Here is a 54,989-nt window from a genome sequence, read left to right on the forward strand (position 1 = left end):
CACCAGCAACGCCGCGCCCGCTACACCGCCTCCCGTTCCACCCGCCCCCAGTGGCTACCCACGGTTACCGCCCGTCCGAAGGTCGCGTAATCGGACCAACACAGATTCCGGTCAACTGCGAAGAGCCTGATATAGCCGCCGAAGTGTAAGCATCCGGACCTCCATGGAACCCGGGGCGGTTCAGTGTGTGCCTGCGCACCCTCACCGGCGCCCGGCAGTTCTGCGCGATCCGAAGCTACCTGTCCACCGCCACCAAACACGGGATTCCGCTGTTCCCCGCCCTCGTCCAACTCGCCGAGGGCCGCCCCTGGATGCCCGCCACCAGCTAACTAACGATCAAATCGGCACCTGACCAGTTACCCCGCTCCTTCATCGCATCAGAGGGCACTTCCGCGTTCAGGAACCCCAACGGTCAGCCATAAACGACGGTGCATCCAGGCTTAGTGGCGCGCCTTCATCGGCGCTTTCGGGCCGTCGCCACCTCGATTGTGGCAGCCTCGTACGCCTCGGCCGTCGCAGTGATCGAATACCGGTCGACTCGCTCCCGGATCCGTGCCGCCAGCTCCGGATCCATGAGGTTTTCCGTCGCCACGGCAAGTTTTTTCACCAGATCATCCGTGTCACCGGTGCGGAAGATGCCACCCAGTCCGGCAACCAGATCCGGCCCGCACCCGACACTGTCGCTTACCACAGGTAGCAAACCACAGGCCATGGCCTCGTTGACGACCAGACCCCACGGTTCGTGGGCCGACGGCAGAACTATTATGTCGCCTAGGCCATAGTAGGAAGCGATCTGTGACTGGTTTATAAATCCGACGCACTTGGCCGGCAGGCCACGGCATTCTTGCTCTATCTCGCCACGCATCGGGCCATCGCCTACTATGACAACTGCAATCTGATCGGACATCTCTCGGAGCGCGACCAGGATATCGAGCGGGCGCTTCCACTCCTGCAGCTTTCCGGAGAAGATGACGACCGGTCGATCTGTAGGAAGGCCCAGTTCCTTGAGTCGGGCGGTCCGACCAGTCCTGGCTACCGACGCAGTCGCGGAAAATCGCTCGTTGTCGACCGAGTAGGGCGCAAAGAACTGCCGCGGGACGGAAAATCTTCTATAGAAGGCCGAATTGAGCTGGCCGATTGCCAGCCCGGCTGCAGAGGAGCGTACCGATGCACTTGCGACCATGTCACGTAGTATCCCCTTCCAGCCGGTAACCGTGCAGTGCGGCCGGGCCTCCCCACGAAGAAGGTACGGCCGTCCGGTCGCACGGGCCAAAGCACTGCCAGTGAGCATCCACGGATTCGAATGACCGTGGATGACGACAACATCCTGCTCAAGCAGCCAGGCGAGAAGGTTCCGGGTGATTGCCCCGTTGCGCTTGCGACCGCCCTTCTCCGGGCGCAGGAACCGGTGGGAGTATCCGTTAAGGAGATCGATGTCCCAGGCGATGTCGATGCCGAACCCAAGGTCCCGATAGCGGAGTTCGTCCGCGGACGACAGGAATGCCACGTCCAATCGAACACGCTGGCGGCCGGCCAGATGCCGGTAGAGCGGAGCCTGATACTGAATTGGGTGGCTGGCAAGCACTCCTAGGCGGGGCGCCGCGATGTCGGCAGGGCTGTGCGGGGTGGCACCCCTGGATCTGACCATCTTTATTCCTTCGGAGCTGGGGGAAATCGGCTGGAGCCGTCAAGTCGGTGGTAAGAAGCCGTAATCAAACAGCCTCTTTTCTCGCCGGGAGGATCTTGCAGTTCAATTCGCCGTGGAATCTCTCGCGCTCTATCGGGATAGATTCGCGTTGAGTCTTGGTCACCTGGATCTTCATGGGGTAGTCCGCGGGATCGAGTTCGTAGCGCACGACGAGGCCGGTAGTGGTGGTCGTGTTCGCGATGAGAGTGACGATGGTGGCGTAGGTCGTCAGTGGTCGGCCGCACCAATTGATGCTGATCGGGGAGAACAACCGGTGCTCGATCTTGTTCCATTTACTGGTACCAGGCGGGAGGTGACAGACAAAGATCTCCAGACCAGACCTGGCGGCGAACACCGCCAACTCCAGATTCCACAGCCACAGCCGGTTTCCGTTCGACCCCCCGTAGCCCGCGGTAACCATCAGCCGGCGGGCGTTCGGATATTTCTTCCGACCCATCTTCTCCCACCACCTGCTGATCGAGGCGACAGCGAACCGCGACGTGTCGTGGTCAATCCCGACCGACACCCAGGAAGAGTCGTCGGCAAGATCGTAAACGCTGTAAGAAATTGCCTTCCCGTCGGCCAGATGCGGGAAGTCGTAGGCGTTCACCTCGGCTGGCTGGCCCTTCGGGTGCCACTCGCGGCCGTCCTGCTCGAAGGCTCCGACCAGCTCCTTCTTCTTCGTGTCGACGCTGACCACCGGGTCGCCGGCCGCGAGGAAGGCCGCCGCGAGGTCGTAGATGTGGCGGAACTGGGCATCTCCGCCGGGATGGCTGCCGCCTTCCTTCGTCTTACGCGTGCCCTGCAGGCTGAAACCCATCCCATGTAGCACCTTGGAGACTACTGTGTGGCTGACCGGAAAGCTCAGCGAGGCCATCTCGTCGGCGAGCTTGCGGGTCGATTTCGTCGTCCAGCGCAGCGGCGACTCCAGGTCGTCGCGACTTTCCAGTTCGATCGGCGTGTCGAGCGCCTCGACGATCCCCGGCTGGGAGGTCTCGACCTTTTTGCGGCCACCGCCCGGCACCTGTACCCGCCCACCCTTGATGATGTTTGGGTCGTCGAGTTCGTCTATCCCGCAAGGGATCGTCTCGCGCGCGATACCGGTCGCCAGATTCACCGCCGCGATACCGCCATGCCCCCACGCCGCGTAGCCTAGCCGTTTAATCACAGTAGAGATCCAAGGCAAGATCGACAGGAGAAATTATTTAATTTCGCCTTCTAATGCGTCGGCCTCGACGGCAGTCGGAACCCGATTCATCGAAGGGAAATGCTAGTGGGAGGGCGCCTACCGCGATCGTCTGGGGCCGAGATGGGCGTACGTCGGCTGACTGTCATCGGTAACCGAATGCCAGCCAGCCAGTTTGTCGATATCCAGATCAGGTACAAACAAGGGGATCGACTCGGACACCGCGGACCCAGGCTTCACGGACCCAGGCTTCACATGCCAGCCGCTGCGGTTGGATGTCCCCTGGGACGGAACCGCCGGTAACAGCCGCTCGGTCGGTACCGTCTTCGCGGACAAGCCTACCGGAAGATCGGATCGGAAACTATGCGGCGCAAGCCACCATGATGGTGGGGGAACAGGCCCATCGGCCGAGATGAATCGTTATAGGGGACCGGCCATTCGAAACCTGCTGCGTGCTGGATCGCCTTTGGTATGCCATGAACTGGCTCAGATCGCTATTTCCAGAAGGCGGGAAAGGCGTTGTGCATACGAGTGGTCACGATGGCTGCGCAGAGCTGCGGCATCGCCGATGTCTCGCGCGGCCGCCCTGTCCTTCAAGCAGAACTGAATTTTTTCCATCAGCTCGCCGAAGGAACTGAACGCCAAGACCTCCTTATCTTCCTCGAATAGATCCGAAAGAACTTCACGGCGTTCACACAGAACTGCGGCGCCACAGCCTGCTGCCTCGAACAACCGGCAGTTCACGCTATTCATCTCGGCTGGGTGGAGGGCATTCAGCACAGCGCTGGCACCTCGGTACACCGCAGCCTTCTCCTGTCGGGAGATATAGCGTCCCGCATGGTGCTCCGTGATCCTAGGATCATGAATCCAAGGAGGAATCGGAGGCCCGTAGATCCGCACATCGATATCGCGGTTAAGTAGCTCGTTCACAAGCCGGATGCGAGCGCCGTACACATTGCCCGCGACGACGACGCTGGGGGTCTCGGGTACGCTCGTAGGTGGATAGTGCCAAGCCGGATTGCAGGCCTCTGGCAGGTACCACACCGGCAGCTGCAAAACATGGGAGAGCCGTTCGACGAGGATCGGATCCTTGAAGAACAGGGCATCATAGTCACCAAGCAGCATGTACTGCCTGCCCAGGGTTCCCACGGCGTCCGGGAACCACAGGCATACTCGCACTCCCCGGCGTTTTATCTCCCGTACTGTCTCCGGCAACAGGGAAGCATCGATTGATATGACCAGATCGAGATTCTCCTGCTCGATCCTGGCCAACAACCGACGCTGATACGCACGGTCAATCTGTTCGAAAGCGCCGCGGGCTGCTCGGAGGGGACGACTTAGCCTGGGATTCCGGACAGATAGTCGCGCAGGACCCAGAGCAATAGCGCGAACACCGAGCTCAGGAAGGCAATGCGCGATATTCGTGGCGAAATCGTCGGCACCAGTCGGCCCGACGACACCAACCCTGAGGCCTTCTCTATCCGGCGGCACGCCGCCAGCATCGGACACGGCGACTCTGCTGATCATATGCACTTCCCCTTCCAGCCATGAAAGTCGTGATCCTCGGTCGGTCGATATTGGCAGCGGCCGGCAGCAACCGAGACTAATTTTCAGCAGTCTTCTGGGTACCCGGAACGAGTAGGTTCGCCAGCCTGATCTACATGTGACGTAGCAGTCCAGAACGCGGACTTCGATCGACTTCCGCCGCCCTGGCGGGAAGGCTCGGCGTCGAACCTCGGGCGATTTACGGGTACGGGCGTGCTTGCCACGACGAGCATGTTCTGCGTTACTACATGACCGCGAGGGCTCCCGGTCTCCACGCCCAGAGCGGCTTTGTAGAGAATGCTGAGAATTCTCCAGAGCAGCCACCGTGCCCTACTTGCCGCGCCGTGGACAAATGGCTCGCAAGGCCGGACATCGATGTTCACGAAGCCAGTCACCCGCAGCGCCTGACGAATACTGCGAGGGGTAAAGCATGTCTCATGGGTCAGATCACCGAACTGAAAGTTTCCAGCGAATGGGCTGACGCCGTTGGGGGTACGAGCCAGCAGTGTCCCACCTGGTCGGAGTGCCCTCGAGATCAGACCGAGAGTGTTCAGGACACTATCCCGATCGAGATGCTCAAGTAGATCCACCGCGATCAGCACGTCCAGTTCGGCGTCCATTCCCTCGAGAGCTGTCTCAAGGTCTCCGTGCTGGACGTTCAGAACGCCGGCCCTGTGGGCGGCTGCTACCTGTTCTGGACTAATATCGACGCCGCGTGCATTCCGGTAGCCGGCACGCACGAGTTCGGAGACCATCGCGCCCTGCCCGCAACCGACATCGAGAACCAGGGCGGCTTGGTCGGCCGGTAGGTGAGGCAGCACATCACGCTGGAAGGCAAGGTTGGCCGCCGCCTGACTGCCGTATCCGCTGTGGGTCGAGGTGTAACGATTATAAAGTCGTTCCCGTCCGGTGACCAGCGGATCACATCTGGCGCTCGGATGGTCAGTCGGGACCGGCTGGACCGCGATATCGGCAGTTCTCTGCATCACTCCTCGTTCCGGACGGCGCGGTGGAGGCGCTTGCTATCATGTAGTCGTTGGCGCGATTCGGTCGGCAGACCACGGGCACAGTCTGCTCGGTGTTGTGTCAGGAGGACTGATAGCCCGCCGGCTGCTGTCTCGACAGCGGGGAGACGTCAGGGCCGGTGCTGCACGCGACGCCCTCGTGCCTACGCGGACCCCGGGAGTCGAGCTTTTGCCCGCCTCAGATAGAGAACCGAAGGCGACGAGTGACACCTGCTCTACCAGTTTCTTTTCATCGCAGTTGTCATCGCAACGTCGATCCTCCGAGGCGGCGGGGCTGCGCCGCTCAAGCTGAATGATTTTACGGTTACGGCCTTTAGCGACTGATCCTATTCGGCTCCTGGTTGCAGGCCGACTCTCGGTACCTACTCGGCGTGTCGCCTCCACTGCGATGCGTCGCAGTGTCTGACGAGGACCCTTCTGTAATCATGCGGTGGGTACTTCTCTGACATTGAGGTTCTCCTTCGTGCCTCGGGCGCATTGCCGTGGACTGGGTGGATCGGGTCGCTGACCGGTCGCGTGCCTACGCCACGGGCGGCGAGTGCCCGGGCTCTGGGTGCTCTGGATCGGGTGCGCGGGGGTGTCAAGTACGGGGTTTGACGGAGGCTCGGTTGTCACGCACCGGAGGGCTGCCGGGCGTTCTCGATCTTGTTCTGGGTGGCCGTGTAGTCGGCCTCGTACTCCGCGGGCGGGACCATGCTGATCTCCCCGTGGAGCCTCCGGTGGTTGTACCAGTCGATGTACTCCGCGATGCGACCTCAAGATCGGCGTGCCCCGCCCACGGGCCTCTGCGACGGATCAGTTCGGCCTTGAACAGCGGGTTGAACGCCTCGGCCAGGAGCTCGGTGTACCGGACTGAACCGACCCGACCCGTCCGCCGGCTTCGTGCTGGCCTGGTCCCGGTGGCGCCGCCACCAGTCACGCGCACAAGCCAGCCACTGTCGCGGCCAAGCCGCAGTACTCCAACTCAACTGATCACAAAAGTCGGGTCGGAGTATCAGTGGGCGGGCGCCTGCTCCGACAAGCGATTGCCCGGCGGCCGAGATGGATACTCTGGGCGACGACGCAGGTGGATCCGACCAGGACATTCGGGGCGCTGATGCCGGCGACGGGATGGATGAGAGCCGGCGCCAGCACCGGGGATGAAAACGTGTATCACCATGCTGATCCAACGGAATTTGCGGATAGCTGGGCGCTACCGCAGTATCAGCCGCGGACGCTCGAGAAGTCTGTACGACCCGGAAGCAGAAATATGCAGAATGGCTTGTCGTATTCAGATGTCGGCTGGTTGGTTCGGGTGGTTACTATCGTTCGGCTTGCTGCCGCCGGTAGGGCTGACGACGCGCCGATACGACTCGAGAAGCCTTCGGGGGAGGGGTGGATCACTAGAGTTCGGTTCATGTCTCGATCTGCCTCGCACCGCCTAGAGCAGTTGAGGGCTCCAGCCCCGGTTCCTTGTCGGGTGCTGCTCCTCGCGCCGTCTGAGGGCCTTGGCGGCGGCATTGAACGGTATCTTTCAACAATAGAGGATTTCCTGCGCTACGGAGGCGCCGATGTGCACCGCGTAGACATGGTTCGTCCGGGAAGAACCCTCAACGCAGCCTGCAGAAGCGGCTTCGCCGCGCGGGCACTGCGGATCGGACGGAGCCTGGATCGAGTCGACTGTGTTGTGGCTGGCCACCGAAATCTCATCCCTTTGGCCGCAGCGGTCGCCGGAGTGACCGGTGCGAGGCTGGCACCCGTCCTGTTCTACGGGAATGACATCTGGGAGCTTGGGTTGATCCACCGCAACCTACTGGCCCGGACCCCATCGCTGTTCCCGCTCACAATCAGCTCCTACAGTGCCGGGGCGCTGTCCACGGTCGGGATCGCGCCAATCCTTCCTCCGGGTATCGCGCCTGCCTGGCGCTCGACGCTGATCGAGGAGGGGAGAAATCGTGCACCGTCTGCGCGTATCCCGACCGTATTGAGCGTGTTTCGGTTGCCTGCGTGGGAGGGGAAAGGTCTCCCCGTACTGGTCGATGCGCTCGCCGCAGTACGTCGAGAAATCGGTCCGGTTCGCCTCGTGGTCGCGGGCCACGGCCCAGCGCCCAACGCGCTGAAAGATTTCGCGTCCTCCCAGCCGGGGCTGGAGATTTACGAGAACCCCGACGACCAGATGCTCGCAAGACTGTACGCGACGGCAGACCTGTTTACGTTGTGTACCCGGATCGTACGGCCAAACATCGGGGAAGGCTACGGCATTGTTCTACTCGAAGCACAGCTGACTGGCTGCCCGGTGGTCGGTCCCGCATCTGGAGGTTCTTACGACGCCTACCAGGAGGGGATAACGGGTGTGACACCAGCCAGTGAGTCAGCCGACGCGCTTGCCGATACCTTGTTGGATCTGTTTGCCGATCGGAACAGGCTCGCTCAGATGGGCGGCCGTGCCGTCGAATGGGCTGCGGCCGTGACAGATCCAGATGCGTATCTGAGAAAGGTCTTCTCGTTGTTGACGGGAACACGACCCGCTGTGGCTGAATTTCCGAGGATACCCCAGCAGCGTACTTATCCGAAGGCTCGCGCAGGCGCGCCGGTTCGGTCATAGCCGGATGGGATTTTGGGTGACGTCACGTCATGGACTCGATCAGGTGGCGGGCCCGGTTACGTGGGTTGGCCAGGCGACAGTGAATCCACAGAATATCTATGGGCGGAGGTCGACCCAACCGTTCGGGCGGCTGAGGTGGCCTCGCCAAACCGGGAGAGAGAGTCTACCGTGCGTATCGTGGTGACCGGCGGTGCCGGATTCCTCGGCAGCCATCTGTGTGACCGCCTGCTGTCAGGTGGCCATGAGGTTTTGTGTGTCGACAACCTTCTGACCGGAAGACGGTCGAATATTGCCCATATTCTTGATCATCCACGCTTCGAGTTCCAGGAACGTGATATCACGGAGTCTGTCGAGATGGGCCGCGCAGTGGATGCTGTTCTCCACTTCGCCTCACCGGCCTCACCGGTCGACTACAGCCGTTTTTCGCTGGAGACACTCAGGGTTGGCTCACTGGGCACCATGCGCATGCTCGAGTTGGCAGATCACCACAGGGCCCGTTTCGTGCTGGCTTCGACTTCAGAGGTCTACGGCGACCCGATGGTACATCCGCAGAAGGAAACATACTGGGGCAACGTAAATCCGATTGGCCCACGGAGCATGTACGACGAGGCGAAGAGGTACGCGGAGGCGCTGGTAAGCGCTCACCGGATTAAGCGCGAGACGAACACCGGCATCGCACGTATCTTCAACACCTACGGGCCTCGGATGCGTCCGAATGATGGACGGGCGATTCCGACGTTTATCACGCAGGCGTTGAGCGGAGATCCGGTAACGGTTTCCGGTGACGGCCTGCAAACGCGTTCAGTGTGTTATGTAGACGATCTCGTCGAAGGCATCGTGAAACTTCTGGTCAGCGGGGTGGCCGGGCCGGTGAATATCGGCAACCCGCACGAGATGAGTGTCCTGGACTTGGCGCTGCTAACCATCGATCTGTGTGATGCCGAAGTTCCGATCATCTTCACACCACGGCCCGGCGACGACCCGACTGTTCGACAACCAGACATTACCCGTGCGCGCGAAGAGATCGGTTGGAACCCGACAGTAGACATACGAAGCGGGCTTATCCGGACCATCGAATGGTTTCGTACCGAACTCATCAAGACGCCCACACCGCCGGCAGTGGTGCCCTCCCCTCGACCGGGACAAGACCGACCCACGCGAGCCTCGCACTGACAGCAACCGCGGGTGGCGGGGGGACCGCGGCGAGCAGGTGCCGGCCGCCGGTGTCGCCGTTCCGGCAGCCGTTATGGCTTCGTCCGGGCAGACGCGCGGTGGCGGGCGTTTGGATGCCACGGGCGGCCCCCGTGCGTCGGGCGACCTGTAAGAAGGTGCGTGACGCGACGTCTCGCCGGGATCCGTCTCGCAGGCTGTCACCTAGAGTTGTTATATGAACTCGGAAAGTGGCATTCATGGTTTCAGGGACTCCGATCACGGCGGCCCGCCCGACCGGCGGGCCGGGGAGCTGGTGCGCTTCGCGGCCCGCATCCTGCGTACCGCCGCCGTGGACGTCGCCGCGCTGGGAGGTGGCACGGTGCCGCGTGCGGCATACGAGCTCTCTAAAAGGGCCGGGGGGCACGCCGTGGTCTTCGGCGGGCTCGAGCGGCTCCCACGGCGGGCCCGCGGTATGCGGCCACTCGGCCTGCCCCAGGTAGGCGCCGCCACCTCCGCTGGAGGTCCCGTCGCCGTTAGCTCCGCAGCGGGGGCCACGTATGCCGCGGACGAAGCCAAAGGACTCGTGCGACTCTTCGGCCGACGAGTGGACCTCGGCCCGAGGACGGACTGGCACGCCATCCTCGACCAGCCGGGAAGGTGGCCGGCAACTCACTGGTGGCGGGTTGACATCCGCACGGAGGCGAGGCCGGGGGACGTCAAGTGGGCCTGGGAACTGGGGCGGATGCGCCACCTCGTGCTGCTCGCGAGAGCGGTCGCCCGCACCGCCGCCGACGACCAGGTGGCGCTTGACCGGCTGCGCGCCGAGCTCGACTCGTGGTTCGGCCAAAACCCGCCGGAGCGGGGAGTCCACTGGTACTCGAACCTGGAGATCGCGTTGCGTGCCTTCGCGTTCGCGCAGATATACGAGCTGGTTGGCGACGTGCTCGGAGAACAGGTGGGCGAGCGGATGGAGCGGGAACTCCGCCATGCCCGACGCCACCTGCTCGCGGATCTTCCGTACACAGCGAGCAGTATGCGGAACAACCACTGGCTTGGCGACAGCCTCGGGCTGTTGATTCTCGACCGGGTCCTGCCCGCGGACCGCCTCTCCCCGGCGTGTCGACGGCTGGCTCGAGCGCTGTTCGACGCGCAGCTCCGCCGGCAGGTGCGACCGGACGGCTCCATGATCGAGAACTCGCTCTCCTACCATCGCTTCGTCATCGAGATGCTGGCCGTGCGGGTGCTCGTCGACCCGACCGAGCAGGTACGTGAGGCGTTGGTGCGCTCGGCGCAGTTCCTGAGCCGGCTCGGCGTCTTTGAGGGGCCGCTACCCCAGTTCGGCGACTGGGACGAAGGACGTCTGCTGTGCACGACCGGCGATCCGGGCGAGATCGCGGGTTCGGCCGCCGTGGCTCTGGCGGTCGGCGGTAGCGGCACTTCGGCCGAGTGGCGGGCTGAGTACGAGGAATGCCTCTGGTACGCGGCACCAGGCATCCCGGTCCGACCCGATCCGGCGGAGCGGGACGGCCATGATGTCGGCGGAGGCATTGCGCGTGCCGCGCGCGGAGAGTGGACCTCGTGGCTGAAGGTCGGCTCCGGTCCCTCCCACGGGCACGCCGACCTCGGCTCCACCTGCGTTCTGCACGACGGGCACTGGGTGGTGGGGGACCCGGGCACCGGCACGTACAACGGGGCTCTGGCGCAGCGTAACGGGCTGCGGGCGTCGGCCGCTCACAGCGTCCTACGGCTGGCCGGAGAGGATCAGCTCGTCCCACACCGGGTCTTCCGCTGGGGACACAGCGCCGAGGGCCGGATCGGGCCACCGCTGGCCATCGGGCCCGCGGTCGTGAGCTGGGGGGTTCATGACGCGTACCGTCGCCTGCGGCCGCCCCGGCGGGTCGCCCGGGTTGTCGTGACGAGCCCGGACGGCGTGGCCTGCGCGGACTTCGTGGAGGGCCCGCCCGGCCTGGAATGGCGGCTCACCCTGCCACTGGCCCCCGAGTCCGAGGTGGATCTTGGCTCCTCGACGCTGCGGACCGGCGGCGGCACAATCTTGCGCCTCAAGGCGCCGGGCGGCGTGCGGACGGTCCGCGGGATGAGTGAGCCCTGGTCCGGATGGTGGAGCCGGACGTACGGCGCGGTGGAACCCGCGACGTGGGTGTGTCTGGCCGGGCGGGTCGAGGGACCTGTGGTCTGGACAGCGCACTCCGGGGTGCATCCGCCCGCGACGCGCACCGGCGGCGAACTATCGCTGGGAGCAACCACACTGATCATCGAGTGGGCCGGCCCTGAGGTTCGGCTGGTGGCACGCGGCGAGCAGGAGGAGACGGCGTCCATCCGGGAGGTGCGGGCATGAGAACCCTGTTGGTGTACAATCACTTCGCCGCCCCGAGGGGTGCGCCGGGCGGAACCCGTCACGTCGAGATCGTCGGCCGGCTGACGGGATGGCGGACCACGATCCTGGCGGCTGACCGGAACTACGTCACCCGGGACGTCCTGCGAGTCTCGTCGGCGGAGTACCGGACGGTCCGGACGACGCCGTATGCCGGCAACGGTGCGAGCCGAATCGTCAACTGGCTCTCGTACGCGGTCAGTGCCTTCGTGGCTGGGATGCGGCACGGTCGTCCCGACATCGTGTATGCGTCGTCACCGCACCTGCTCGCCGGTCTCACGGGATGGGCGGTGGCGCGGCTGCGCCGGGCGACCTTCGTGCTGGAGATCCGGGACCTGTGGCCTCGGGTGCTCGTAGAGATGGGCCAGCTCCGCGCGGACTCGTTGGTACACCGAGTGCTGCGCGCGGTAGAGATTTTCCTCTACCGACACGCCGACGCCGTGGTGGTGCTGGCCGACGGAGTTGGCCATGTACTGGAGAGCGCGGAGCATGTGCCGGCAGAACGGATCGTTTGCATCCCGAACGGGGCCGATCCCGCCGACTTCGATCCACCGGCGGCACGGGAGCACCTGCGGCGGGAGTTCGGACTGTCCGGATACGTGGTCGCGTACACGGGCGCGCACGGACCCGCGAACGGCCTCGACCTGGTGCTGGACGCGGCGGAGAAACTCGGGAACGAGCTGCCGGAGGTGCGATTCCTGCTGGTCGGTGACGGAGCGGTGAAGGCGGCGCTGATAGCGGACGCGCAGGCGCGGCACCTCGACAACGTTCTCTTCCACGATGCGATCGCCAAGGACCGCATGCCCGCCCTGCTCGGTGCGGTCGACGCTGGCCTGCACGTGCTCGCGGATGTCGAACTGTTCCGCTACGGCGTGAGCCCGAACAAGCTGTTCGACTACATGGCCGCGGGGCTTCCGGTCATCACGAACACGCCCGGAGATGTGTCGGACATCGTGAACGAGGCCGGGGCGGGGCTGTGCTGCCAGCCGGACGGCATCGCCGACGCGGTGCGGGAGCTGGTGGCCGCGGGGCCGCGGCGGCGGGCGGACTGGGGGGCGGCCGGGCGCGACTACATGAGTCGAACCCGGTCACGCACCGCCCTCGGGGGGCGCCTGCAAGAGCTGCTTGACAGCCTGGTCCGATCCTGATCGGCGGACGGGCCGGAACACGTGGTTCGGTCAGGCTGACGCGGTGGAGAGGACCTTCTCCACCGCGTCAGCGGTGTCCCGCATGTCGTCCAGGGTGAGCGTGGGATGCACGAGGAACGCGAGGGAGGTGTCCGCGAGTCGTGCCGCGACGGGCAGCCGGCCCCCCGCCGGCCGCGGTCCGCAGGCGAAGGCCAGTTCGCGGTAGACCTCGCCGCAGCTGCCGACGGAGCAGGGAATGCCCTCCGCTCGGATCGCGCGGAGCACCTGCTCCCTGTCCCACCCCGGGCGCAGGGCCTGCGGGCGGAGGTAGGCGTAGGCGCGGTAATAGGACGCGTGAACAGCCGGGGAGTCGGGGGGGACGGGCACCCTCAGCTGGGGCACCCGTCCCAGCTGTCGCAGCAGCGCGCCGGCGTTCTCCCGGCGGCGTCGTACGAACTCCGGCAGGTGCCGCAGCGCGACGCGTCCCGCCGCAGCGGCGAGCTCGTGCATGCGCGCGTTCGTCCCGATGGAGTTGTGCATCCACCGGAACCCTGCCCCGTCATGGGGAGTGGCGAGAAGGTCGGGGTCCTTGCCATGGTCCTTGTAGGACCAGACGCTTTTCCACACGGCCCGGTCGGAGGTCGTCACGAACCCGCCCTCCCCGGCGGTAGTCAGGATCTTGTCCTGGCAGAATGACCAGGCGGCGACGTCGCCAAGAGTCCCCACCGGCTTGCCGTGGTAGCACGCTCCGTGTGCCTGTGCGCAGTCCTCGATGACAGCCAGTCCGGTCTCCCGTGCCAACCGTATAAGCGGGTCCATGTCGACCGGCCACCCACCGAGGTGGACCGCGATGACGCCACGGGTGCGATCGGTGATCGCGGCGCGGACGGTGTCCGCGGTCAGGTTCCCCGAGTCGGGATCGACATCGGCGAAGACAGGTCGGGCGCCGGAGGTGACGACGCTGCTCGCCGACGCCATGAAGGTCCTGCTCGGCACGACGACCTCGTCACCTGGCCCGATGCCGAGCGCGCGCAGCGCGAGCTCCAGGGCGACGGTGCCGTTGGCGATCGCGATCCCGTGGTCGGCCCGCACCGCGGCGGCGAACTCGCGTTCGAAGGCGCGGCCCTGCTCACCGGTCCAGTAGTTGACGCGACCGCTGCGGAGAGCATCCGCAACCGCCAGGACCTCGTCGGGGGAGAAATGCGGCCAGCCTGGTAGCGGGCTTGATCTGACGGGAATTCCACCGTCGATCGCCAGCGCCTGCGACGTGTGAAGGAGAGGTGACACGATATCTCCGTTCGGGGTTCACCGCTGACTTGGGATCATACGGACGCCCGGTCTCCGGCCGGAAGGGCGTCGATGTTGTTCGAGTCAGGATTCCGGATATCAAGATTATGTGCGTCGTCCTCGCGGACGTCCCGCTCGCGCGCGTCATCCTCTCCGACATCGAGGTCCCGATTCACACCCCCCGCGCCGTAGGTACCGCCCCCGAACAGGACAATTCTCGCCGTCCGCAGAATGATCGCGAGATCCAGGCGGATCGAATGGTGGTCTACGTACCAGATGTCGAGTTCGATGCGACGCGACCATGGAATACTGTTCCGTCCGTTGACCTGGGCCCAGCCGGCGATGCCTGGCAGAACGGACAGACGACGGAGCTGGCGCGGGGTGTACCGCTCCACCTGGCTGCGGACGGTGGGCCGGGGTCCGACCAGACTCATGTCGCCGCGCAGGACGTTGAGTAGTTGCGGGAGCTCGTCCAGGCTTGTCTGACGCAGCAGCTTGCCGACGCGGGTGATGCGCGGATCGCCGCGGTAGGTGGCCAGCCCGGCGCCCCGGACCTCGGCGTCCGGGATCATTGTCCGGTACTTGAGGATCGTGAAGGGTCTTCCGTGCTCGCCGATCCGTTCCTGGCGGAAAAGCACGGGACCGCCGCCCTCGGCCCGGATCGCCGCCGCCGCGAGCAGGATGACGGGGGATCCGACAGCCAGGCCGGCAAGCGCCCCGGAGATGTCGATGAAGCGCTTCGCCCGGCGGTCCCGACGTTCGCAGCGATCGCAGCCAGCGGTCCCCGAGCCCAGCTCCGCTGTGGTCCGCTGGTATCTCGCCGCGATCGACTCCCGTGGAACGCTTCTCGGTGGTGGTTCGTGCGGGCTGCTCTCCCGTTGTTGTGGTAGGGACCAGGCTGGAGTTCTGACGCCGGCATCGGATGCGTTCCGAGGGTCACCGTGGCGCTCGCTCTGCTGGTCAGGGCGGCGGGGCTGGTCGGGCGTTGGGAGAGATCGGTGGCGATTTTCCCCTGAATAAGTAAGACCATTGATCGCTTTCACGGACCATGATGTTACAGAGGGTAGTGATCATGTCTCGGAGTGACACGGGAGTGGGGGTGGTCGAGGAATGAAGAGGCTGGTCATCGTCGGCGGCGGCGGGCACGGCCGGGAACTCCTGGAGCTGGTCGAAGCGGTGAACGGGGCCCAGCCTCGGTACCGCCTCCTCGGCGTCCTCGACGACGCCATGCCCGACGCGGACCTTCTCGCGGCTTTCGGCACTCGTCACCTTGGCCCGGTGCACCTGCTGCGCGAGCTGGACGCGGAGTACGCCATCGGCGTCGGCTCGCCGGACGTCCGGGCGGCGATCGATAGTGCTGCGACCGGCTGGGGGTGTGACCCGGCGACGCTTGTCCATCCGCGTGCCGTGGTGGGGGGCGGTGTCGTGCTGGGGCCGGGTGCCGTCGTCTGTGCACTGGCCAGCATCACCACCAACGTCCGGACCGGCCGGCACGCGCATCTCAACATCGCGGCGACCATCGCACACGACTGCCGGCTCGGTGACTACACCACGCTCGCTCCTGGCGCCCGGCTCAGCGGAGCCGTCACGCTTGGTGATCGTGTGACTGTGGGGACTGGTGCGGTCGTGATCCAGGGCCTCAGGATCGGGGCGGGCACGACCGTGGGCGCGGGGGCGGTGGTGGTTCGGGACCTGCCCGCCGAGGTGGTTGCCGTCGGCGTGCCCGCCCGTCCCCGCCTGCCGGCGACTGGGTCGGCGGGAACGGTCTGACGGCTGCAACGGTGTGCGCCGGTCGTGTGGCGTCATGGCTGTCGTCGTTCGGTGACACAGCGCGAGCAACCTAGCGGGTTAGATGCAGTAATTCGATTACACTCCGTGTCGTCACGCTGTGATCGACGGTAGCGCGGTCCGGCACCGATCATCGACGACGCGGAGGTTTGATGAGACAGGCGGTGCAGCCGGTCGGTGGTGGTGAGGTTCGGGTCGTCGATGTGCCGTGCCCGTTCATCGGCCCGACCGAGGTGCTGGTCAGGACCACGGCCACCATCGTTTCCGCCGGCACCGAGCGGGCGGTGACGAAGCTCGCGCAGGCTGGCCTGTTGGCCAAGGCGAGGGCGCGCCCCGATCTGGTCCGGCGGGTGGCCGAGAAGGCGCGGGCGGACGGCGTGATGGACGCGGTCCGGTCCGTGCGCAGTCGGCTGGCGACCGACATGCCCCTGGGTTACAGCGGGGCCGGTCAGGTCGTCGAGGTGGGGCTCGCCGTGGACGGCATCCGTCCAGGTGACTTGGTCGCCACAGGCGGCGGCGGCTGGGCGAATCATGCCGAGTTCCAGGCGGTTCCCGGTCTGCTCTGCGCGCGGGTGCCGGACGAGGTCCATGCGGCCGACGCGGCGTTCGCGACCATCGCCTCCATCGCGCTGCACGGGCTTCGCCTCGCGGAGGTGGGCCCCGGCTCGAAGGTGGTTGTCGTCGGCCTGGGACTCGTCGGGCAGCTCGCCGCGCGCCTCGCTATGGCCAGCGGATGCGACGTCGCCGGTGTGGATCTCGCCGACCTCCCGCTTAGTGTCGCCACTGCCACGGGGGTGTTGGCGCTGCGTGAGTCGGGGGAGGCGACCACCGCCGCGATACGGGAGTGGAGCCGAGGCCGTGGCGCGGACGCGGTTCTTGTGTGCGCGGCCGGCAGCGCCGGTGAACCGGTCATGCGGGCCACCGGTTTCGCGCGGGACCGGGGCCAGATCGTCGTGGTCGGGGACGTTCCGCTGAGCCTTGATCGAGGCCCTTTCTACGAGAAGGAACTGTCCCTGCACTTCGCCCGCTCCTACGGTCCGGGCCGGTACGAACGCGGCTATGAGGAGTGGGGGGTCGACTACCCGGCGGGCCAGGTTCGCTGGACGGAGGGGCGCAACCAGGAGGCGGTGCTCGACCTGCTCGCCGCGGGCCGGTTCCAGGTCAGCGACCTGGTGACGCACACCTTCCCGATTGCCCAGGCTGGCGCTGCGTACGACCTCGTCGCCTCCCGCCGCGAGCCCTATCTGGCCATTCGCTTCGACTACCCGCCATCGCAGCCGGACCCGGCTGGCCGCCTGCCCTCGGCACGGGGCGCCACTGCGCGGCGGGAGGTGGCCCACGGGCGGCGCGGTGACCGCGTCGGCTGGATCGGCGCGGGGAACTTCTCCGGCTCGGTTCTGCTCCCGGCCTTTCGGGCTGCCGGATTCGATCAGTTCATCAGCGTCGCGTCCGCCAGCGGCCGGTCGGCTGGTGCCTTCGCCGAGCGGCACGGCTTTGCGGGCGCCGCCGCCAGTGTCGACGAACTACTCGACGACGACGACGTCGACGTCGTGGTGATCGCGACGCCGCACTCCACCCACGCCCGGCTGGCGGCCGCCGCGCTCGCCCGGGGACGGCATGTGTGGTGCGAGAAACCCCTGGCTCTCGACCTGGCCGAGCTGGAGACCGTCGAACAAGCCGCGGCCGCAGGCGGCGGGGTTCTCATGGTGGGGCTCAACCGCAGGTACTCCCCTGCTGTCGTCGAGGCGCGCCGACGCGTCGCCGAACGTGACGGTCCGATGAGCATCGTCTACCGGGTCGCGGCCGGGCCGGTGCCGACAGACCACTGGTACAGCGACCGAGCCGAGGGCGGGCGGTTGCTGGGGGAGGTCTGCCATTTCGTCGACACCTGCGCGGCGCTGGCGGACAGCCGAGTCGAGGCGGTCACCGCACTGCCGGGACGCGTGGGTGAGGCACTGCTCGCAGACGAGCTCGCCGTGACGCTCCGCCACGTCAACGGCACCCTCTCCACCATCGCCTACAGCTCGGCCCGGCCCAGGTCCTGTCGGAAGGAGGCGCTCGAGGCGCTCACCGGCCGGCATCATCTTCGGATCGACGACTTCCGGGAGCTGCTGATCGACGGTGACTCGGTCTGGAAGGGCGCGCAGGACAAGGGCCACCGCGCCGCGGTCCGGGCCTTCCTGCGGATGTGTCGCGGCGGTCCTGCCGATGTGACAGCGGACCTGATCGCGTCGTCGCGCGCGGTGCTGGCCGCGGCCGCCGCGCTGGGGACGGGAGGCACCGTGCCCGTGCCCGGCGTCCCGGTGGCCGGCGCGGAACCGGCTGACATCGTCGGCGTGCCGGCACCGCGGGTGGACGTGCCCGGCGCTCGGCCGACGTTTGCGCTCCGACCCGGGGACACGGACCCGGCCTGACGGCCGGTGGCACGGGGGCGCAGCCTTCTCCGCGACCGGACCGCGCTGACCTGATGTCCGGACGAACTCAGGGCTGCAACGAGTCCGCAAGTATCAGAGGGCATCCCGGCCGGACCGGGAAGTGACAGGAGGATGATCGTGCGTCGTGCGCTGATTACGGGAATCACCGGCCAGGATGGCTTGTATCTGGGTGAGCTGCTGGTGGGGCGGGGTTACGAGGTGTTCGGGCTGGTGCGCGGGCAGTCGAACCCGAAGGTGGCCACGGTGGAGCGGCTGGTGCCGGGGGTGGTGCTGTTGGAGGGTGATCTGACGGATCTTCCGTCGTTGATCGGCGCGGTGGAGATCTCGCAGCCGGACGAGGTGTACAACCTGGGTGCGATCTCGTTTGTGGGGCTGTCGTGGAAGCAGGCGGAGCTGACGGGCGAGACGACGGGGATGGGGGTGTTGCGGGTTCTGGAGGCGCTGCGGATCGCGGGGGGTAATGATCTGTCGCGGGTGCGGTTCTACCAGGCTTCGTCGTCGGAGATGTTCGGGAAGGTGCGGGAGATGCCGCAGCGGGAGACGACGCCGTTTCATCCGCGTTCGCCGTACGGGGTGGCGAAGACGTTCGGGCACTATCTGACGGTGAACTACCGGGAGTCGTACGGTCTGTTCGCTTGTTCGGGTCTGCTGTTCAATCACGAGTCGCCGCGGCGGGGGATCGAGTTCGTGACGCGGAAGATTTCGCGGGCGGTGGCGCGGATTTCGTTGGGGTTGCAGGAGTCGGTGTCGCTGGGGAATCTTGAGTCGCGGCGGGACTGGGGTTTTGCGGGGGATTATGTGGATGCGATGTGGCGGATGCTGCAGCAGGATTCGCCGGATGACTTCGTGGTGGCCACGGGGGAGACGCACAGTATTCGTGAGCTGTTGGACGTGGCGTTCGCGCGGGTGGGGATCGAGGACTGGTCGGGGTATGTGCGGGTTGATCCGCGGTTCGTCCGGCCGGCAGAGGTGGATGTGCTGGTGGGGGATGCGTCGAAGGCCCGTGAGGTGCTGGGGTGGAAGCCGCGGGTGGGTTTTCGGGAGCTGGTGGAGATGATGGTGGACGCAGACCTCGCCGCCGAGCGGGCCGAGGCGTCGCGGGCTGACCAGGACGGACTTGGCGGCGCGGAGCGCCTGGCCGGTTCGACCGACCTGGCCGCCCCGGTCGGCCCGGCTGGCTCGGGCCGACCGGGCGCGCCGCAGGTGCCGGCCGTGCGCCGGGCGTCCGAGGACGGGCTGGAGCGCAACGGCACGGCCGCCTCGTGACCCCGTCAGGCCCGCACGCGGTCGTCGTCGCCGGGGCCCGGCCGAACTTCATCAAGGTGAAGCCGGTGCTCGACGCGCTGGCGGCGGCCGGCGTGCGGACCACGCTGGTCCACACCGGGCAGCACTACGACGACGCGATGAGCGGGGTCTTCTTCGCCGACCTGGGCCTGCGTCGGCCGGATCACCACCTGGAGGCCGGGTCCGGCTCCCACGCGGTGCAGACCGCCGCGGTGATGACCGCCTTCGAGCCGCTGCTGGGTGAGCTGGCCCCCGACGTCGTCGTGGTGGTCGGTGATGTGAACTCGACGCTCGCCTGTGCGCTGGTGGCGGCGAAGTCGGCCGTCCCGGTGGCGCATGTGGAGGCGGGCCTGCGCAGCGGTGACCGCGCCATGCCCGAGGAGATCAACCGGATCGTCACCGACCGGCTTTCCGACCTGCTGTTCGCGCCCAGCCCCGAGGGCGTCGACCATCTGCTCGCCGAGGGTGCGCGGCCGGAGGACGTGCACCTCGTCGGCAACGTCATGGTCGACACGCTGCTGGCCTGCCGAGAGCGAGCCCACGCGCGGCCCACCCTGGCCGAGCTGGGCCTGAGGCCTGGTGGATACGGCCTGGTGACGCTGCACCGGCCGAGCAATGTCGACGACCCCGCGGTGCTGGACGGCCTGCTCGCGGCACTGGGGGAGATCGCCGACCGCTGCCCGCTGGTGTTCCCGGTCCATCCGCGGACCGCCGGGCGACTGGCCGGGCGGCTCCCGGCCGGGGTACGCGCGCTCGGGCCGGCCGGCTATCTCGACTGTGTCGCCCTGCAGATGGGCGCGCGGCTGGTGCTGACCGACTCCGGCGGGGTGCAGGAGGAGTCGACGGTGCTCGGTGTGCCCTGCCTGACATTGCGGGAGAGCACCGAGCGTCCGATAACGGTGACTGAGGGTACCAATCGTGTGGTGGGCTGTTCGCCGGCCGCGATCGTCTCCGCCGCGGTCGAATGGCTTGACAGTCCGCCGCCGCCACGGCGTCCCGCGCTGTGGGACGGGCGTGCCGGTGAGCGGATCGCCGCGGTCCTGGTGCGCAGTCTCGGTCGCCGGCACGACGGGCAGCTGTCCTCAACCAGGGTCCCGGCAAGCCGGCCGATAGCGGAGCGTGACACGAACCCCTCGATGCGTAGCTGAGAGTAGTTGTTGCGTCACACTGTGGCTATGACTTCTTCGGGAAAGCTGGTGGTGGTAGGTCAGGGGTATGTCGGCCTCCCGCTTGCGATGCGGGCGGTCGAGAACGGATGGCAGGTGGTGGGCGTCGACGTCGACGCCCGGAGGGTCAAACGGCTGGCGGCCGGCGAGTCCTATGTCGAGGACATCCCGGACCGCCAGCTCCGCGCCGCGCTCGACTCCGGCCGGTACGAGGCAACGGTCGACTACGCCGCCGCCGCGGCCTTCGACGTCGCGGTGGTCACCGTGCCGACCCCGCTGTGGGAGGCCGCGCCCGACCTCAGTTTCGTGATTGACGCCGCACGGAGCCTGGCGCCGTTGGTGACGCCCGGCGCGACAATTGTGCTGGAGTCGACCACCTACCCGGGCACGACGGAGGAGCTTTTCGGGCCGTTGCTGGAGGAGGGGTCCGGCCTGAGCGTCGGCAGCGACTTCCGGCTCGGATACTCGCCGGAACGCATTGATCCGGGAAACCGGACCTGGCGGCTGGACAACACGCCGAAAATCGTCTCCGGCGTGGACGCGCACTCGCTCGCGGCGGTCACGGCGTTCTACGACTCGCTGGTGGAGCGGACCGTTCCGGTCGCCTCGACCAGGACCGCGGAGCTCACCAAACTGCTGGAGAACACCTTCCGGCACGTCAACATCGCCCTGGTCAACGAGCTCGCCATGTTCGCCCACGAGCTCGGCGCGGACGTCTGGGAAGCGATTGAAGCGGCCTCGACCAAACCGTTCGGCTTCATGCCCTTCCGGCCGGGGCCCGGGGTGGGAGGGCACTGTCTGCCCATCGATCCGTCGTACCTGTCCTGGCGCGTCCGGTCCCGTCTCGGGCGCAGTTTCCGGTTTGTCGAACTGGCGAACGATATCAATGACCATATGCCGGACCATGTCGTGGGCAGGGTCACCGACATTCTCAACCGGCAGGGCTGCGCCGTCCGCGGCAGCCGCGTTCTGCTGCTCGGCCTGGCTTACAAGAAGAACACCGGTGACTGCAGGGAGTCGCCGGCGACAAGGGTGGCCGCCCGGCTGGCTGATCTCGGCGCCGAGGTGCGCGCGGCCGATCCTCATGTGGACGCCGCGCATGTCCCGGGGCGGATCGCGCTTGTCGATGCCGACGCCACCCAGACCGCTGCGGCCGACCTGGTGGTGGTGCTGGTCGACCATGATGCCTTCAGCCGGGAGATCGTCCTCCGCCACGCCGGAGCCGTCCTGGACACCCGGTGCTGGCTGCGGGCGGAGTCGGCGCAGGAGTCGGTGCCGGTGCCGACTCCGACGTCACCATCGGCACCGGCCGGTGCCGGTGTTCCTCGGCAGCGTTCCCGTTCGGGGCCGGTGCTCGTCGAGTCCCTGTGACCGCGGTGGTCGGCGACGCCCCGCCTTTCCGTTCGACCTCCCCAGTGTCCTGACTCTATGTAGTAGAACTCTCTCTGTGTGTTGGAGAAGGTTGCCGGATGTCTGACTGGGAAGCTCAAGGTCTGGTGGCGCGCACGTGTGGTAAACGATTCGGCGGCAGACCGGCAGGTGGCATGCGAATGGGTGGCAGGGGCACGGCAGCGGGCCGGCGCAGGAACTCGACCGGTCTGGTCGATCGGTGACGGCCGGACACACGGTGGGCGGCGAGCAGGCCACCGGACCGGCCGTCACCGACAGCCCCGGGCTCGGTCAGGCCGCCGGGGACCCCGGCCGGGTCGACCGTTCCCGAGGGACAGAGAATCGCCGGGAGTCGGCGGCGACAGCCTCGGCCCGACCCGGCCGCACCAGCCCGGTGACGGTACTCGAAGTGCTCCCGCAGATGGACCGGGCGGGGGAGACGATCCGCGCGGTCAACCTCCTGCGGCGGCTGGACCCGGCCGAGTACCGGCTGCTGTTCTGCGTCACCTCCGCCCACCACGGCTCGATGGACGAGGAGATCCGGGCGCTCGGCGGCGAGGTCTACCACTGCCCCGCCGGCCCGCGGTTCCCACTCGCCTTTCACCGGCTGCTGCGCGAGGTCCGGCCGGACCTCGTTCACGCGGGCGTGGGGGCCTTCTCCGGAATCGTGCTCGCGGTGGCCCGGGCGGCCGGGGTGCGGCGGCGGGTCGCGCACTTCTTCACCACCACCGACCGGCGTGGCGACACCGTCAGCGGGCGCCTGCGGCGCACCTCCGGCCGGGTGCTGCTGGATGCCTTCGCCACTGACCTGCTCGCGGTCAGCGAGGCGGCCATGCGCGGCCAGTGGCGCGAGAGCTGGCGCCTGGACTCCCGGTGCCGCGTTATCTACAACGGTGTCGAGCTGGAACCGTTCGGTGTGGCCATCGCGGGCCAGCGTCCCATGCCGTCCCTCCCCGAACTGGACGAGTTCGGCGACGTCGTGACGCAGCCGTTGACCGTCCTGCACATCGCCCGTCCGGACCCGGTGAAGAACCGGTCCCGCGCGGTCGAGATCGTCGCGGCGATGTGCACCCGCGGTTTCGACGCCCGGCTGCGGGTCGTCGGGCGGCAGTCCGAGGAGGAGACCAAGGGGCTGCTGACGCTCGCTCGCGGGCTGGGCGTGTCCGACCGTGTCGAGTTCCTCGGGGAGCGCGGCGACGTCCCGAAGCTCCTGGTCAACTCGTCGCTGCTGTTGGTGACCTCGCTGCGCGAGGGGTTGCCGAGTGTGGTGCTCGAGGCCTGTGCCGTCGGTACCCCGGTGCTGTCGTCCGACCTGCCGGGCGTGGCGGAGATCGCCCGGGTGCTGCCCGGGATCACCATGCTGCCCCTGAGTACCCCGAACGAGATCTGGGCCAGCACCGCGGCCGATCTCGCGATCGTGCCGCCCACTCTGGACGAGCGTCGGGAGGCGATGCGCCGGCTGCGGCGCTCGCCGTTCACGATGGAGAACTGGCAGCGCGACATCACCGCCGTCTGGTCGCAGCCGCAGCCGCAGGCGCAGCCGTAGCGGGTAGCGGTAGCCGTGGCCCTCCCGCGGTCGTAGCGTGGCCGTTGGCGGCCGGTGGCCTGCCCCCGACCCCGTCCAAGGTGGACCCGGCCGGGGTGGGACATCCCACCTCGTGCCGGGGTGCGTTCGGCGCGTGCCGGCAGGATGCCGAACGTCCCGTGCGGCCCGGCCGGTGGGCACGAGGTGCACGTCCGGACGGACCACCTGATATTTTTAGCGTTGCTAACTAAATGGTGGCGCGGATGGCAGGGACCGTTTGCCGGTGTCCGGGAGGCGATGGTCACACCCGCAGCGGCCCTTGCTTGAGAGCTACCAGCCGCTCTGTCCGTCGCTGTCACCCCTGGGAGTGCCAGGATGGGGCGAGAGGTGGTCGACCGTGACGAACTCAGGGTCGGGCATCTGTGATCGCTGCTGGTGTCGAACCTCCCCGCCGACGAGAGGTGGGTGAGGTGACGAGGAGGAGACGAAGGCCATGGACAGCTTCGGCAGCACCGGCAGACTCGCGGTAGGTGATCGTACCTACACGATCAGGCGGTTGGACGCGGTGCCCGGGGCGGACCGCCTGCCGTACAGCCTCCGTGTTCTGCTCGAGAACCTGCTGCGCACCGAGGACGGCGCCAACATCACGGCCGACCACGTGCGCGCGCTCGCCGCCTGGGACCCGGCCGCGGAGCCGAGCCAGGAGATCCAGTTCACCCCGGCCCGGGTGATCATGCAGGACTTCACCGGCGTGCCCTGTGTCGTCGACCTCGCCGCGATGCGCGAGGCCGTCGTCGCACTGGGCGGCGACTCGTCGAAGATCAACCCGCTGGCTCCGGCCGAGATGGTGATCGACCACTCGATCATCGCCGACCACTTCGGCCGGCCGGACGCGTTCGAGCTCAACGCGACCCTGGAGTTCCAGCGCAACCGCGAGCGCTACCAGTTCCTGCGCTGGGGCCAGGCGGCGTTCGACAACTTCACCGTGGTGCCGCCGAACACCGGCATCGTGCACCAGGTCAACGTCGAGCACCTCGCCCGCGTCGTCTTCACGAAGGAGACCGCCGAGGGCACCCTGGCCTACCCCGACACCCTCGTCGGGACGGACAGCCACACCACGATGATCAACGGTCTCGGTGTGCTCGGCTGGGGCGTCGGTGGCATCGAGGCCGAGGCCGCGATGCTCGGCCAGCCGGTCAGCATGCTGATCCCGACCGTCGTCGGCTTCAAGCTCACCGGCGAGATGCCCCCCGGCACCACCGCCACCGACATGGTGCTCACCATCACCGAGCAGCTGCGCAAGCACGGCGTCGTCGGCCGGTTCGTCGAGTTCTACGGCGAGGGCGTGGCGAACGTCCCGCTGGCGAACCGCACCACCATCGGCAACATGAGCCCCGAGTACGGCTCCACCTGCGCGATCTTCCCGATCGACGCCGAGACCCTGTCCTACCTGCGTCTCACCGGCCGGCCCGACGAGCTCGTCGCGCTGGTCGAGGCGTACGCCAAGGAGCAGGGCCTGTGGCACGACCCGAGCCACGAGGCGAAGTACACGACCACCCTCGAGCTCGACCTCTCGACGGTCGTCCCGTCCCTGGCCGGGCCGAAGCGCCCGCAGGACCGGGTGCCGCTGTCCGTCGCGAAGCCCTCGTTCCGCAAGGCGCTCGCCGACTACGCGAAGCCGACCACGCTGGTGGACGGCGGCGCGGACGCGGCTGACGCCGAGTCCTTCCCGGCCTCCGACCCGGCCGCGGCGTTCGCCGACAAGCCGTCGGACGCGCCGGTCTCGGCCAACGGGGTCGCCGGTGACGTCAGCGGACGTCCGTCCAACCCGACGCGCGTGACCCTGGCCGACGGCACCACCTTCGAGATCGACCACGGGGCGGTCGCGATCGCGGCGATCACCTCCTGCACCAACACGTCGAACCCGCAGGTCATGCTGGGCGCTGCGCTGCTCGCGCGGAACGCCGTGGAGAAGGGCCTGACCCGCAAGCCGTGGGTGAAGACCACCTTGGCTCCCGGTTCCAAGGTGGTCATGGACTACTACGAGCGGGCCGGCCTCGTCCCCTACCTGGAGAAGGTCGGATTCAACCTGGTGGGCTACGGCTGCACCACCTGCATCGGTAACTCGGGCCCCCTCGACGGAGAGATCTCCGCCGCGATCAACGGCGCCGACCTGGCCGTGACCAGCGTGCTGTCGGGCAACCGGAACTTCGAGGGCCGGATCAGCCCGGACATCAAGATGAACTACCTGGCGTCCCCGCCGCTGGTCGTCGCCTACGCGCTGGCCGGCACGATGGACATCAACCTCGACACCGACCCGCTGGGCACCGACACCGCCGGCGAGCCGGTGTACCTGCGCGACATCTGGCCGAGTGAGGCCGAGGTCGCCGAGGTCGTGAGCAGCTCGATCGCCTCCAAGATGTTCGAGGACGGCTACGGCGACCTCTCCGGCGACGCCCGCTGGCAGGCCCTGCCGATCGGTGACGGCGGCGAGGTCTCCCAGACCTTCGACTGGGTCGAGGACTCCACCTACGTCCGCCACCCCCCGTACTTCGAGGGGATGACCGCCAAGCCGGCGCCGCGCACCGACATCAACGGTGCCCGGGTGCTGGCCTACCTGGGGGACTCGGTCACCACCGACCACATCTCCCCGGCCAGCTCCATCAAGAAGGACTCCCCGGCCGGGCGGTACCTCACCGAGCACGGGGTGGCCCCGGCCGACTTCAACTCCTACGGGTCGCGCCGCGGCAACCACGAGGTGATGATCCGGGGGACGTTCGCCAACATCCGGCTGCGCAACAAGCTGGTGCCCGGCGTCGAGGGCGGCGTCACCCGCCACCTGCCCGACGGCGAGCAGCTGGCGATCTACGACGCCGCCCAGAAGTACGCGGCCGACGGTGTGCCGCTGGTGGTCCTCGCCGGCAAGGAGTACGGCTCCGGCTCGTCCCGGGACTGGGCGGCGAAGGGGACCGCCCTGCTGGGCGTGCGGGCGGTCATCGCCGAGTCCTACGAGCGGATCCACCGCTCCAACCTGATCGGGATGGGCGTCCTGCCGCTGCAGTTCCCGGTCGGGCAGTCCGCGGAGTCGCTCGGGCTCACCGGTGAGGAGACCTTCACCATCACCGGCCTGGCCGACATCGACGAGAAGACCCCCACCATCACCGTGGCCGCGGGGGACATCTCGTTCGAGGCCGTGGTGCGTATCGACACCCCCGGCGAGGCGGAGTACTACCGCCACGGCGGGATCCTGCTCTACGTCCTGCGCTCGCTGATCTGAGTCGCGTGCCGGGTGTGGCCCGGGGAGGCCCGATCAGGCCTCCCCGGGCCCACTCCGGCCCGACCGGGCGGCGGCGCCGCCCGCGCCGCCCACGCGGGGCTGGCCCGGCCCGCCAGGAGTGGCGTCAGCGCCGGCCGATGCCGCGGCCGCGTGGGCGGGCGTCCAGCATCCGCGGCTCGCCACCTCTGGGCACGGCCCGGCGGGAGTCGACCAGCCTGCGCAGGTAGAACAGCGCTCCGAGGATCACGGCCACGTCGTCGACCAGCCCGACCGGCCCCAGCGGGAATTCGGGGACGGCGTCAACCGGCGAGACCACGTAGACCAGGCTGGTGATCGCCGCGGCGACGCCCTGGATCGGCATCCGGTAGCGCCGCAGCAGGTAGACGGTGCCGACGACCAGCACCACTCCGACGACCGCGATCACGCCAAGGATCACCACGAGCGTCGTGCCGAGATCGTCGCTCATCGACGTGCCGCGGGTCGACGTGTCGAGGGTTGACGTGCCGCGGGGCCGTGCCCGCCTTCCGTGCGGCGCCCGGCGGGCGCGAACAGGCCCGGCCGGCGCCGTGTCCCTGGCTGGTAGGCCATCGTGATGCTCACCGTTCCTCCGGAGGAAGGGGAAGAGTGGAAGGAGAGGAGAGGGGGATGAGGGTGATCCAGGAGATGCCCGCCCGCGCGCAGGTTCGAACATCCGCGGCGGCCCGATCGGATCTCGCGCCCACCTTCCGGCCGGGCCGGTGCGGAGGAGACCCGACGTCGCATCTCGTGGACGGAAACGGCAGACTGCCAGCATGAGCTCCGCCGCAGACGAGAACATCACGGTCAGCCTGCCCGAGGAGGACGCGGAGATCATCCGTTCCGCCGCGGAGGCCGAGGGCCTGAGCCTGAGCATGTTCGCGGCCGAGAGCATGCGACGCTACGCCCGCGACGTGCTGGCCGACCGCCGCCTGTTCCGCGTCTCCGACTCCGCCTGGGCGGAGCTGGAGGCCATGCTGCAGACGCCCCCGGCAGACAACCCGCGGCTGCGCCGGCTCCTCGACGAGGAGCCCGGCAAGGAGCAACCTCCCGGCCCGCAGGACGCCTAGCACCGTCAGCGGCACCCGCAGCACGCCTGGCGCCTGATCGCGCGCCGCGCGCCGCGCGCCGCGCGCCGCCGGTGCCGTGGGCGGCCAGCTCCACCACCATCTGATCGGCCATGGCTGAAGGGGGAACCGATCCGTGTCGCTCACGAAACCGTCGGCCCTGACGGAGAATCACGACACGGTCGCGTTCGGCTGCGGTGATCCTGCTGTGGACAGCTGGCTGCGCCACCACGCGAAGGACCACCAGCAGGAACGGATCACCAACACCTTCGTGATCCTCGACGGGTCCACCATCGCCGGCTTCTACTGCCTGGCCACCGGGGCCATCGAACGAGTCTCGACACCCTCCCGGTGGCGCTCACGCCGGCCCGCCGACCCCGTACCGCTCATGCTGCTCGGCCGGCTCGCAGTGGATGTCCGTCACCAGGGTCGGGGCGTCGGCGCCCGGCTCGTCCGCGACGCCACGATGCGGGCGCTCACGGTGCGGCGCATGGTGGGCACGCCACTGCTCGGCGCGCACGCCGTTGCCCCCGCGGGCCAGGCCTTCTACCGGCATTTCGGCTTCAGGCCCAGCGCCGTGGATCCCTGGCTCACCCTGCTGCCGCTGCAGAACGCCGCCGGCCCGCCGGCCTGACCGCGCCGGTCACCGGCCCCGGGGATGGCTCGGGCTACCGGTGACGACAGGACCGTCCACCGGTGACAGGTCAGACCCGCTCGTTCGCCTGTAGACACATTCTCCGGTACTCCTGCTCGGGCCCCGGCGGCTATTAGCGCGCCCGGCCCGGATGAAAAGGTGTGCGCGCTTCGTGGGCGCCCGATAGTGGATTTCCGGTGGAGCTGTTCCGTCCGGTCGCCGTGAGCGATATGTGCGTACCCGGGTCCGGGGTCAGGCGACTCTGTGGTGCCGCTTCTGCCCAATTTTCGTGGGTGGCTTTCCCTGCGGGTGGCTGGATTTTCCGCCGAGATGTCAGGCCCGGGTCGTGCGTCTTGACCCCAAAGCTGGTTTCCTGCAGAAAAAAAGGCGTCGCGTGTGGGTGGGGCGTATCGGGTCGGGGCGTTCCCGTGTCCGTTGGAATACCGCTGAAAGGGTGCTGGCTGAAGCCCTGAGACACGCCTGTTTCGTCCTGCGATCGAGACGGCTCTCAACGGCTATGTTGTCCCCGAGCAGCTGAGAGAAATGATCGCCTTGAAAGGTTGAAGATGACGAACAAGATGGGACGGCGTACCGCCGTTCTGGCCACCTCGGGGATGGTTTCTGTCGCGGTGGTGCTGGGGGCGGGCGCGGGCGTTGCGCAGGCTGCGCCACAGGGCCCCGTGGTGGGAGTGCACAAACCGGAAGTGAAGAAGGACAGCACATCGATAAGCTACGAGCGCGTCCGGTGGTTCGACAACAAGGACAAGAAGGAGCGGCCCAAGCACGAGAAGGACCACTACGGCAAGGAGTACTCGAAGAAGAAGGAGCGGCCGTGGTACGACGAGGCGGCCGCCGGTCAGGGCGGTTATGACGACCCGGCCCTCGGTGAGGGGCCGGCAGATCTGGAGGAGCCGGGTGCGTTCGTTGACCCGGCCGGCCTGGACGACTTCGGGTTCGACGACGGCTTCGTGGACTCGGCGCTCGACTCCGGCCTCGCTCCCGGTACCGGTGAGCCCTCCGCGGACCTGGACCCGAGCGCCATCTACGGCCCGCGGGGCTATGACAAGAAGAAGCACAGCGAGATCTCGAAGCGCAAGGACGCCATCAGCTACGAGCGCGTCCTCTGGTTCGCGGACAAGGACAAGAAGGAGCACCCGAAGAAGGAGTGGCCCAAGCACGAGAAGGACTACGACGAGAAGGACGGCTGGGACTGGAAGGACGGCAAGGACGAGAAGCGCGGCTGGTCGGAGTCTGACGACGACTCCTTCGGCTACCCGGTCGACGTGGAGGACTTCGGCGCTGACTTTGGTCCGGCTGCGGTCGAGCCCGCCGCCAGCGAGCTCGCTGCCTACGGCCCCGCTGCCTACGGTCCCACCGCCTACGAGCCGGCCGCGTACAAGCTGGGCTACGACAAGCACGGGAACCTGGTGAAGAAGAAGATCAGGATCACCGTCGAGCGGGTTCTCTGGTTCAACTCCAAGAAGAAGCACCACAAGTACGAGTCCAACCCGTGGAGCGGCCAGCAGCAGTACCCGTACCTGCCTGGACAGACGTCGGCGCCGCTGATCTAGCAGCAGAACAGCCGGTGGGGAACACCGGCTTTCGTGGCGTGAGCGCAAACAGGCGCCGCCCTGACCCTGGCGGCGCCTGACTGTGCCACGCCCGTTCCAGGAGTGCCCTCTCGGGGCACCGGACGCAGCTGGGACCGGAACCTGTCCTGCCGGGGTCGGCCGGCCTCGTGCGGCGGGGGCCATCCCGAACTCCGAGGCGCCGCTCCGAGCAGAACCGGGCCTGGCCGCGGCTGTGTCCGAGGGATGCCGTGTACGGCGCGCCGACACGGGCGGTCGGGCCACCTGCTCGCCGCCCGCGCCGGATACCGTCTCCGCCTCCAGGGGAGGCGCGAGAGCGCTAGCCCCTGAGCAGGGCGCGGGACATGACGATCCGCTGGATCTGGTTGGTGCCCTCGTAGATCTGGGTGATCTTCGCGTCGCGCATCATCCGCTCGACCGGGAAGTCGCGGGTGTAGCCGGCGCCGCCGAAGAGCTGGACGGCGTCGGTGGTGACCTCCATCGCGACGTCCGAGGCGAAGCACTTCGCGGCGGCGGTGATGAAGCCCAGGTTCGGCTCGCTGCGCTCGGCGCGGGCCGCGGCGACGTAGACCATGTGCCGGGCGGCCTCGATCTTCATCGCCATGTCGGCGAGCATGAACTGGACGGCCTGGTTGTCCGCGATCGCGCGGCCGAACTGGCGGCGCTCGCGCACGTAGTCGAGGGAGGCGTCGAGCGCGCCCTGGGCGATTCCGACGGCCTGGGCGCCGATGGTCGGGCGGGTGTGGTCGAGGGTGGCAAGCGCGGTGCGCAGACCGCTGCCGGGCTCGCCGATGATCCGGTTCGCCGGGATCGTGCAGTTCACGAGGTGGATCTCGCGGGTGGGGGAGCCCTTGATCCCGAGCTTGCGCTCCTTGGAGCCGACCTCGAAGCCGGGGTCGTCCGCGCGCACGACGAAGGCCGAGATGCCGTTGGCGGGCTTCGCCGCGTCCGGGTCGGTGACGGCCATCACGGTGTACCAGGTGGACTCGCCGGCGTTGGTGATCCAGGTCTTGGTGCCGTTGAGGACCCAGTGGTCCCCGTCGAGGTGGGCCCGGGTGCGCATGGCGGCGGTGTCGGAGCCGGCCTCCCGCTCGGAGAGGGCGTAGGAGGCGGTCGCCTCGCCGCTGGCGAGGGAGGGGAGGACAAGCTTCTTCAGGTCCTCCGACCCGGACAGCAGGATCGGCATCGTCCCCAGCTTGTTGACCGCCGGGATGAGGGAGGAGGAGGCGCAGACCCGGGCGACCTCCTCGATGACGATGCAGGTCGTCACCGAGTCGGCCCCCTGGCCACCGTAGATCTCCGGGACGTGGACCGCGTTGAAGCCGGAGCGGTTCAGCGCATCCCGAGCCTCGCTCGGGTACCTCTCGCGCTCGTCGACGTCCGCGGCGAACGGGGCGATCTCCTTCTCGGCGAGATCGCGGACCGCCTCACGGACAGCGTCGTGCGTGTCGTTGAGCCGGTAGGCGTCGAAGTTCGGATCCACGGCGGTGTCGTCCTCGTCCTGTGTCGGTCGTGACCGGTCCGGAAGCGTGACCGGTCAGGCGTAGCGGTGGAAGCCGCGGCCGCTCTTCTTCCCGAGCAGGCCCGCGTCGACCATGCGCAGGAGCAGCGGCGGCGGCGAGTACAGGGGCTCCTTGAACTCGTCGTAGAGAGACTCGGCGACGGCCTTGACGGTGTCGAGCCCGATCAGGTCGATGAGGCGCAGCGGGCCCATCGGGTGGGCGCAGCCGAGCACCATGCCCAGGTCGATGTCCTCGGGGGAGGCGAAGCCGGACTCCTGCATCCGGATCGCCGACAGCAGGTAGGGAACGAGAAGGGCGTTCACCACGAAGCCGGCGCGGTCCTGGGAGCGGATCACCTGCTTGCCCAGCGCGGAGGTGACGAACTCCTGCGCCCGGTTGAGGGCGGCCTCCGAGGTGAGGAGGGACGGGACGAGCTCGACCAGCTTCATGACCGGCACCGGGTTGAAGAAGTGCACACCCAGCACCTGCTCCGGGCGGCCGGTCGCCATCCCGAGCTTCATGATCGGAATGGAGGAGGTGTTGGACGCGAGGATCGCGGCCGGGTCGACGACGACCTTGTCGAGCGCGGCAAAGATCTCGGTCTTGACCTGCTCGTTCTCCGCGACGGCCTCGACGGTGAACTGGCGGTCGGTGAAATCGCCGAGGTCGGTGGTGAAGCTCAGCCGGCCCAGCGCCGCGTCGCGGTCGGCCTCGGTGAGCTTGCCGCTGCGGGCACCCCGGTCGAGCGAGGTCGTGATCCGCTTGCGGCCGGCCTCGGCGGCTCCCGCGTCCACTTCCCGGACCAGCACGTCGAGCCCCGCCCGTGCGCAGGCCTCGGCGATGCCGGAGCCCATGAGGCCGCACCCGATCACGCCGACCCGACGGATCTCGGTTGTCGCCTGCGCTTCCGGCGAGGCCTGTACCTGCTGTGTCTCGGCCACGTGGCCGCCTCCGTTCTCGCGCTGCTCCGTCACTGCGCCGACCACCACCACCGACCGCCGCCTGCGGCTGGCCCGGCACGGCACCAGGTGCGTTCGGCCGGTCGTTCGGCCACCTGGTCGCCGGCTGGCCGGCCGCATCGGCCCGGGGCGAGTGTCTCCGGTCGGCCCTGCGTTTGCGACCCAGCGATATTGGTCCTATCCAACTATAGGACGCCCTTGTAGTTGGCTGCCGGTTCTGCGATCCGGCTGACGCCATCCGGCCGACCGGCCACGACCGGCGGATGAGGCTCAGGGATGATGAGGCTCAGGGATGCAGGGGGAGCGACCACAGCGCGAGTGTGCCGAGGGACAGGGGCACCCCGACGCCGACCAGCAGGCTGGGCAGCGGGCGGGCCAGGCCATGCCGGTCAGCGAGGATCGCGCCGGCCACCATCGGTGGCATCGCCGTCTCGAACAGCGCCACCTTGACCTCCGGGGCGCCGAACAGGCCGCCGGCCACGTACAGCGCGAGCACGAGCGCCGGGGCGACGGCGAGCTTGACCGTAAGCCCCAGGGCCAGCTCCCGCCACCACTCGCGCAGCGCGGGCAGCCGAAGCTGCAGCCCGACGGAGAACAGCGCCAGCGGGGTCAGCGTGCCGCCGATGGAGGCGAGCGCCTCATCGAGCCAGACCGGGTACTCCACCGGCCGCAGCGCCAGTGCCAGCACGAGCGCGATCAGCGAGGGCCGCACGAGCACCTTGCGGACCACGGCCAGCGGCGCCGTGACAGTTCCGGAAGCAGCGGTCACCACGACCAGGACCACGGTGTTGAGGATCAGGTATGAGCCGAGCTGGTCGGTCAGCAGCGCGACCGGCACCCAGGACTCGCCGAGGAACGCGGTGACCATGGGGATGCCCACGAACGAGGTGTTCGCCACCGCGGTGGTGGCGATCAGCGCGGCCACGACCTGCCGGGGCAGCCGCATCAGTCGTGCCGCCACCAGGTAGATCAGCACCGTGACGGCGCACAGCAGGTACGGGGCCGCGACGACGAGCACGATCTCGGACGGAATGTCGACGTCGTGCAGGACGTGCAGTGTCAGCGCCGGTAGCGCGATGTCGAGCAGCCAGATGCCGAGCGCCCGCGGTGCGTCCTCGGCGAACTGGTGCGCGCGCTGGGCGGCGATGCCCGCGACAAGACCGACAAGCACCACGACCAGGGCGGACACCGGCGCATCGTTTCAGCCTGGCAGCGCCGCGCAACCGCCCCGCGACGTCGCCTGCGTCACTCGGCAGGGGCGTCGGGGCGTTCCGGTCGGCTTTGCTGACTCCTGGTGGCGGCTCGGCGCGCGACCCGGGTGCGGTAGAGCCGGTTGAAGGTGATGTGCACGACGAAGAGCAGCCCGGCGACGAGGTAGTTCACGTCGCCGAGCGACCGCTGACCCGGCAGGGGCAGGAGCGTGTAGGTGATCAGGACGGCGGCGGTGAGGAAGAGCGTGCCGATCGTGACGCCGCCGATCCACGGCGGCGCGTCCGTCATCGACCCGTGCGCTCGTGTCGCGGTGGGGGCGGCGCCGCGTGGCGGCTCGGTCTGCGCGGTCACAGGAACCAGTGTGCACCGCGCAGCCGTCACGGGTGGGTGGCGATTTCACCGCGTGATGGGCGATTGTTCCTGTCGGTGGTGGATGTGACACTGCGGTGACAGATCGGAACAGGCCCGGCGCGCCGGTGCCCGGGCGGGGCGTGGCCCGCCCGGCATGCGGCCCGCGGCGGGCGGGCGGAAGGGCAACGGGCATGGCTGCACCAGTGCTGGTCGACCAGACCGGAGCGAGGTGGCGCGACGGCAAGCGGTACATGTGGCTGACCGCGCTGATCCCCCCGCTCCTGCCGATCGTCTCCTTCGGGCTCTGGCACCGCACCGGTTCCGGGCTGCCGTGGTGGCTGACTCCGCTCTTCGTCTTCGGGCTGCTGCCGCTGCTCGACGCGACGTCCCCGAAGGACCCGGTCAGTGCGCCGGACTGGACGCGCGCGGCGCTGGAGACCGACCGCTACTACCGCTGGTGCACCTACCTCTACCTGCCGCTGACAGGCATCGCCCTGGCCCTCGGGTGCTGGGCCTGGGTGGAGGGTGGCCTCTCCCCGATCGAGCGGGTGGCCGTGGTCCTCGCTCTCGGCACCGTCACCGGGATCGGCATCAACACCGCCCACGAACTGGGCCACAAGCGGGACCGGCTGGAACGTGTCCTGGCCAAGGCCATGCTCGCGGCCTCCGCCTACGGCCATTTCTACGTGGAGCACAACCGGGGCCATCACGTGCGCGTCGCCACCGCCGCCGACCCGGCGAGCGCCAGGCTGGGAGAGAGCTTCTGGCGGTTCTGGCCGCGCACCGTCGGCGGCAGCCTGCGCTCCGCCTGGGAGCTGGAGGCGCGCCGGCTGCGCCTGCGCGGGCGATCACCATGGTCTCGGCACAACGAGGTGCTGAGTGCGTGGGCCTACAGCGTGGTGCTCTTCGCCGCACTCGCGGTGGCTTTCGGCGCACCGGCCCTGCTCTTCCTCGCCCTGCAGGCCGTCGTTGGCTTCTCCCTGCTCGAAGCCGTCAACTACATCGAGCACTACGGGCTTGCCCGAGCCCGGTTGGAATCCGGCAGGTACGAAAAGGTCGAGCCCCGGCACAGCTGGAACAGCGACGACGTCATCAGCAACCTGGCGCTCTACCATCTGCCTCGACACAGTGACCATCATGCGTTTCCGACAGTGCGGTATCAGTCGCTGCGCTCGTTCGATTCCGCGCCGCAGCTGCCGGCCGGCTACGGATCGATGATCCTGGCGGCGCTCGTTCCCCGGTTCTGGTTCCGGGTGATGGACCCGCGGGTCGTCGCGCACTACGGCGGCGATGTCACCAGGGCCAACATCGACCCCCGCCGGCGGTCACAGCTGCTTGCCCGCCATGGCGGCACGGGGGTCGGAAACGTCCGCGCGGCCGAGGCCCGGCCGGTCGGCTGACCGCTGCCTACACCCTGCGGGAAGGGCCGCTGACCAACAGACACGGCCGCGGCGGATCATTCAGTCCGGACGCGCGTAGCGCGGTTTCTCGCTGGTCACGCCACCACGTCTGACCGCCGGCGGACGCGCGCCGCTTCTTTCCGCGGACCACCGCGGGATCTTCGTCCGCTGGCTATTCTCGTGTCGGTGGCCTTCACGCGCCGCGGAACCTCGCGGTTGGGCGTGCCCACAAACCCGGACCGACGGTCGGCCGGAGTCTCGGGGGCCCGGACATCCCGGTATCAGGGACACGCTCCGGGCCGGGTCCGCGTCACCTTCGCCGATCACAGTGTGCCCGGACGGCACCTGCGCGTCGGCATTCCAGGGCCCGGCTCGGGGGGACCGGGTCGAAGGTACTTCGCGGTGGTGGGAGCGACCGACCTTGTACACGACAGAAGCGGCGACGATAGTGGCAGCCCCGGTGGCACCGTTGTCGCATCATTCTCTCCTTGTTTTCCTCCTCCAGCTGACGGTGTTGCTCCTCCTCGCGGTCAGCCTCGGGCGGCTGGCGGCCAGGATCGGGCTGCCCTCGGTCGTCGGTGAGCTGCTGGCGGGTGTGCTGGTGGGCCCGTCGCTGCTGGGCACGGCGGCTCCCGACCTCGCGGGCTGGCTGTTGCCCACCGAGCCGGACCAGATGCATCTGCTCGACGCGGTGGGCCAGATCGGTGTGATCCTTCTGGTGGGTCTCACCGGCCTGGAGATGGACATGCGGATGGTGCGGCGCCGGGGTGCCACCGCCGCCCGGATCAGCATCGCGGGCCTCCTCCTGCCGGTGGGGCTCGGCGTCGGGGCAGGTCTGCTCGTGCCGGACTCGCTTGTCGCCGACGGTGCCGACCGTTCGACCTTCGCGCTGTTCCTCGGCGTGGCCATGGGTGTCAGCGCGATCCCCGTCGCAGCGAAGATCCTCCTGGACATGCGGTTGCTGCACCGCAACGTCGGCCAGCTCATCCTCGCCTCCGCGACCGTCGACGACGCGGTGGGCTGGTCACTGCTGTCGGTGGTGTCCGCCATGGCCACCACCGGCGTGCGGGGCGGGGACATCGCCTGGCCGGTGCTGAGCGTGCTCGCCGTCATCGCCTTCGCGCTGGTCCTGGGCCGGCCGCTGGCCCGGCTCGCGGTCGCGCTGGGAGGTCTGGCCCGGCAGCCGACCGGCGAGACGGACGATGCGGGCGCACGGGCCGCGGCGAACCCGGTGGACCCGCAGGACGGCGCCGGGTCTCCCCGCACCAGTGAGGCCGGACCCGCCCCGACCGACGGAGGGGCATCGCCCGCCGGACCAGTACCGCCCGCCGGACCAGTACCGACCGCCGGGGCGGCCGGGCTGGTCGAGACTGGCGGCGGGGCAGCACCGGCCGGTGGCTCCCCGGACGGTGTCGCGGTCGCCGTCCTGTTCATCTTCGCCGCGGCGGCGGGAACACATGCGCTCAAGCTGGAGGCGATCCTGGGTGCCTTCGTCGCCGGCATCCTGCTCGGTTCGACGCCGACGATCGACCTCCGCCGGCTCGAACCGCTGCGGCTGGTGGTCGTCGGTGTCCTGGCGCCGATCTTCTTCGCCTCGGCCGGGCTGCGTATCGACCTGACGGCCCTGGCCGAGGCCGAGGTGGCGATCGCCGGAATCGTCGTTCTGGCCCTGGCGATCTTCGGCAAGTTCGCCGGCGCCTACATCGGCGCGCGGATCAGCCGGCTGGGGCACTGGGAGGCACTGTCCCTCGGTGCCGGCCTCAACGCCCGCGGTGTGATCGAGATCGTCGTGGCCGGCACCGGGCTGCGTCTCGGTGTGCTCTCGACGGCCATGTACACCGTGATCGTGCTGGTGGCGATCGTCACGTCGATCATGACGCCGCCCATCCTGCGGGCGACGATGCGCCGGGTCGAGCAGACCGCGGAGGAACAGCTGCGGGAGCTGGACCTCGCTGACCGACGCAGCTTCGCGCCCGGCGGCGTGTAGCCGGCCCGCGTCCGCCCAGGCTCGTCCCGGCCGGTCCTGGCCTGCCTCGACCTGCCCCGCGACCTCCGGGGGCAGGTCAGGCGGGTGGTCAGGCGACCGGCGCCGTCTCGACTCCGAGATCCACCGCTGCGGCGGCGAACTCGTCCCGTAGCCGCCGCCTGCCGGCCTCGTCGAGGAAGGAGTGCTCGACCGCGGCGGCGGCCATCTCGAAGACCTGCTGACGGGAGAGCCCCAGCGAACGCAGGGCGTGCAGGTACTCCGCACGCAGGGTCGTGTTGAACATCGGCGGGTCGTCGCTGTTCAGGTTCACGGCCAGCCCCTGGGCGATCATCTCGGGCAGTGGGTGCGCCGCGTACCCGGCGACCGCGCCGGTGCACAGGTTGGACGTCGGGGAGACCTCCAGCGGGATCTGGTGCCGGCGCAGGTGCTCGACCAGGGCCGGGTCGGCCAGCGCACTGGTGCCGTGCCCGATCCGCTCGGCATGCAGGAACTCCAGAGCGTCCCAGATCGTCCGCGGGCCGGTCGTCTCGCCCGCGTGCGGGATGCAGTGCAGCCCGGCGTCGCGGGCGGCGGTGAACACCGGGCCGAACTGGGGCCGCGGCACGCCCACCTCCGGCCCGCCGAGCCCGAGAGCGATCACGCCCTCGCCGCCGTGGGCCAACGCGAGCTCCAGGGTGCGCTCGCCGGAGGTCACGTTGTCGGTACCGGGCAGCCCGGGGATGTCGGTGATCCAGCGCACCTGGATTCCGGCCTCCCGTTCGGCGTCGAGCCGGCCGGCCTCCACCCCGGCGAACACGGCCGCGGGGTCGACCCCACGCTGGACGTGCAGCCAGGGCGTGAACGTGATCTCGGCGTAGCGCACCCGCTGGTCGGCCAGGCCGAGCGCGGTCTCGCGGGCGAGCAGGCGGAAGTCCTCCTCGTCCCGCAGCACCTGGACGGCGGCCAGGTAGACCTCGATGAAGTGGTCGAAGTCACGGAACTCGTAGTAGGCCCGCAGGGCCTCCAGATCGGTCGGCAGATGGTCGAGGCCGTGGCGCCGGGCCAGCTGGAGCAGGGTGCCCGGCCGCATCGACCCCTCCAGGTGGACGTGCAGTTCCACCTTGGGCAGCGCATCGACGAACTCCTCGTCCGTGACCACCGCGCCGGTGTCGCCATCCCTCACGCCGCTCTCCGTTCCGTCGACTCCGCCGGCTCCAGCTCGCCGGCCCAGGCCCCGCGGCCCAGGCCTCGGCGGCCCAGGCCTTGGCGGACCGGCACCAGCCGAGCCGCCAGATCCATCCTGGCGGACCGGGTCAGGGCGTGGGCCGCGCCGGCGGCTCGGGGGCCGACCCGCCGAGGTGGGCGGGCAGCCACCAGGGCGACTCGCCGGGCGGCGGGGCCGGGTAGCGGCGCTGGGCGTCGTCCAGGATCTCCTTCATCGTCAGTTCCAGCAGCGCCGTTCCGGCCCGGGCGTCCTGCAGGGCCGAGGCGGGCACCGGCTTGCCCACGGTGATCGACACCGGAGTGCCGACCGCCGCCCGCAGGCTGCGCGGCCGGTCCTTGGTCAGGATCCGCTGGCTGCCCCACAGGGCCAGCGGGATGACCGGCACGCCGGCCTCGGCGGCCATCCGGGCCGCACCCGACTTGAACGGCGTCAGGCAGTAGCTCGGGTTGATCGTGGCCTCGGGAAACACCCCGACGAGCTCCCCGTCGCCCAGCGCGCGCACCGCGGCGCGCAGCGACCCGGCGCCGGCCGCCCGGTCCACCGGGATGTGGTGCATGCCGCGCATCAGCGGCCCGCTCACCCGGTGATCGAAGACCTGCTTCTTGGCCATGAACCGGACCATCCGGCGCTGGGACCACCAGAACGGCACGCCGGCCAGGGCGAAGTCCAGGTACGAGACGTGGTTGATCAGGACAACGCCGCCTCCGGTCGCCGGCACGTTCTCCTCGCCGCGCACGTCCAGCTGCAGCCGCAGCGCGCGGAAGAGGCCGAGCGCCGTGTGCAGCACCGGCCGATACACGTATTCCGCCATACCGCGGATTCCTCCCCATCCAGATGCCTCGCCGTCGCGCCGTCCCGGTCAGGACGTCACCGGCGGGCGCGGGACCACCGTCCGCGCCGGCCGGCGGTGGACGCCGGACCATCGTGCGCCAGTCAGCGGCCCGAGTCGTGCATTCGTCCCCGAGGCCGTGCTCGTCGAACTGCCCCGCCTCTGTCACGGTGTCGCCCGCCGGGCGGGAAATGCGGGATTATCGGGACGCCCACCGACGAGCCCACCCGGCCGTGGGTGCGGCGACACCCGACGACGGAAGACGAGGGAAGGGGCAGCCACGTCCGATCTGCTGAGCCGGAGTTTCGACGCGCAGCCGGCCCCCGCCCACTGGATCCTCGTGGTGACCGGCGTCGTCGCGCTGCTCACCGTCGCCAGCGACCGGGTCTGGCCGACCGCGCGGCACGTGGTGACGATCGCGCACGAGGGCGGGCACGCCCTCGTCGCCGTCGCCGCCGGACGCCGTCTCGCCGGAGTCCGTCTGCACTCCGACACCTCGGGGGTGACGGTCTCGTCGGGCCGCCCGACCGGGCCGGGCGTGATCCTGACCGTCGCCGCCGGTTACACCACCCCGTCGCTGCTCGGCCTGGGGGCGGCGGGCCTGCTCGCCACCGGGCGGGTCACCCTGCTGCTCCAGCTCCTGGTGGCGCTGCTGCTGACCATGCTGGTCGTGGTCCGCAACGGGTTCGGCGTGCTGTCGGTGCTGGTCAGCACAGCGGTGGTGCTCGGTGTCTCGTGGTTCGCCGCGGACGACGTCCAGGCCGGCTTCGCGGCCTACGCCACCTGGTTCCTGCTGGTGGGCGCCGTGCGGCCGATCGTCGAGGTGCAGCGCCAACGCCGTCGCCGGCGGGCGTGGGACTCCGACCCGGACCAGCTGGCGCGGCTTACCGGTCTGCCGGGCACGTTCTGGGTCGGCGCGTTCGGCGCGGTGTCCCTGGGTTGCCTCGCGGCGGCCGCCGCCGCCCTCGTCGTCTGACAGGTCGTCCCACCGCGGTCGGTCGTCCCACCGCGGTCGGCGGGAACTGTCGCACCCGGCTGCGAGACTGGGGCCATGTGCGGGAGGTACACCCAGACACTGAACGCCGACGACCTCGCCACGGCCATGTCCGCGGTGGATGAGACGGGCGGCCGGCTGCGGGAGAGCTACAACGTGGCCCCGACCACCGAGATGCCGATCGTGGTGGTCCCGCGGCAGCCACGCCTCGAGGGCGGGGGTGAGGGCGCGGGCAGGGGCGGGGCCGGCGCGAGTGAGCGCAGCGCCGGGAACGAGCCCGGGCGGGTGGTGCGGCTGGCCACGTGGGGCCTGGTGCCGTCCTGGGCGAAGGACCGGGCGATCGGCAGCCGTCTGATCAACGCACGGGCCGAGTCGGTCGCAGCCAAACCGGCGTTCCGGGCGGCGTTCGCCGCACGGCGCTGCCTCGTTCCGGCCACCGGCTTCTACGAGTGGCTGCGGATCGGCGGGTCCCGCAAGGGCCAGCCCTACTACATCCATCCCGCCGGCCACCCCGCCGCCGACGGCCTGTTCGCCTTCGCCGGCCTCTACGAGGTCTGGCGGCACGGCGAGCAGCCACTGACCACGTTCACCATCATCACCACCGACGCCGCCCCGGGCCTGGAGTTCATTCACGACCGGTCACCGGTCGTGGTGCCACGGTCGGCCTGGTCCCGCTGGATCGATCCGGCGGTGCGGGACCCGGCCGCGCTGGCCGGCATCCTGCGGCCGGCGCCGGCCGGTGTCTTCACCGCCCACCCCGTGGCCACCGCCGTCGGCAGTGTCCGCAACGACGCCCCGCAGCTGATCGACCCGGTGGAGGTGTCCGACGATCTGGCCGCACTGGCCGCGGCCTCCGCTTCGGGCGGAGGTGGGAACTCCGTCCCGCCGCATGAGGCCGCCCTCGTCAGCGAGGATGATGCCAGGTCACATGCGCGGCGGTGACGGTGAACGACACCGCGGGACCCGCCCCGCGTGACGGTGCGTCAGACGGTCGGAGGGGCAGCGGATGGAAACAGGCGAGATTCCCACGGAGCGGTTGGCCAACCTGCGCGATGTCGGCGGGATGGCCACCACCTCGGGCCAGCTGATCAGAGCCGGCGTGCTCTACCGCAGCGACATGCCCCGCGTGGACGACGAGCGCCCCGATGCCTCCTTCACCTGGCCTCCGCCGACGGTGGTGGATCTGCGGGCGTCGATGGAGCGGGGTGACGCGCCCCATCCGCTCTCCCTGCTCGGTTCGGAGATCCACGTCAAGCCGCTGATCGGTGAGGGCAGGAACACCGTGAGCGAGTCCGTGACCGCGGAGGTCCGCGCGGGTGGCCTGCGCATGCTCTACCCGGTGATCCTCGACGTCGCCGCCCCGAGCCTGGTCGAGATCCTCGACCTGGCCGCCGAGGCCCCGGGCCCACTGCTCGTGCACTGCGCCGCTGGCAAGGACCGCACCGGAATCGTCGTCGCGCTCCTGCTGCGCCTCGCCGGCGTCGTCCCGGAGGCGGTGGTCGCCGACTACATGGCGACCGGGCCCAACATGCCCGGCATCGTGCGGCGGCTCAAGGGGCAGGCGCTCCTGCCCGGCGCGCGCACCGGGGAGCGCCGCGCGAGCGAGGTCTCGATGGACGCGGTCGGCGCGGTGTTGGAGATCATCGACGGGCACCCGGCCGGGGTTGAGGGCTGGCTGCTCGACCGCGGGGCGAGCCCCGACTCCATCAGGCACTGGCGCAAGCGCATCGTGGACTGATCCCCGGCCGGCCTCTCGTCAGGGCCGCAGCGCGAGCCCCAGGATGACCTCGGTCACCCCGGTCACGATGAGCTGGATGCCGAACAGGACGGCCAGCACCACGACCGTCGCCGACGGCCAGGTGACCGCCAGGATCCCGAGGACCACGGCAAGGCCCGCGATCAGCAGCCCCCGGGTGCGCCCGGAGGCGCCGCCGGCGCGGCGGGACCGGCTCGACAGGATCAGCAGCGCCCGGATGACGCCCGCGATGATCAGGGCAGCACCCACGACGAGGGCGATGGCGTGCAGCGTCACATCCGGCCACACGAGGATCACCACGCCGGCCGCCGCGGTCAGGACCCCGTAAAGAACGGTCGTGTTGCCCTGGTCGGCACGAGCCGCCGACACGATCTCGCCGATACCCGACACCAGCAGAGCCACCCCGGCCAGCACGGCCAGCGCACCCGCGGTGCTGAAGGGGTTGATGATCAGCAACAGGCCGAGCACGGTGGCGGCGAGACCGAGAACGACCAGGCTTGACCACAGTGCGCTGGGGCGGTGCGTCTCGCGTTGCTGCCGGTACGTCGTTGTCATGGTGACCTCCCGTGTCCGGAGCATTGGCCGCCATGTACCGGCGGCCGCGCCCGTGACCTGGGAAAAGGCATACCCGCCGCAGGGTGCGGACGCACGTCGCCGGGGGGAGTCACCGCGGGTGGCCCGAGACGCCCGCGGGCTCCCGGCCCGCGGCCCGTACCCTGGAGAGCATGACCTCTGCCGCGTCGTGAGGCAGGCAATCCCCGGTTCCCCCCGAATACCCGGTACCTGCTGCCCGGTACGCGGCCTCCGGGGGTCCAGTGCCCGCGGCGGCTCCCCGCTGACACCTGATGCCCGCACGAAGCCGATGTACGAAAGAGGCCGACCCTCATGATCATCGTGTCCGAGCTGGAGCTCCGGGCCGGAGCCCGCACACTGATCGAGCCGGTCTCCTTCCGGGTACAGCCCGGCGATCGCATCGGGCTCGTGGGCCGCAACGGCGCCGGCAAGACCACGCTGCTGAAGACGCTCGCCGGGGAGAACCTGCCGTTCGCCGGCAAGGTCGATCTCCGTGGCGAGCTGGGCTACCTCCCGCAGGACCCGCGCACCGGCGACCTCGCTGACACCGCGCGCGACCGGGTGCTCGCCGCCCGCGGCCTCGACGTGATCCTCCGTGAGATGGAGAAGCTCCAGGTCGAGATGGCCGAACTCGTCGACGAGTCGGCCCGCGACGGCGCGGTCCGCCGGTACGGCCGGCTGGAGGAGCGGTTCGGCATGCTGGGGGGCTATGCCGCCGAGGCGGAGGCGGCGCGGATCTGTTCGTCGCTCGGCCTGCCCGACCGGGTGCTCGCGCAGCCCATCGGAACCCTCTCCGGCGGCCAGCGCCGCCGGGTCGAGCTGGCCCGGATCCTGTTCGCCGGGTCGGGCAACTCCGATGCGACGCTGCTTCTCGACGAGCCCACCAACCACCTCGACGCGGACTCGATCACCTGGCTGCGCGACTTCCTGCGCGCCCACTCCGGCGGCCTGATCGTGATCAGCCACGATGTGGACCTGCTCGACAAGAGTGTGAACAAGGTCTTCCACCTCGACGCCAACCGTGCCGCCCTCGACGTCTACAACGTCAACTGGAAGACCTACCTCACCCAGCGCGAGCAGGACGAGCGCCGCCGCAAGAGGGAGCGGGCCAACGCCGAGAAGAAGATCGACTCGCTGCGGGCCCAGGCAGACAAGATGCGCGCCAAGGCGACCAAGGCGCGGGCGGCACACCAGATGGACCGCCGCGCCGAGCGCCTCGCTGCCGGCCTCGCCGATGTCCGGGTCGCCGACCGGGTGGCCAAGCTGCGCTTCCCCGATCCGGCGCCGTGCGGGCGCACCCCGCTCACGGCGACCGGCCTGTCGAAGTCCTACGGCTCGCTGGAGGTGTTCACCGGAGTCGACCTGGCGATCGACCGTGGCACCCGGGTCGTGGTCCTGGGTCTCAACGGAGCCGGCAAGACGACCCTGCTGCGGATGCTCGCCGGCCAGGAACCGCCGGATGCCGGCGAGGTGCACCCGGGGCACGGTCTGCGGCTGGGCTACTACGCCCAGGAGCACGAGACGCTCGACACCTCCCGCTCGGTCCTCGACAACATGCGGGCGGCCGCACCCACCGCGTCCGACGTGGATCTGCGCCGCATCCTGGGCGCCTTCCTGTTCAGCGGCGACACCGTCGAGCAGCTCGCCGAGACGCTCTCCGGCGGCGAGAAGACGCGGCTGGCACTTGCCGGGCTGGTGTGCAGCTCCGCCAACGTGCTGCTGCTGGACGAGCCGACGAACAACCTCGACCCGGCGTCGCGGGACGAGGTCCTGAGCGCACTGCGCACCTACCGGGGCTCGGTGGTGCTGGTCACACACGACCCGGGCGCGGTCGAGGCACTGAACCCCGACAAGGTCCTGATGCTGCCGGACGGCGTCGAGGACACGTGGTCGCCCGACCTCGCCGACCTCGTCACCCTGGCCTGACCGCCGGCGCGGCGGGGAGCTGGCCCGCGCCGCCGCCCGGCAGGGCACCCGCCTCGGCCCGGCGTGGCACCCGCCGCAGCCTCCGGGGCGGTGTGTTGACAGACTGGGCGGTCAGTCGGTCCGGCTGCCGTTGCGGCCAGCCGGCCCCAGGCATGGCTATCGAGACGAGAGCGGGGGCGTGTGAGCGCGGAAGGCAGCACCAAGGCGGTCGTGGCGGCGTTGGTCGCGAACCTTGGCATCGCGGTCGCGAAGTTCGTGGCATTCCTGTTCACCCGGTCGTCCTCGATGCTGGCCGAGTCGATCCACTCGGTCGCCGACTCCGGTAACCAGGCACTGCTGCTGCTCGGCCAGCGAAAGGCCAGGCAGCCCGCGGACGAGGAGCACCCGTTCGGCTACGGCCGATCCCGCTACATCGCCGGGTTCCTGGTCGGGATCGTGCTGTTCAGCGTCGGCGGGTTGTTCTCCGTCTACGAGGGTGTCGAGAAGCTGCGCCACCCGCACGAGCTGGAAAGCGGTGTGGTCGCCATCGTGGTCCTCGCGGTCGCGATCGTGCTGGAGAGCATCTCCTTCCGGACGGCGATCCGGGAGTCGCGGCATGCCAAGGGCCCGCTGACCTGGTGGCGCTTCATCCGCGAGGCCCGTTCGCCGGAGCTCCCGGTCGTTCTGCTCGAGGATCTCGCCGCGCTCTGCGGGTTGTTTCTCGCGCTCGGCGGCGTCGGCCTCACCCTGCTGCTCGACGAGCCGCTGTGGGACGCCGCGGGCACGCTCGCCATCGGTATCCTGCTGCTGGTCGTCGCGGTGATCGTCGCGCTCGAGACCTACGGGATGCTCGTCGGGGAGGCAGCCGCCCCGCAGACCGTGGAGACGATCCGGCGGGTGCTGGCCTCCGCGCCCGCGGTCACCGCCGTGATCCACATGCGCACCCTTCACCTCGGCCCGGAGGAGCTGCTGGTCGCAGCCAAGATCGGGATCGAGCCGGACCTGACCGCGGCCCAGGTCGCCGGTGCGATCGACGGGGCCGAGGCGCTTCTCCGGCAGGCGGTGCCCACGGCGCGCCGGGTCTACCTGGAGCCCGACATCCTGCGGGTCGCCGCTGGCCAGCAGCCGGCCGTCCCCGGCACCGAGGCGTCCCCGGCACGGGAGTCGAGCGCGTAGTCGCCGTGGTCGCGGGTGTCGCGGGCGTCTCGGGTCAGGTGCTGCTGAGGCACATCCGCAGGACCACCGCGACCACCGCACCCGCACCGACCAGGACCAGCGGTAGATCGCCCGCGCGGATGGTGTCGCCGGGCCCGTCCGGGCGCGGTCGGGGCGCCAGCGCCGCGACCGCCAGCCAGGGCGCCAGCGGCAGCCAGGACAGTTCAGCCCCGCCCCAGGCCAGTCCCGCGCACAGGCTGAACAACGCGGCCGCCGCCGCCCCGACGAGGAACGGCCATCCGGGCGTCAGCCGGAGCCGACGCAGCGCCCGGACCAGCACCGGCCCGCCGGCGAGCAGCACCACGACGACGTCCAGCGCGAGCCAGGCCAGCATGGTGGCGATCCCGGCGTCGACCCGGGCCGCGGCCAGGCCGTCCGACCAGGAGAAGCCCCAGGCGAGGAAGAGCCAGAACGGCAGGAGTGCCCCGAGGCCGGTGAGGACGTTCATCAGCGGTCGACGGCGGACGAAGTACGCGGCCGCCACACCGACGCCCAGCCAGACCGCCGGGTAGTCGAACAGGCTGGTCACACCCAGCAGCAGCCCGGAGGCCAGCGCCCACAGCAGGCGCCACCGCCGGCCCGGCTCGCACCCGACCACGCCGACGGCCAGCGCCGCCGCCGCGGGCAGGACGGTCACCGCGTGAGGGGAGGCCGCGGCCCACAGTGCCCACGGTGTCAGAACGAGGACGGGCACGGCCCGGCGCGCCGCCGTCTCGTGGCACAGCGAGCGCACCGCGATCGCCACCAGCGGGACACTCAGCGCCGTCAGCGCGGTGAGGGCCAGTCCGAGCGCGGTTGCGCCGCTGACGCCGAGCCGGTCCAGCGCCCAGACCAACAGCACCGGACCGGGTGGATGGCCGGCCAGCTGGCCGCCGCCGCCGGCCGTCGCTCCTGATCCGTCCAGGCCCGGCCCGAGGTCGGAGACCTGGGACGTCCAGCTGGCCAGGTAGGCGAGAGGGTCGTCCCCGACGGCGTCGGCGGCGACGAGGTAGGCGGCTGGTGGCCGCAGCCCACCGGCGAGCCCGGGGCCGGCCGCGGTGGCCAGCGCGAGGCTCCAGCCGAGCGAGCCGGCGAAGCTGCCGACCAGCAGGGCCGACCAGCGGAGGTGGGCGCTCCGACCTGCGAGCAGCAGGGTGACGACGGCCACGAGGATTGGAAGGAGCACGGCCGGCGCGACGGCGGGGGTGCGCCAGGCCTGCTGGAACGGTGCGGCGGCGTGGTCGGACCGGGCGCCGAGGTCCACCCCGCTCGCGGTGATCAGCGCTGTCAGGAGCAGGCCCGCTGCCGCCGCGACGGCCCAGATCCCGAGGTCGACGGCCTGTGCGCGGGTGGCGGGCCCCCACGTGCCGCGGCGCGGCACCGGGAGAGCGCCTGGAGGCCTGATCGGGCCCGGGCGTGTGCGGGGACGTGACAGCACGGAGTGCTGACCGGTGGCCGGACCGGTGGCCGGACCGGCGGCTGGACCAGTGGCCGGGCCGCCGCCGTGCCCGCGGGTCCCCCGAAGACGCATCCGCTTCATCGTCACGTTCCGTGTTCGGGCGCGCTCGCCGGGTCCCGCGGGTGCTGCGGGGGCCGGCGTCGTCGAGGGGGATGCCGTCCGCGTCGGCCGGCCGTTGACCATGCATGCACCGTAACCAGTCTTTGCGGGCTGTGGATCCACGTGGGTGGGCCGATGTGGATGTACCGTCGGTAACGATGTTCGGCAGGGCGTGCGGGAGTCCGCGCGGCGTCCCGCGCCGGTGTCCCGGGGGCGCCCTGTCCCGGCGCCGGATCCGTGTGCTGGGCGTGGATTTGCAGGTCAGGGGCTATGAGCCCGGGTGAGGGCGCGGCCGGAGCCCTGGTGACGGACGCGTGCGAGGTTGTCCCCGCGACGGCTGAACCGCGTGTGATGGATCACATGGGCTTCGAGTGGCGCTGACACCGAAGCTGGGTGAAGATCGGTTCGCAGATCATCGAACACGGAGGGGGCCACATTGGCCGAGCTTAGGAAAGGAACCCGGATCACCGGGGCGGAGCGGGACAAGCTCGCTGCCGAACTTCGGAAGAAGTACGAGTCTGGACAGAGCATTCGTCTGCTGGCCGAGTCGTCGGGTCGTTCGTACGGGTTTGTCCATCGGATCCTGTCCGAATCGGGAACGACGCTGCGCGGGCGCGGTGGTGCGACACGAGGCACCAAGAAGAAAAGCTCCTGACCATGAGTGTGCCGGCCGCCGCTGCGTCCGCCGCGGCGGCGGTCGGGCTGGTCGTGAACGTGGCTGGCCCCTGTATCTCGCTCACACTGCGTGATGGCTGGACGGTTGGTGGCGCCGCGCGTGGTTCGGGTGCCAGGTCCGGTTCGCCGGACCTGGCCGCGGCCATGGAGGACTGCCTGCGCGGCCTGCCCGGGGACGTCCGCATCGTCCTGCTCCACGACCTGCACCATCTGCATGAGCACCACCATGACTCCAGCGAGCATGACTGCAGCGATCTCGGGCAGTGGCCACGGGTGGCCCGGCGGCTGTCCGAACGGGCGGACCTGCTCAGCGTCGCCCTGCTCACCGGGCGGACGTCCGGCCTCGGGCTCGCTCTCGCTCTCGCCTGCGACCTGCGGGTGATGGCCGACGACGCCGCACTCTGCCTCACCGACACCAGGGCGGGTCGCGTCCCGGCACTGGGCACCGCGAGTGCCCTCGTCGGAGCCGTCGGTTATGCCAACGCGCTCTGGCTGTGCCTCACCGGCGAGCCGGTGACCGCGGTCGAGGCCGCCCGCCTTGGCCTCGCCGCCCGCGTCGTCCCGGCGCGTGAGCTCGACGCCGAGGCCGATCGGCTGGTGACCCACCTGCTCGCCGGCCCGCGGGACGCCGCGACGGAGACGAAGGCACTGCTGGCCGGGGTGGCCGCCAGGAACGGACCCGCAGCCGTGCGACAGCACGAGGCGGAGACGGACGCCCTCACCCGTCTGCTCGGCACACCCGCACGGAATGCTGGGTAGCAACCCGGCGCTTACACCGTTACATGAGAACAGCCGCGGGCCAGAACTGGTCCACCATGCGGTCCTTCCAACGGGACCGCTCCGTCACCCAGGCCCGCCTGCGGCCCGGCACGGTGCGGCGGATCGTCGGCTTCGCCCGGCCGTACCGCCGGCTGCTGGCCGGCTTCGGCGCCCTCATCGTGCTCAGCGCGGCAACCGGCGCCGTCACCCCCCTGCTGCTCAAGGCGATCATCGACGACGGTGTCGTCCCCGGCCGTACCGGCGTCGTGCAGGTACTCGCGGGGGTCGTGGCCGGTCTGGCCGTCGTCGAGGCGCTCCTCGGCCTGGCCCAGCGCTGGTTCAGCGCCCGCGTCGGCGAGGGCCTCATCTACGAGATGCGCTCGCAGGTCTTCGACCACGTCCAGCGCCAGCCGCTCGCCTTCTTCGCCCGGACCCAGACCGGCGCGTTGATCACCAGGCTCAACAACGACGTCCTCGGCGCGCAGTCGGCGTTCACCAACACGCTGTCGGCGGTGTTGTCGAACATCCTCTCGGTCGGGTTCGTGCTGGCGGCGATGCTCAGCCTGTCCTGGGAGATCACCGTGGTCGCGCTGGTGCTGCTGCCGGTCTTCGTGGTGCCCGCGCGACTGCTCGCGCCGCGGCTCGCCGCGCTCACCCGGGAGAGCTACGGGCTGAACGCCGAGATGAACACACTGATGACGGAGCGGTTCAACGTCGCCGGGGCTCTGCTCACCAAGCTCCACGGCGAGCCGGACCGTGAGGCGGCGGCCTTCCGTGGCCGGGCCGGGCGGGTGCGTGACATCGGGATCACGCAGGCCATGTTCGGACGGATCTTCTTCGTCTCCCTGACGCTGGTCGCCTCGCTGGCGACGGCGATCGTCTACGGCTTCGGTGGGACGTTCGCCGCGCAGGGAACCCTGCAGGTCGGGACGATCGTGGCGCTCACCGCCTACCTGACCCGCCTGTACGGCCCGCTGACCCAGCTTTCGAACGTGCACGTCGACGTGATGACGGCGCTGGTCTCCTTCGAGCGGGTCTTCGAGGTGCTGGACCTGCGGCCGGCGATCGAGGACGCGGCGGACGCGGTCGACCTGCCGGCCGGGCCGCTGGCCGTCGAGTTCGACCACGTCGGGTTCCGCTACCCGGCCGCGGCCGAGGTGTCGCTGGCCTCGCTGGAGTCGACGGCGGTGCTGGAGACCCGGGCCAGCGAGCCGGTGCTGCACGACATCACGTTCCGGGTCGGCCCCGGCGAACTGGTCGCGCTCGTCGGCCCGTCCGGCGCGGGAAAGACCACGATCAGCCACCTCGTCGGGCGGATCTACGACGCGACCGACGGCACCGTCCGGGTCGGCGGGGTGGACGTCCGCCAGGCCCGCGGGCGCTCACTGCGGGCCGGGGTCGGCATCGTCACGCAGGACGCCCATCTTTTCCACGACACGATCCGGGCCAACCTGCTGTTCGCCCGGTCGGACGCCACGGAGGAGGACATGTGGGCGGCCCTGGACGCGGCGCAGATCGGCGCGTCGGTGCGGGGCCTGCCGGGCGGCCTGGACACGGTCGTCGGTGACCGCGGCTACCGGCTGTCCGGCGGTGAGAAGCAGCGGCTGGCCCTCGCCCGGCTCCTGCTCGCCGCGCCGGCGGTCGTCGTCCTGGACGAGGCCACCGCCCACCTGGACAGCGAGTCGGAGGCGGCAGTACAGCGCGCGCTGACCGCGGCGCTCGCTGGGCGCACGTCGCTGGTGATCGCGCACCGGCTCTCCACGATCCGCTCGGCCAACCGGATCCTGGTGGTCGACGGCGGGCGGATCGTCGAGGCAGGCACACACGAGGAGCTCATCGCAGGCGACGGGCTCTACGCCGAGCTCCACCGCACGCAGTTCGCCCCCGAGGCCGACGCCGTCCCGGCCGCGGGCGAGCCTGCCACCGGCACGGACGAGGGTGCCGCACACGGCGACGCCGGCGCTCCCGAAGAGGACTGGAGCGCCGGCGTCACCCTGGCGACTGTTCAGGCAGCCTCCGGGACGGCGGCCACACCGGTGGCGACGCCCCCCGGTCCGGCCAGTACGGATGTCCCCCCGGCGAGCCCGGGGCCGGGCACGTCGCCCGCCGGATCCGGACCGTCGTGGGGGACGGCGATGTCGATGTCACCGGACGCGCGCCGGTGAATTGCGGGATTGTTGGTCATGGCCGGGCTCCAGGTTGGTTCAGGGCGGTTCCACACCGCTGTCTGGATGTCCGGGATCGTTCGGCGCCGTTGCCAGCTTTCCCGTACCTGTCTGTTCGGCCCCACTTGCGGGCCGACCCTGCGAAGGTACGCCCGGGAGGCTGTTGCGCGCAGCATGTATCGGGACGCCCGGGTCGGAAACGGTCACAGACCCTGCTCGGGCCAAGCGGTGCAGAACCGGCGGGGCGGGGGTGTCACCAGGGGCCGCGGCCAATCCCGTGCGTTCGTTACCTAGGCTTTGACCGTGCCACGAAGAGCCAAGATAGTTTGCACCCTCGGTCCGGCCACCAACTCGCCTGAGATGGTCCGGGCCCTCGTCGACGCCGGAATGGACATCGCCCGGCTCAACTTCTCGCACGGAACGCACGAGCAGCACGCCGCCACCTACGCCCTGGTCCGGGAGGCGGCCGAGGCCGCCGGACGCAGCGTCGGCGCGCTGGCCGACCTGCAGGGCCCGAAGATCCGTCTCGGCAAGTTCGCCGACGGCGGAGTCACGCTGCTGCCCGGCCAGCACTTCACCGTCACGATCCGCGACGTCCTGGGTGATCAGGAGCAGGTCGGCACCACCTACACGGGCCTGCCCCGGGATGTCGCGGCCGGCGACACGATCCTCGTCGACGACGGCCGGCTCAACCTGCGCATCGAGGGCGTCGAGGACACCGACGTCCGCACCACCGTCGTGATCGGCGGCAAGGTCAGCGACAACAAGGGCATGAACATCCCGAGCGCGGCCCTGACCGTGCCGGCGCTGTCCGAGAAGGACGCCGCGGACCTGCGCTTCGCCCTGGAGCTGGGCGTCGACATGATCGCGTTGTCGTTCGTCCGGTCCGCTGAGGACTACCAGGCGGTCCGCTCGATCATGGATGACGTCGGCGTCAGGGTCCCGGTCCTGGCGAAGATCGAGAAGCCGCAGGCGGTGGACGAGCTCGACGGCATCATCGAGGCCTTCGACGGCCTCATGATCGCTCGTGGTGACCTCGGTGTCGAGCTCCCGCTCGAGGACGTCCCCCTGGTCCAGAAGCGGGCCGTCAGCCAGGCCCGCGAGCGGGCGAAGCCGGTCATCGTCGCCACCCAGGTCCTCGAGTCGATGGTCAGCGCGCCGCGCCCGACGCGTGCGGAGGCGAGCGACTGCGCCAACGCCGTGCTGGACGGCGCCGATGCCATCATGCTGTCGGCCGAGACCAGCGTGGGCACCTATCCCATCGAGGCGACCGCCACGATGGGCCGGATCATCGAGACCGCCGAGGCGGACCTCGGCCGGATCCCGCCGCTGCGCACCCCACCGCGGACGCTGGGCGGAGCGATCGCCCAGGCCGCGGTGAGCGTCGGGGAGGCGGTGGGCGCGCGGTACCTCGTCGCGCACACCCTGAGCGGGGACACCGCCCGCCGCCTCATCCGCTACCGCAGCTCCGTGCCCGTCCTCGCGTTCACGCCGCTGCCCGCGGTGCGCAACCAGATGTCGTTGTTCTGGGGCGTCGAGACCATCCTGGTGCCGTTCGCGGAGAGCACCGACGAGATGGTCCGGCAGGTCGACACGGCGCTGCGCAAGAACGGCTACTGCCAGCCGGGTGAGCTGGTGGTCGTCGTCGCCGGGACGCCGCCCGGCGTCGCGGGCATGACCAACGCGATGCGGGTGCACCGCATCGGTGAGGCGGTCTGACCGCTGAGCCAGGCCGGCCCCCGCGCCCCGATGGTGGTGGGGCCGGCCGTGGCGGTGCCGACAACGCTCGCGGTTCGCCCCCGCCGGTGCCAGTCGCGAGAGCTGTGCCCGGCGCATCGTCGAACTGCAGCTTCCGCGGCGGGCACGACGACAACTGTTCAGCGGCACCGGCACCGGCCGCGGGCCGGCGCTGCCGGGTGGAGTGGCCTGGGCGCGTGCGACGGCCGGCCCGCCAGTCCGCCGGTCAGCCCGCCGACCCGAGGTCGATCACGCGCCGTGGGTCGTCCGGATGGTTGATCTCGTCGAAGAGGGTCCACCGGTGGACCCGGATCTCGTAGAGCCGGTGCGCGTCGGCGTCCTCGCGCCACCGCTCGACATTGGCCAGCGGGGCGCCCGCCGGCCACCGCCGGTGGTAGATCGGGAGCAGGTCGTCGGCGGCGTCCTCGGGTACCTGCCGTGCCGTCCCCGCGAAGCTCACCCCCTGGACCTCCTGGCCGAGCCCGTCGAGCTCGATGGTCAGGACGGCGCCGCCCACCCGCCGGTCGGCCCGGATGTTCTGACAGTGCACCCGGTCGGGGCGCGAGATGAACAGGAGCCGATCGGGGTCGAACGAGCTCGCGTACCAGAGGTTGCAGACCACCGGTTCGCCGTCCGCCGCCAGTGTCGCGATCTGCATCACCTTTCCGTCCCGGACGTAGTCCCGGGTCAGGGTCAGATCGGCGGAGACTGCGTTGGATGTGGACGTTGACACGGGAATCCTCCCAATCGTCGGGTGTGCCCCGCAACGTGAACAGCACTCTCACCGGCTGGGGCCGAAGTCCCGCCGGCGGGCGGCCGACTGGCTGACCGTCGTTCAGGAATTTCTTCCGATCTTCGCTGTTTGATCGCGAACTGAAATCAGTAAACGCTTTTATGGGGGACGTGTCCTCCGTCACATTCGCCGTCGGCTGTGCGCGTTATCTCCTCGTTGCTCGCCGCGGCCGGGGTTGGGGTCGGGGTTCGCGGATCGAAGCGGAAATCGGACCGGGAACTGCGAAAACGCCGGAATCGGCTGCGTCGGCAGCATGTCTGTCACCAATGGGAAACACGCTGTGCGGGTATGGTAATCGCCGTCCTGGTGTTGACGCCCTGTGTAGTTGGTCCCGCACAACGGGCCGGATGACTGCTGGAGCACGGCGTGCGCCCGGCTCCGTTGATGGCACAGAGGTGGGTGCGGGTGCGGTGGTGGGTTGTCGCCGCTGACCTCATCCGCTACCGTCGGCGCGCCTGGCCGTCCCGGTGATGTTGGTGAGCCTCGTGGGCCCGGTCCTCGCCGGGGGCTGCTGATCCGCGATCCGCGCCGAGCCCGGCGGGCGCGGTGTGCGCGCTGCCGGGTGATGGGTTGGGCGTCCGCGTACTTAGGGGACGTTTTGTCCGGCCCGCGTGCTGGCGGCGGGCACAGGACGGATACCGTCGCCCGGTTCGCCGGTGAGCCGTCAGGACCGCCGGAGGGAAGCACCGCGCGTCAGGAGTGAGTGCATTGGCCGACCAGGGCGACCCGGCGGAAGGCGCAACGCCCGACACCGGCACCGGGAAGGGCGAAACCGCCGGCTCTGGTCGTGCCCGCCCCACCGACCCCGCCCCGCCGGCGAGTGCGCGGAGGGAGACGCCCTCCACCACCGCCGCGGATGCCGCCAGGACTGCGGCGGATGCCGCCAGGAAGGAGCGCGGCGGGTCTGCCGCCGGCGGCCGTGCCGCCGGCCCCGCACCCACCTCGGCCGCCACCGCCGCGCCCGGATCCGGCTCCAGCCCCGCGGCCCCGGCCCGGCCGGTGGCGCGGACACGGCCCGGAGTGCTGCCACCGCCGGGCGGGGGGGCGGCAGGAACATCGTCGCCCGGGCCCACCAGCCGGCCCGCCACGCGGGCTGCCCCCGCCACGCCCCCGAGCGCCGCACCGTCCTCCACCCCACGATCGACGGCCGCGCCGTCCGCCGGTGGTGCCGGGTGTCGATGACGCCGGGCGGGATGACCCGACAGGTGACGCCTTACCGGACGGTGGCGGCGGCGCGGCGGACCGGCGCCCTCCGGCGCGCCGGGTGCCCCAGGAGTGCGAG

General features: G+C 69.7%; 43 protein-coding genes. 26 read left to right on the top strand and 17 right to left on the bottom strand.

The window, feature by feature from the left end; all coding sequences use genetic code 11:
* Window positions 1–185: 185 nt before the first annotated feature.
* Window positions 186–329 carry a hypothetical protein gene (locus AB1460_RS18160; protein WP_368962730.1) on the top strand — a complete coding sequence of 48 codons (144 nt, stop codon included), beginning with the start codon at window positions 186–188 and terminating at the stop codon, window positions 327–329.
* A 125-nt stretch (window positions 330–454) separates the two neighbouring features.
* On the opposite strand, the gene AB1460_RS18165 is transcribed toward AB1460_RS18160, so the two are convergent.
* The 5 genes from AB1460_RS18165 to AB1460_RS18185 form a co-directional block, all read right to left on the bottom strand.
* Window positions 455–1,648: a glycosyltransferase family 4 protein gene (locus AB1460_RS18165; RefSeq protein ID WP_368962732.1), complete on the bottom strand. Its 1,194-nt coding sequence runs from the start codon at window positions 1,646–1,648 to the stop codon at window positions 455–457.
* A 64-nt stretch (window positions 1,649–1,712) separates the two neighbouring features.
* Window positions 1,713–2,882: an ISAzo13 family transposase gene (locus AB1460_RS18170; protein WP_420497305.1), complete on the bottom strand. Its 1,170-nt coding sequence runs from the start codon at window positions 2,880–2,882 to the stop codon at window positions 1,713–1,715.
* 477 nt (window positions 2,883–3,359) lie between these two features.
* A complete protein-coding gene (locus AB1460_RS18175) occupies window positions 3,360–4,400 on the bottom strand; it encodes a CgeB family protein (RefSeq protein ID WP_368962734.1) in 1,041 nt (346 codons plus the stop codon).
* A gap of 83 nt (window positions 4,401–4,483) precedes the next feature.
* Window positions 4,484–5,404 (bottom strand): class I SAM-dependent methyltransferase, encoded by a 921-nt coding sequence (locus tag AB1460_RS18180; RefSeq protein ID WP_368962735.1) that lies wholly within the window; start codon window positions 5,402–5,404, stop codon window positions 4,484–4,486.
* Window positions 5,405–6,054: 650 nt separating this feature from the next.
* Window positions 6,055–6,192 (bottom strand): IS3 family transposase, encoded by a 138-nt coding sequence (locus AB1460_RS18185; protein ID WP_368962778.1) that lies wholly within the window; start codon window positions 6,190–6,192, stop codon window positions 6,055–6,057.
* 710 nt (window positions 6,193–6,902) lie between these two features.
* On the opposite strand from AB1460_RS18185, the gene AB1460_RS18190 reads away from it, so the two are divergent.
* The 4 genes from AB1460_RS18190 (at window position 6,903) to AB1460_RS18205 (ending at window position 12,719) form a co-directional block, all read left to right on the top strand.
* Complete coding sequence (locus tag AB1460_RS18190; RefSeq protein WP_368962737.1) at window positions 6,903–8,027, top strand: glycosyltransferase family 4 protein; 1,125 nt, start codon at window positions 6,903–6,905, stop codon at window positions 8,025–8,027.
* Window positions 8,028–8,195: 168 nt separating this feature from the next.
* Window positions 8,196–9,200, top strand: coding sequence for a UDP-glucuronic acid decarboxylase family protein (locus tag AB1460_RS18195; RefSeq protein WP_368962738.1), 1,005 nt, complete (start codon window positions 8,196–8,198; stop codon window positions 9,198–9,200).
* Window positions 9,201–9,414: 214 nt separating this feature from the next.
* Window positions 9,415–11,535: a heparinase II/III domain-containing protein gene (locus AB1460_RS18200; protein WP_368962740.1), complete on the top strand. Its 2,121-nt coding sequence runs from the start codon at window positions 9,415–9,417 to the stop codon at window positions 11,533–11,535.
* A complete protein-coding gene (locus AB1460_RS18205) occupies window positions 11,532–12,719 on the top strand; it encodes a glycosyltransferase family 4 protein (RefSeq protein ID WP_368962741.1) in 1,188 nt (395 codons plus the stop codon). The genes AB1460_RS18200 and AB1460_RS18205 overlap by 4 nt, the downstream gene beginning before the upstream one ends.
* Window positions 12,720–12,749: 30 nt before the next feature.
* Here AB1460_RS18205 and AB1460_RS18210 read toward each other — a convergent pair whose 3' ends face one another.
* Both AB1460_RS18210 and AB1460_RS18215 read right to left on the bottom strand, forming a co-directional pair.
* On the bottom strand, window positions 12,750–13,988 hold the full coding sequence (locus tag AB1460_RS18210; RefSeq protein WP_420497306.1) for a DegT/DnrJ/EryC1/StrS family aminotransferase: 1,239 nt from the start codon (window positions 13,986–13,988) through the stop codon (window positions 12,750–12,752).
* A 32-nt stretch (window positions 13,989–14,020) separates the two neighbouring features.
* Window positions 14,021–14,779 carry a sugar transferase gene (locus AB1460_RS18215; protein ID WP_368962779.1) on the bottom strand — a complete coding sequence of 253 codons (759 nt, stop codon included), beginning with the start codon at window positions 14,777–14,779 and terminating at the stop codon, window positions 14,021–14,023.
* A 316-nt stretch (window positions 14,780–15,095) separates the two neighbouring features.
* On the opposite strand from AB1460_RS18215, the gene AB1460_RS18220 reads away from it, so the two are divergent.
* The 7 genes from AB1460_RS18220 to AB1460_RS18250 all read left to right on the top strand — a co-directional run bounded on the left by AB1460_RS18220 (window position 15,096) and on the right by AB1460_RS18250 (window position 26,849).
* A complete protein-coding gene (locus AB1460_RS18220; protein WP_368962743.1) occupies window positions 15,096–15,755 on the top strand; it encodes a NeuD/PglB/VioB family sugar acetyltransferase in 660 nt (219 codons plus the stop codon).
* A gap of 170 nt (window positions 15,756–15,925) precedes the next feature.
* Window positions 15,926–18,187, top strand: a complete 2,262-nt coding sequence (locus AB1460_RS18225; protein WP_368962745.1) for a bi-domain-containing oxidoreductase — start codon at window positions 15,926–15,928, stop codon at window positions 18,185–18,187.
* 138 nt (window positions 18,188–18,325) lie between these two features.
* Window positions 18,326–19,474: a GDP-mannose 4,6-dehydratase gene (gene gmd, locus AB1460_RS18230; RefSeq protein ID WP_368962746.1), complete on the top strand. Its 1,149-nt coding sequence runs from the start codon at window positions 18,326–18,328 to the stop codon at window positions 19,472–19,474.
* Entirely contained in the window at window positions 19,471–20,640 is a 1,170-nt protein-coding gene (wecB, locus tag AB1460_RS18235) for a non-hydrolyzing UDP-N-acetylglucosamine 2-epimerase (protein ID WP_368962747.1), read from the top strand. The genes gmd and wecB overlap by 4 nt, the downstream gene beginning before the upstream one ends.
* Window positions 20,641–20,667: 27 nt before the next feature.
* The gene (locus AB1460_RS18240; protein WP_368962748.1) at window positions 20,668–22,029 is read left to right on the top strand and encodes a nucleotide sugar dehydrogenase; all 1,362 of its coding nucleotides are present in this window, start codon (window positions 20,668–20,670) and stop codon (window positions 22,027–22,029) included.
* A gap of 238 nt (window positions 22,030–22,267) precedes the next feature.
* Complete coding sequence (locus AB1460_RS18245; protein WP_368962750.1) at window positions 22,268–23,593, top strand: glycosyltransferase; 1,326 nt, start codon at window positions 22,268–22,270, stop codon at window positions 23,591–23,593.
* A gap of 472 nt (window positions 23,594–24,065) precedes the next feature.
* Window positions 24,066–26,849: an aconitate hydratase gene (locus AB1460_RS18250; protein WP_368962751.1), complete on the top strand. Its 2,784-nt coding sequence runs from the start codon at window positions 24,066–24,068 to the stop codon at window positions 26,847–26,849.
* Between the two features lie 124 nt (window positions 26,850–26,973).
* Here the strand turns inward: AB1460_RS18250 and AB1460_RS18255 are convergent, their stop codons facing one another.
* A complete protein-coding gene (locus tag AB1460_RS18255; protein WP_071081779.1) occupies window positions 26,974–27,315 on the bottom strand; it encodes a YkvA family protein in 342 nt (113 codons plus the stop codon).
* A gap of 325 nt (window positions 27,316–27,640) precedes the next feature.
* Here AB1460_RS18255 and AB1460_RS18260 point away from each other — a divergent pair, with 325 nt between their 5' ends.
* The 3 genes from AB1460_RS18260 (at window position 27,641) to AB1460_RS18270 (ending at window position 30,136) form a co-directional block, all read left to right on the top strand.
* Entirely contained in the window at window positions 27,641–27,934 is a 294-nt protein-coding gene (locus AB1460_RS18260; RefSeq protein ID WP_368962752.1) for a DUF1778 domain-containing protein, read from the top strand.
* 133 nt (window positions 27,935–28,067) lie between these two features.
* Window positions 28,068–28,565, top strand: coding sequence for a GNAT family N-acetyltransferase (locus AB1460_RS18265; protein WP_071081777.1), 498 nt, complete (start codon window positions 28,068–28,070; stop codon window positions 28,563–28,565).
* A 566-nt stretch (window positions 28,566–29,131) separates the two neighbouring features.
* A complete protein-coding gene (locus tag AB1460_RS18270; protein WP_368962755.1) occupies window positions 29,132–30,136 on the top strand; it encodes a hypothetical protein in 1,005 nt (334 codons plus the stop codon).
* A 337-nt stretch (window positions 30,137–30,473) separates the two neighbouring features.
* On the opposite strand, the gene AB1460_RS18275 is transcribed toward AB1460_RS18270, so the two are convergent.
* From AB1460_RS18275 to AB1460_RS18290, 4 genes are all read right to left on the bottom strand, one after another.
* Window positions 30,474–31,637 carry an acyl-CoA dehydrogenase family protein gene (locus tag AB1460_RS18275; RefSeq protein ID WP_368962756.1) on the bottom strand — a complete coding sequence of 388 codons (1,164 nt, stop codon included), beginning with the start codon at window positions 31,635–31,637 and terminating at the stop codon, window positions 30,474–30,476.
* 54 nt (window positions 31,638–31,691) lie between these two features.
* Window positions 31,692–32,597 carry a 3-hydroxybutyryl-CoA dehydrogenase gene (locus AB1460_RS18280; RefSeq protein WP_368962758.1) on the bottom strand — a complete coding sequence of 302 codons (906 nt, stop codon included), beginning with the start codon at window positions 32,595–32,597 and terminating at the stop codon, window positions 31,692–31,694.
* Window positions 32,598–32,901: 304 nt separating this feature from the next.
* Window positions 32,902–33,804, bottom strand: coding sequence for an AEC family transporter (locus tag AB1460_RS18285; RefSeq protein WP_368962759.1), 903 nt, complete (start codon window positions 33,802–33,804; stop codon window positions 32,902–32,904).
* Window positions 33,805–33,860: 56 nt separating this feature from the next.
* Window positions 33,861–34,178: a hypothetical protein gene (locus AB1460_RS18290; RefSeq protein ID WP_368962760.1), complete on the bottom strand. Its 318-nt coding sequence runs from the start codon at window positions 34,176–34,178 to the stop codon at window positions 33,861–33,863.
* A gap of 191 nt (window positions 34,179–34,369) precedes the next feature.
* Here AB1460_RS18290 and AB1460_RS18295 point away from each other — a divergent pair, with 191 nt between their 5' ends.
* Both AB1460_RS18295 and AB1460_RS18300 read left to right on the top strand, forming a co-directional pair.
* On the top strand, window positions 34,370–35,578 hold the full coding sequence (locus AB1460_RS18295; protein ID WP_368962762.1) for an alkane 1-monooxygenase: 1,209 nt from the start codon (window positions 34,370–34,372) through the stop codon (window positions 35,576–35,578).
* Between the two features lie 460 nt (window positions 35,579–36,038).
* On the top strand, window positions 36,039–37,565 hold the full coding sequence (locus AB1460_RS18300) for a cation:proton antiporter (protein WP_368962763.1): 1,527 nt from the start codon (window positions 36,039–36,041) through the stop codon (window positions 37,563–37,565).
* An 88-nt stretch (window positions 37,566–37,653) separates the two neighbouring features.
* Here the strand turns inward: AB1460_RS18300 and add are convergent, their stop codons facing one another.
* Together add and AB1460_RS18310 are read right to left on the bottom strand one after the other, a co-directional pair.
* Window positions 37,654–38,727 carry an adenosine deaminase gene (gene add / locus AB1460_RS18305; RefSeq protein WP_368962764.1) on the bottom strand — a complete coding sequence of 358 codons (1,074 nt, stop codon included), beginning with the start codon at window positions 38,725–38,727 and terminating at the stop codon, window positions 37,654–37,656.
* 130 nt (window positions 38,728–38,857) lie between these two features.
* Window positions 38,858–39,580 carry a lysophospholipid acyltransferase family protein gene (locus tag AB1460_RS18310; protein ID WP_368962765.1) on the bottom strand — a complete coding sequence of 241 codons (723 nt, stop codon included), beginning with the start codon at window positions 39,578–39,580 and terminating at the stop codon, window positions 38,858–38,860.
* Between the two features lie 307 nt (window positions 39,581–39,887).
* Here AB1460_RS18310 and AB1460_RS18315 point away from each other — a divergent pair, with 307 nt between their 5' ends.
* From AB1460_RS18315 to AB1460_RS18325, 3 genes are all read left to right on the top strand, one after another.
* The gene (locus AB1460_RS18315; protein WP_368962780.1) at window positions 39,888–40,574 is read left to right on the top strand and encodes a M50 family metallopeptidase; all 687 of its coding nucleotides are present in this window, start codon (window positions 39,888–39,890) and stop codon (window positions 40,572–40,574) included.
* 75 nt (window positions 40,575–40,649) lie between these two features.
* Complete coding sequence (locus AB1460_RS18320; RefSeq protein ID WP_368962767.1) at window positions 40,650–41,534, top strand: SOS response-associated peptidase; 885 nt, start codon at window positions 40,650–40,652, stop codon at window positions 41,532–41,534.
* Between the two features lie 64 nt (window positions 41,535–41,598).
* On the top strand, window positions 41,599–42,330 hold the full coding sequence (locus tag AB1460_RS18325; protein ID WP_368962768.1) for a tyrosine-protein phosphatase: 732 nt from the start codon (window positions 41,599–41,601) through the stop codon (window positions 42,328–42,330).
* An 18-nt stretch (window positions 42,331–42,348) separates the two neighbouring features.
* Here the strand turns inward: AB1460_RS18325 and AB1460_RS18330 are convergent, their stop codons facing one another.
* Entirely contained in the window at window positions 42,349–42,903 is a 555-nt protein-coding gene (locus tag AB1460_RS18330) for an HdeD family acid-resistance protein (RefSeq protein ID WP_368962769.1), read from the bottom strand.
* A 330-nt stretch (window positions 42,904–43,233) separates the two neighbouring features.
* Here AB1460_RS18330 and AB1460_RS18335 point away from each other — a divergent pair, with 330 nt between their 5' ends.
* The gene (locus AB1460_RS18335; RefSeq protein WP_018635500.1) at window positions 43,234–44,847 is read left to right on the top strand and encodes an ABC-F family ATP-binding cassette domain-containing protein; all 1,614 of its coding nucleotides are present in this window, start codon (window positions 43,234–43,236) and stop codon (window positions 44,845–44,847) included.
* Between the two features lie 180 nt (window positions 44,848–45,027).
* Window positions 45,028–46,002 (top strand): cation diffusion facilitator family transporter, encoded by a 975-nt coding sequence (locus AB1460_RS18340; RefSeq protein ID WP_368962770.1) that lies wholly within the window; start codon window positions 45,028–45,030, stop codon window positions 46,000–46,002.
* A gap of 34 nt (window positions 46,003–46,036) precedes the next feature.
* On the opposite strand, the gene AB1460_RS18345 is transcribed toward AB1460_RS18340, so the two are convergent.
* Window positions 46,037–47,401 carry a hypothetical protein gene (locus tag AB1460_RS18345; protein ID WP_368962771.1) on the bottom strand — a complete coding sequence of 455 codons (1,365 nt, stop codon included), beginning with the start codon at window positions 47,399–47,401 and terminating at the stop codon, window positions 46,037–46,039.
* A gap of 613 nt (window positions 47,402–48,014) precedes the next feature.
* Between AB1460_RS18345 and AB1460_RS18350 the strand changes: the two genes are divergently transcribed.
* From AB1460_RS18350 to pyk, 4 genes are all read left to right on the top strand, one after another.
* Window positions 48,015–48,233 carry a helix-turn-helix domain-containing protein gene (locus AB1460_RS18350; RefSeq protein WP_006545344.1) on the top strand — a complete coding sequence of 73 codons (219 nt, stop codon included), beginning with the start codon at window positions 48,015–48,017 and terminating at the stop codon, window positions 48,231–48,233.
* Between the two features lie 2 nt (window positions 48,234–48,235).
* Window positions 48,236–49,012: an enoyl-CoA hydratase/isomerase family protein gene (locus AB1460_RS18355; RefSeq protein WP_368962773.1), complete on the top strand. Its 777-nt coding sequence runs from the start codon at window positions 48,236–48,238 to the stop codon at window positions 49,010–49,012.
* 23 nt (window positions 49,013–49,035) lie between these two features.
* Complete coding sequence (locus AB1460_RS18360) at window positions 49,036–51,177, top strand: ABC transporter transmembrane domain-containing protein (protein ID WP_368962775.1); 2,142 nt, start codon at window positions 49,036–49,038, stop codon at window positions 51,175–51,177.
* Between the two features lie 303 nt (window positions 51,178–51,480).
* Entirely contained in the window at window positions 51,481–52,896 is a 1,416-nt protein-coding gene (gene pyk, locus AB1460_RS18365) for a pyruvate kinase (protein ID WP_368962776.1), read from the top strand.
* 244 nt (window positions 52,897–53,140) lie between these two features.
* On the opposite strand, the gene AB1460_RS18370 is transcribed toward pyk, so the two are convergent.
* Entirely contained in the window at window positions 53,141–53,647 is a 507-nt protein-coding gene (locus AB1460_RS18370) for a pyridoxamine 5'-phosphate oxidase family protein (RefSeq protein WP_368962777.1), read from the bottom strand.
* Window positions 53,648–54,989 lie beyond the last annotated feature (1,342 nt).

Origin of the sequence: Parafrankia sp. FMc2 (assembly GCF_041008525.1) — a bacterium.
In the GTDB taxonomy this organism is placed as follows: domain Bacteria; phylum Actinomycetota; class Actinomycetes; order Frankiales; family Frankiaceae; genus Parafrankia.

Coding starts and splice junctions, on each gene's coding strand:
- AB1460_RS18165 (WP_368962732.1), bottom strand. CDS start 1,648: ATGGTCAGATCCAGGGGTGCCACCCCGCACAGCCCTGCCGACATCGCG.
- AB1460_RS18175 (WP_368962734.1), bottom strand. CDS start 4,400: ATGATCAGCAGAGTCGCCGTGTCCGATGCTGGCGGCGTGCCGCCGGAT.
- AB1460_RS18180 (WP_368962735.1), bottom strand. CDS start 5,404: ATGCAGAGAACTGCCGATATCGCGGTCCAGCCGGTCCCGACTGACCAT.
- AB1460_RS18200 (WP_368962740.1), top strand. CDS start 9,415: ATGAACTCGGAAAGTGGCATTCATGGTTTCAGGGACTCCGATCACGGC.
- AB1460_RS18205 (WP_368962741.1), top strand. CDS start 11,532: ATGAGAACCCTGTTGGTGTACAATCACTTCGCCGCCCCGAGGGGTGCG.
- AB1460_RS18220 (WP_368962743.1), top strand. CDS start 15,096: ATGAAGAGGCTGGTCATCGTCGGCGGCGGCGGGCACGGCCGGGAACTC.
- AB1460_RS18225 (WP_368962745.1), top strand. CDS start 15,926: ATGAGACAGGCGGTGCAGCCGGTCGGTGGTGGTGAGGTTCGGGTCGTC.
- AB1460_RS18240 (WP_368962748.1), top strand. CDS start 20,668: ATGACTTCTTCGGGAAAGCTGGTGGTGGTAGGTCAGGGGTATGTCGGC.
- AB1460_RS18250 (WP_368962751.1), top strand. CDS start 24,066: ATGGACAGCTTCGGCAGCACCGGCAGACTCGCGGTAGGTGATCGTACC.
- AB1460_RS18255 (WP_071081779.1), bottom strand. CDS start 27,315: ATGAGCGACGATCTCGGCACGACGCTCGTGGTGATCCTTGGCGTGATC.
- AB1460_RS18260 (WP_368962752.1), top strand. CDS start 27,641: ATGAGCTCCGCCGCAGACGAGAACATCACGGTCAGCCTGCCCGAGGAG.
- AB1460_RS18270 (WP_368962755.1), top strand. CDS start 29,132: ATGACGAACAAGATGGGACGGCGTACCGCCGTTCTGGCCACCTCGGGG.
- AB1460_RS18295 (WP_368962762.1), top strand. CDS start 34,370: ATGGCTGCACCAGTGCTGGTCGACCAGACCGGAGCGAGGTGGCGCGAC.
- AB1460_RS18310 (WP_368962765.1), bottom strand. CDS start 39,580: ATGGCGGAATACGTGTATCGGCCGGTGCTGCACACGGCGCTCGGCCTC.
- AB1460_RS18320 (WP_368962767.1), top strand. CDS start 40,650: ATGTGCGGGAGGTACACCCAGACACTGAACGCCGACGACCTCGCCACG.
- AB1460_RS18325 (WP_368962768.1), top strand. CDS start 41,599: ATGGAAACAGGCGAGATTCCCACGGAGCGGTTGGCCAACCTGCGCGAT.
- AB1460_RS18330 (WP_368962769.1), bottom strand. CDS start 42,903: ATGACAACGACGTACCGGCAGCAACGCGAGACGCACCGCCCCAGCGCA.
- AB1460_RS18335 (WP_018635500.1), top strand. CDS start 43,234: ATGATCATCGTGTCCGAGCTGGAGCTCCGGGCCGGAGCCCGCACACTG.
- AB1460_RS18355 (WP_368962773.1), top strand. CDS start 48,236: ATGAGTGTGCCGGCCGCCGCTGCGTCCGCCGCGGCGGCGGTCGGGCTG.
- AB1460_RS18360 (WP_368962775.1), top strand. CDS start 49,036: ATGAGAACAGCCGCGGGCCAGAACTGGTCCACCATGCGGTCCTTCCAA.